Origin of the sequence: Microbacterium sp. AG157 (assembly GCF_003385695.1) — a bacterium.
Lineage (GTDB): Bacteria > Actinomycetota > Actinomycetes > Actinomycetales > Microbacteriaceae > Microbacterium > Microbacterium testaceum.
On sequence record NZ_QRDK01000003.1, the window covers coordinates 230687 to 286788 of the forward strand.

57 protein-coding genes and 2 riboswitches (2 of these 59 running past the window's edge) are annotated in these 56102 nt (G+C 70.5%); of the genes, 32 read left to right on the top strand and 25 right to left on the bottom strand.

Annotated features, from left to right (window positions below; genetic code table 11):
• Positions 1 to 1277: the 5' portion of a 23S rRNA (adenine(2503)-C(2))-methyltransferase RlmN gene (gene rlmN, locus DEU35_RS10430; protein ID WP_116239467.1), read on the bottom strand. 7 nt of this gene lie to the left of the window's left edge; 1277 of the gene's 1284 nt are visible here — the first part of the coding sequence; it begins with the start codon at positions 1275 to 1277; its stop codon lies beyond the left edge, outside the window.
• Between the two features lie 171 nt (positions 1278 to 1448).
• Here rlmN and DEU35_RS10435 point away from each other — a divergent pair, with 171 nt between their 5' ends.
• The 4 genes from DEU35_RS10435 (at position 1449) to DEU35_RS10450 (ending at position 6760) form a co-directional block, all read left to right on the top strand.
• Positions 1449 to 2357, top strand: coding sequence for a PRD domain-containing protein (locus tag DEU35_RS10435; RefSeq protein WP_103208169.1), 909 nt, complete (start codon positions 1449 to 1451; stop codon positions 2355 to 2357).
• Positions 2358 to 2548: 191 nt separating this feature from the next.
• Complete coding sequence (locus DEU35_RS10440) at positions 2549 to 4405, top strand: beta-glucoside-specific PTS transporter subunit IIABC (protein ID WP_116239468.1); 1857 nt, start codon at positions 2549 to 2551, stop codon at positions 4403 to 4405.
• A gap of 18 nt (positions 4406 to 4423) precedes the next feature.
• Entirely contained in the window at positions 4424 to 5839 is a 1416-nt protein-coding gene (locus DEU35_RS10445; RefSeq protein ID WP_103208164.1) for a glycoside hydrolase family 1 protein, read from the top strand.
• Positions 5840 to 5902: 63 nt separating this feature from the next.
• Positions 5903 to 6760 carry a Cof-type HAD-IIB family hydrolase gene (locus DEU35_RS10450; RefSeq protein ID WP_116239469.1) on the top strand — a complete coding sequence of 286 codons (858 nt, stop codon included), beginning with the start codon at positions 5903 to 5905 and terminating at the stop codon, positions 6758 to 6760.
• Positions 6761 to 6920: 160 nt separating this feature from the next.
• Here the strand turns inward: DEU35_RS10450 and DEU35_RS10455 are convergent, their stop codons facing one another.
• The 4 genes from DEU35_RS10455 to DEU35_RS10470 are packed head-to-tail and all read right to left on the bottom strand — an operon-like array spanning position 6921 to position 10320.
• Positions 6921 to 7772: an NAD(P)-dependent oxidoreductase gene (locus DEU35_RS10455; RefSeq protein ID WP_116239470.1), complete on the bottom strand. Its 852-nt coding sequence runs from the start codon at positions 7770 to 7772 to the stop codon at positions 6921 to 6923.
• Positions 7769 to 8545, bottom strand: a complete 777-nt coding sequence (locus tag DEU35_RS10460) for an enoyl-CoA hydratase/isomerase family protein (protein ID WP_103208156.1) — start codon at positions 8543 to 8545, stop codon at positions 7769 to 7771. Before DEU35_RS10460 ends, DEU35_RS10455 begins: the two co-directional genes overlap by 4 nt.
• Positions 8542 to 9303: an SDR family NAD(P)-dependent oxidoreductase gene (locus tag DEU35_RS10465; protein WP_116239471.1), complete on the bottom strand. Its 762-nt coding sequence runs from the start codon at positions 9301 to 9303 to the stop codon at positions 8542 to 8544. Before DEU35_RS10465 ends, DEU35_RS10460 begins: the two co-directional genes overlap by 4 nt.
• A gap of 45 nt (positions 9304 to 9348) precedes the next feature.
• Positions 9349 to 10320 carry a hypothetical protein gene (locus tag DEU35_RS10470; protein WP_147301858.1) on the bottom strand — a complete coding sequence of 324 codons (972 nt, stop codon included), beginning with the start codon at positions 10318 to 10320 and terminating at the stop codon, positions 9349 to 9351.
• A gap of 130 nt (positions 10321 to 10450) precedes the next feature.
• On the opposite strand from DEU35_RS10470, the gene DEU35_RS10475 reads away from it, so the two are divergent.
• Positions 10451 to 10945 (top strand): N-acetyltransferase, encoded by a 495-nt coding sequence (locus DEU35_RS10475; RefSeq protein WP_103208149.1) that lies wholly within the window; start codon positions 10451 to 10453, stop codon positions 10943 to 10945.
• A 78-nt stretch (positions 10946 to 11023) separates the two neighbouring features.
• On the opposite strand, the gene DEU35_RS10480 is transcribed toward DEU35_RS10475, so the two are convergent.
• The 3 genes from DEU35_RS10480 to DEU35_RS10490 form a co-directional block, all read right to left on the bottom strand.
• Positions 11024 to 11809 carry an energy-coupling factor transporter transmembrane protein EcfT gene (locus DEU35_RS10480; protein WP_246078332.1) on the bottom strand — a complete coding sequence of 262 codons (786 nt, stop codon included), beginning with the start codon at positions 11807 to 11809 and terminating at the stop codon, positions 11024 to 11026.
• Positions 11806 to 13254: an ABC transporter ATP-binding protein gene (locus DEU35_RS10485; protein ID WP_181904631.1), complete on the bottom strand. Its 1449-nt coding sequence runs from the start codon at positions 13252 to 13254 to the stop codon at positions 11806 to 11808. Before DEU35_RS10485 ends, DEU35_RS10480 begins: the two co-directional genes overlap by 4 nt.
• Positions 13254 to 13889, bottom strand: coding sequence for an ECF transporter S component (locus DEU35_RS10490; protein WP_116239474.1), 636 nt, complete (start codon positions 13887 to 13889; stop codon positions 13254 to 13256). The genes DEU35_RS10485 and DEU35_RS10490 overlap by 1 nt, the downstream gene beginning before the upstream one ends.
• Positions 13881 to 13991: riboswitch (TPP riboswitch) on the bottom strand. (Overlaps the previous gene by 9 nt.)
• Positions 13992 to 14028: 37 nt before the next feature.
• Between DEU35_RS10490 and DEU35_RS10495 the strand changes: the two genes are divergently transcribed.
• The 10 genes from DEU35_RS10495 (at position 14029) to thiD (ending at position 25167) form a co-directional block, all read left to right on the top strand.
• The gene (locus DEU35_RS10495) at positions 14029 to 15753 is read left to right on the top strand and encodes a D-alanyl-D-alanine carboxypeptidase (protein ID WP_258873507.1); all 1725 of its coding nucleotides are present in this window, start codon (positions 14029 to 14031) and stop codon (positions 15751 to 15753) included.
• A gap of 3 nt (positions 15754 to 15756) precedes the next feature.
• Entirely contained in the window at positions 15757 to 16113 is a 357-nt protein-coding gene (locus DEU35_RS10500; protein ID WP_116239475.1) for a GntR family transcriptional regulator, read from the top strand.
• Positions 16114 to 16668: 555 nt separating this feature from the next.
• Positions 16669 to 18009, top strand: coding sequence for an HNH endonuclease signature motif containing protein (locus tag DEU35_RS10505; protein WP_116239476.1), 1341 nt, complete (start codon positions 16669 to 16671; stop codon positions 18007 to 18009).
• A gap of 71 nt (positions 18010 to 18080) precedes the next feature.
• The gene (locus DEU35_RS10510; protein ID WP_116239477.1) at positions 18081 to 18746 is read left to right on the top strand and encodes an SDR family oxidoreductase; all 666 of its coding nucleotides are present in this window, start codon (positions 18081 to 18083) and stop codon (positions 18744 to 18746) included.
• Positions 18747 to 18995: 249 nt separating this feature from the next.
• A complete protein-coding gene (locus DEU35_RS10515) occupies positions 18996 to 19397 on the top strand; it encodes a hypothetical protein (protein WP_116239478.1) in 402 nt (133 codons plus the stop codon).
• A complete protein-coding gene (locus DEU35_RS10520) occupies positions 19394 to 20728 on the top strand; it encodes a S8 family serine peptidase (RefSeq protein WP_116239479.1) in 1335 nt (444 codons plus the stop codon). Before DEU35_RS10515 ends, DEU35_RS10520 begins: the two co-directional genes overlap by 4 nt.
• Positions 20725 to 22080 carry a hypothetical protein gene (locus DEU35_RS10525; protein WP_116239480.1) on the top strand — a complete coding sequence of 452 codons (1356 nt, stop codon included), beginning with the start codon at positions 20725 to 20727 and terminating at the stop codon, positions 22078 to 22080. The genes DEU35_RS10520 and DEU35_RS10525 overlap by 4 nt, the downstream gene beginning before the upstream one ends.
• A gap of 39 nt (positions 22081 to 22119) precedes the next feature.
• Positions 22120 to 22211, top strand: a riboswitch (TPP riboswitch).
• The gene (gene thiM / locus DEU35_RS10530) at positions 22203 to 23012 is read left to right on the top strand and encodes a hydroxyethylthiazole kinase (RefSeq protein ID WP_116239481.1); all 810 of its coding nucleotides are present in this window, start codon (positions 22203 to 22205) and stop codon (positions 23010 to 23012) included. Its footprint overlaps the riboswitch before it by 9 nt.
• A complete protein-coding gene (locus tag DEU35_RS10535; RefSeq protein WP_116239482.1) occupies positions 23009 to 23686 on the top strand; it encodes a thiamine phosphate synthase in 678 nt (225 codons plus the stop codon). Before thiM ends, DEU35_RS10535 begins: the two co-directional genes overlap by 4 nt.
• Positions 23683 to 25167 (top strand): bifunctional hydroxymethylpyrimidine kinase/phosphomethylpyrimidine kinase, encoded by a 1485-nt coding sequence (gene thiD / locus DEU35_RS10540; protein ID WP_116239483.1) that lies wholly within the window; start codon positions 23683 to 23685, stop codon positions 25165 to 25167. Before DEU35_RS10535 ends, thiD begins: the two co-directional genes overlap by 4 nt.
• Positions 25168 to 25182: 15 nt before the next feature.
• Here thiD and DEU35_RS10545 read toward each other — a convergent pair whose 3' ends face one another.
• The 3 genes from DEU35_RS10545 to DEU35_RS10555 all read right to left on the bottom strand — a co-directional run bounded on the left by DEU35_RS10545 (position 25183) and on the right by DEU35_RS10555 (position 27510).
• A complete protein-coding gene (locus DEU35_RS10545; RefSeq protein ID WP_103208115.1) occupies positions 25183 to 25365 on the bottom strand; it encodes a DUF5302 domain-containing protein in 183 nt (60 codons plus the stop codon).
• A 38-nt stretch (positions 25366 to 25403) separates the two neighbouring features.
• Entirely contained in the window at positions 25404 to 26330 is a 927-nt protein-coding gene (locus tag DEU35_RS10550; RefSeq protein WP_116239709.1) for a DnaJ domain-containing protein, read from the bottom strand.
• A 91-nt stretch (positions 26331 to 26421) separates the two neighbouring features.
• Entirely contained in the window at positions 26422 to 27510 is a 1089-nt protein-coding gene (locus tag DEU35_RS10555; protein ID WP_116239484.1) for an enoyl-CoA hydratase/isomerase family protein, read from the bottom strand.
• A gap of 109 nt (positions 27511 to 27619) precedes the next feature.
• Between DEU35_RS10555 and DEU35_RS10560 the strand changes: the two genes are divergently transcribed.
• From DEU35_RS10560 to DEU35_RS10570, 3 genes are all read left to right on the top strand, one after another.
• Complete coding sequence (locus tag DEU35_RS10560; protein WP_116239485.1) at positions 27620 to 28927, top strand: ABC transporter ATP-binding protein; 1308 nt, start codon at positions 27620 to 27622, stop codon at positions 28925 to 28927.
• Positions 28924 to 29742: an ABC transporter permease subunit gene (locus DEU35_RS10565; protein ID WP_116239486.1), complete on the top strand. Its 819-nt coding sequence runs from the start codon at positions 28924 to 28926 to the stop codon at positions 29740 to 29742. The genes DEU35_RS10560 and DEU35_RS10565 overlap by 4 nt, the downstream gene beginning before the upstream one ends.
• Before the next feature lie 76 nt (positions 29743 to 29818).
• Complete coding sequence (locus tag DEU35_RS10570) at positions 29819 to 30637, top strand: TSUP family transporter (RefSeq protein WP_103208105.1); 819 nt, start codon at positions 29819 to 29821, stop codon at positions 30635 to 30637.
• A 167-nt stretch (positions 30638 to 30804) separates the two neighbouring features.
• Here DEU35_RS10570 and DEU35_RS10575 read toward each other — a convergent pair whose 3' ends face one another.
• Positions 30805 to 31194: a hypothetical protein gene (locus DEU35_RS10575; RefSeq protein WP_103208103.1), complete on the bottom strand. Its 390-nt coding sequence runs from the start codon at positions 31192 to 31194 to the stop codon at positions 30805 to 30807.
• A gap of 120 nt (positions 31195 to 31314) precedes the next feature.
• On the opposite strand from DEU35_RS10575, the gene cofG reads away from it, so the two are divergent.
• From cofG to cofC, 4 genes are all read left to right on the top strand, one after another.
• A complete protein-coding gene (gene cofG, locus DEU35_RS10580) occupies positions 31315 to 33816 on the top strand; it encodes a 7,8-didemethyl-8-hydroxy-5-deazariboflavin synthase CofG (protein WP_116239487.1) in 2502 nt (833 codons plus the stop codon).
• A complete protein-coding gene (locus DEU35_RS10585; protein ID WP_116239488.1) occupies positions 33813 to 35282 on the top strand; it encodes an NAD(P)/FAD-dependent oxidoreductase in 1470 nt (489 codons plus the stop codon). The genes cofG and DEU35_RS10585 overlap by 4 nt, the downstream gene beginning before the upstream one ends.
• 18 nt (positions 35283 to 35300) lie before the next feature.
• On the top strand, positions 35301 to 36311 hold the full coding sequence (gene fgd, locus DEU35_RS10590) for a glucose-6-phosphate dehydrogenase (coenzyme-F420) (RefSeq protein WP_116239489.1): 1011 nt from the start codon (positions 35301 to 35303) through the stop codon (positions 36309 to 36311).
• 160 nt (positions 36312 to 36471) lie between these two features.
• Entirely contained in the window at positions 36472 to 37107 is a 636-nt protein-coding gene (cofC, locus tag DEU35_RS10595) for a 2-phospho-L-lactate guanylyltransferase (protein ID WP_116239710.1), read from the top strand.
• Between the two features lie 75 nt (positions 37108 to 37182).
• On the opposite strand, the gene cofD is transcribed toward cofC, so the two are convergent.
• The gene (gene cofD / locus DEU35_RS10600) at positions 37183 to 38148 is read right to left on the bottom strand and encodes a 2-phospho-L-lactate transferase (protein ID WP_116239490.1); all 966 of its coding nucleotides are present in this window, start codon (positions 38146 to 38148) and stop codon (positions 37183 to 37185) included.
• A gap of 84 nt (positions 38149 to 38232) precedes the next feature.
• Between cofD and DEU35_RS10605 the strand changes: the two genes are divergently transcribed.
• The 6 genes from DEU35_RS10605 to DEU35_RS10625 all read left to right on the top strand — a co-directional run bounded on the left by DEU35_RS10605 (position 38233) and on the right by DEU35_RS10625 (position 42109).
• Positions 38233 to 38634, top strand: coding sequence for a YbaB/EbfC family nucleoid-associated protein (locus DEU35_RS10605; protein ID WP_181904632.1), 402 nt, complete (start codon positions 38233 to 38235; stop codon positions 38632 to 38634).
• A 5-nt stretch (positions 38635 to 38639) separates the two neighbouring features.
• Positions 38640 to 38954 carry a hypothetical protein gene (locus tag DEU35_RS10610; protein ID WP_056224595.1) on the top strand — a complete coding sequence of 105 codons (315 nt, stop codon included), beginning with the start codon at positions 38640 to 38642 and terminating at the stop codon, positions 38952 to 38954.
• Positions 38951 to 40258, top strand: coding sequence for a TNT domain-containing protein (locus DEU35_RS10615; RefSeq protein WP_116239492.1), 1308 nt, complete (start codon positions 38951 to 38953; stop codon positions 40256 to 40258). The genes DEU35_RS10610 and DEU35_RS10615 overlap by 4 nt, the downstream gene beginning before the upstream one ends.
• Before the next feature lie 13 nt (positions 40259 to 40271).
• A complete protein-coding gene (locus DEU35_RS10620) occupies positions 40272 to 40658 on the top strand; it encodes a hypothetical protein (protein WP_116239493.1) in 387 nt (128 codons plus the stop codon).
• 366 nt (positions 40659 to 41024) lie between these two features.
• Complete coding sequence (locus DEU35_RS16860) at positions 41025 to 41405, top strand: SseB family protein (RefSeq protein ID WP_147301859.1); 381 nt, start codon at positions 41025 to 41027, stop codon at positions 41403 to 41405.
• Positions 41406 to 41836: 431 nt separating this feature from the next.
• Complete coding sequence (locus tag DEU35_RS10625; protein ID WP_147301860.1) at positions 41837 to 42109, top strand: hypothetical protein; 273 nt, start codon at positions 41837 to 41839, stop codon at positions 42107 to 42109.
• On the opposite strand, the gene DEU35_RS17450 is transcribed toward DEU35_RS10625, so the two are convergent.
• The 6 genes from DEU35_RS17450 to hemQ form a co-directional block, all read right to left on the bottom strand.
• Positions 42110 to 42241, bottom strand: coding sequence for a hypothetical protein (locus tag DEU35_RS17450; RefSeq protein WP_258027907.1), 132 nt, complete (start codon positions 42239 to 42241; stop codon positions 42110 to 42112).
• 76 nt (positions 42242 to 42317) lie between these two features.
• Positions 42318 to 43658 carry a glutamate-1-semialdehyde 2,1-aminomutase gene (hemL, locus tag DEU35_RS10630; protein WP_116239711.1) on the bottom strand — a complete coding sequence of 447 codons (1341 nt, stop codon included), beginning with the start codon at positions 43656 to 43658 and terminating at the stop codon, positions 42318 to 42320.
• A gap of 83 nt (positions 43659 to 43741) precedes the next feature.
• Positions 43742 to 44725, bottom strand: coding sequence for a porphobilinogen synthase (gene hemB, locus DEU35_RS10635; RefSeq protein WP_116239495.1), 984 nt, complete (start codon positions 44723 to 44725; stop codon positions 43742 to 43744).
• On the bottom strand, positions 44722 to 45537 hold the full coding sequence (locus tag DEU35_RS10640) for a uroporphyrinogen-III synthase (protein WP_116239496.1): 816 nt from the start codon (positions 45535 to 45537) through the stop codon (positions 44722 to 44724). The genes hemB and DEU35_RS10640 overlap by 4 nt, the downstream gene beginning before the upstream one ends.
• Positions 45534 to 46535, bottom strand: a complete 1002-nt coding sequence (gene hemC, locus DEU35_RS10645) for a hydroxymethylbilane synthase (protein WP_116239497.1) — start codon at positions 46533 to 46535, stop codon at positions 45534 to 45536. The genes DEU35_RS10640 and hemC overlap by 4 nt, the downstream gene beginning before the upstream one ends.
• Positions 46532 to 47203, bottom strand: coding sequence for a hydrogen peroxide-dependent heme synthase (gene hemQ / locus DEU35_RS10650; protein ID WP_103208063.1), 672 nt, complete (start codon positions 47201 to 47203; stop codon positions 46532 to 46534). The genes hemC and hemQ overlap by 4 nt, the downstream gene beginning before the upstream one ends.
• A 137-nt stretch (positions 47204 to 47340) precedes the next feature.
• On the opposite strand from hemQ, the gene DEU35_RS10655 reads away from it, so the two are divergent.
• The gene (locus DEU35_RS10655; protein ID WP_103208060.1) at positions 47341 to 48129 is read left to right on the top strand and encodes a DUF4239 domain-containing protein; all 789 of its coding nucleotides are present in this window, start codon (positions 47341 to 47343) and stop codon (positions 48127 to 48129) included.
• Between the two features lie 206 nt (positions 48130 to 48335).
• On the opposite strand, the gene DEU35_RS10660 is transcribed toward DEU35_RS10655, so the two are convergent.
• The 5 genes from DEU35_RS10660 to hemE all read right to left on the bottom strand — a co-directional run bounded on the left by DEU35_RS10660 (position 48336) and on the right by hemE (position 52070).
• Positions 48336 to 48614: a hypothetical protein gene (locus DEU35_RS10660; protein ID WP_103208057.1), complete on the bottom strand. Its 279-nt coding sequence runs from the start codon at positions 48612 to 48614 to the stop codon at positions 48336 to 48338.
• Positions 48604 to 49014: a phage holin family protein gene (locus DEU35_RS10665; protein WP_103208054.1), complete on the bottom strand. Its 411-nt coding sequence runs from the start codon at positions 49012 to 49014 to the stop codon at positions 48604 to 48606. Before DEU35_RS10665 ends, DEU35_RS10660 begins: the two co-directional genes overlap by 11 nt.
• Positions 49015 to 49017: 3 nt before the next feature.
• Positions 49018 to 49419, bottom strand: a complete 402-nt coding sequence (locus DEU35_RS10670; RefSeq protein WP_174799712.1) for a hypothetical protein — start codon at positions 49417 to 49419, stop codon at positions 49018 to 49020.
• Between the two features lie 108 nt (positions 49420 to 49527).
• Positions 49528 to 51036, bottom strand: coding sequence for a protoporphyrinogen oxidase (hemG, locus tag DEU35_RS10675; RefSeq protein WP_116239498.1), 1509 nt, complete (start codon positions 51034 to 51036; stop codon positions 49528 to 49530).
• Positions 51033 to 52070, bottom strand: coding sequence for a uroporphyrinogen decarboxylase (gene hemE / locus DEU35_RS10680; RefSeq protein ID WP_116239712.1), 1038 nt, complete (start codon positions 52068 to 52070; stop codon positions 51033 to 51035). Before hemE ends, hemG begins: the two co-directional genes overlap by 4 nt.
• Before the next feature lie 100 nt (positions 52071 to 52170).
• Between hemE and DEU35_RS10685 the strand changes: the two genes are divergently transcribed.
• The 3 genes from DEU35_RS10685 (at position 52171) to DEU35_RS10695 (ending at position 54786) form a co-directional block, all read left to right on the top strand.
• Positions 52171 to 53517, top strand: a complete 1347-nt coding sequence (locus DEU35_RS10685) for a glutamyl-tRNA reductase (protein WP_103208591.1) — start codon at positions 52171 to 52173, stop codon at positions 53515 to 53517.
• A gap of 278 nt (positions 53518 to 53795) precedes the next feature.
• Positions 53796 to 54119 carry a hypothetical protein gene (locus tag DEU35_RS10690; protein ID WP_103208045.1) on the top strand — a complete coding sequence of 108 codons (324 nt, stop codon included), beginning with the start codon at positions 53796 to 53798 and terminating at the stop codon, positions 54117 to 54119.
• Between the two features lie 88 nt (positions 54120 to 54207).
• Positions 54208 to 54786, top strand: coding sequence for an HhH-GPD-type base excision DNA repair protein (locus tag DEU35_RS10695; RefSeq protein WP_103208042.1), 579 nt, complete (start codon positions 54208 to 54210; stop codon positions 54784 to 54786).
• Positions 54787 to 54798: 12 nt separating this feature from the next.
• On the opposite strand, the gene DEU35_RS10700 is transcribed toward DEU35_RS10695, so the two are convergent.
• On the bottom strand, positions 54799 to 56102 hold the 3' end of the coding sequence (locus DEU35_RS10700) for an SCO7613 C-terminal domain-containing membrane protein (RefSeq protein WP_116239499.1). Its footprint extends 3166 nt past the window's final position; only the last 1304 of its 4470 coding nucleotides appear in the window; the start codon falls outside the window, past its right edge; it ends in the stop codon at positions 54799 to 54801.

The following is a 56102-nucleotide window of genomic DNA, read 5'->3' on the forward strand; positions in this document are numbered from 1 at the left end:
ACCGGAGTCGCCTCCGCCGCCGCCTCGTCTTCTTCGGTCGCGACGAGCTGACCGCACGCCCCGTCGATCTCTTTGCCACGGGTGTCGCGGAGCGTCGTCGGGATGCCGGCGTCGTTGAGGCGTCGAACGAACTCGTTCTGCACGGGCACCTCGGATGCCGTCCAGATCGAGCCCGGCGTCGGGTTCAGCGGGATGGGGTTCACGTGCACCCAGCCGCGTCCGCGGGCGTTGAGCTTCTCGGCCAGCAGGTCGGCACGCCAGGCGTGGTCGTTCATGTCTTTGATCAGGGCGTATTCGATCGACACGCGGCGCCCGGTCTTGTCGAAGTAGGCGCGTGCGGCATCCAGCGCCTCGTCGACCTTCCAGCGGGAGTTCACCGGGATGAGTTCGTCGCGCAGGTGGTCGTCGGGGGCGTGCAGCGAGAGGGCGAAGGTCACCGGGATGTCCTCGTCGGCGAGCTTCTTGATCGCGGGGACGAGTCCGACGGTCGACACCGTGATGCCGCGTGCGCTCATGCCGAGACCGTGCTCTTTGTCGACCATCACCCGCACGGCCTGCATGACGCGCGCGTAGTTGGCGAGCGGCTCACCCATGCCCATGAACACGATGTTCGACACGCGGTCGAGCGAGTGGTCGGAGCTCTTCTTGCCGCCCAGTCCCCCGGCGGCGATGAGGGCGTTGGCGCGCACGATCTGCTCGATGATCTCGGCCGCCGACATGTTGCGGGTCAGCCCCGCCTGGCCGGTGGCGCAGAACGGGCAGTTCATGCCGCAGCCGGCCTGGCTCGACACGCACAGCGTGATGCGGCCGGGGTAGCGCATGAGCACCGACTCGACGAGCGCGCCGTCGTGCAGCTTCCAGAGGAACTTGATCGTGTCGCCGCGGTCGGTCTCGAGCCGGCGCACCTCGGTGAGCAGCGGCGGCAGCATTCCCGCGACGAGCTCTTCGCGGCCGGATGCCGGGAGGTCGGTCATGTCGGCGGCATCCGACGTGTAATGCGTGAAGTAGTGCTTCTCGAGCTGCTTCGCGCGGAAACCCGGGAGGCCGAGCTTTTTGAGCGTGGCGACGCGCTCGTCGTACGTGAGGTCGGCGAGGTGCACCGGCGGCTTGCCGCGCTTGGGGCTGGCGAACTGCAGCAGCGGGCGACCGGTCTCGTCCTTGGCCTGCTGCCAGCCCTCGGTCTTGGGGCGCACCTGGCGGATGCCGGTGTTCGCCGGGGCTCCCTCGGGGCGCACCTGCCGGGGCGCCGTCGTGCGCACGGGGGGCTGTTCGGTCATGGTTTCCAGGGTACCGGCCGCTCCTGCACCGCGGCTGGGCGCGTCCTCCCCGCGCGAGGGGTCGCTTTCTGCCGCCTGGGGCGGTCCGAAGCGACAGTTGTCGGCCCCTCAGGCGCGGACGCATGCAGAACAACACAGCTCCGGCAGATCCGCCACCCTAAACTGCATCCCATGCCCGGTGCCGGTGACGTCTCCCTCCCGCCCGGCGGCGTGCAGAAGCTTCTGAACAACAACGTCGTCGTGGCGATCGACGGCGACGGCCGCGAGCGCGTGCTCATGGGTCGGGGCATCGGCTTCCAGCTCAAGCACGAGGGCCGCGTCGATCCCGCGAAGGTCGAGAAGACGTTCGTCCTCGAGCAGGGCAGCGACACCGCTCACGCCCAGAAGCTCCTCACCGACGCGCCGTACGCGCTCGTCGAGGCGGTCCTGCACGCCGTCGACCAGGCCGAGCGCGACCTGGGTCGCGACCTGGGGCGCCGGCTACCGCTCGCGGTCATCGACCACATCACCTATGTGATCGAACGCCTCGATCAAGGCATCCGCATCCCCGGCACCTCCATGCCCGAGCTACGGATCCTCCACCCCGACGAATCACGCGCCGCGGAGCGCATGGCGACCTCGATCGCGGCCTCCCTCGACCGTGAGCTCCCGCCCGAAGAGGGCGTGTTCCTGACGATGCACCTGCTCAACGCCACGCGCGACGAGCCCAACGGCACCGCGGCCCTGCTGTTCCGTCGGGTGCAGCACGTCGTGCGCACCGTCGAGACCGGCCTCGGCGTCGCGCTCGACACCGAGAGCCCCGACTACGCGCGTTTCATCCTGCACGTGCGCTTCCTGCTGCAGCGGCTCGTGAACCGCGCGATGCTCTCGAGCGGCGACTCGTCTTTCTTCGAGTTCGCCAAGCACCGTTACCCCCGCGCCTTCGGCATCGCCGAGGCCGTCAAGGCCTACGTCCTCGCGGCGACCGGGTCGACCCTCACCGACGAGGAGGTGCTCTACCTCACGGTGCATGTCGAGCGCCTCGCGACGAGCCTGGGCCGCGCCGACGACAGTGGCGGCCCCGACGCCCCGGTGCTATAGTCGCCGTCGCAGGCGTCATACCCTGCCGACGATTTCCGGATTGTTACCGCGCGAGCGGGCAAGACCTGAATCCACATCGCTGACGAGCGATGAACGGATTCGGGTCTTTTTTATTGCCCGAAACACCCGGCAGCGTCGCCACAGAACATTCGAACAGGCCGCATCGATGCGGCGAAAGGCAGGCGGTTCCGATGGCGGATCACGCGAAGACGGCGGCGGGGGTCCTCGCCGGTGTCGGTGGAGAGAGCAACGTCCAATCCCTCGTGCACTGTGCGACGAGGCTCCGGTTCGTGTTGAAAGACGAGGGCAAGGCGGATGCCGCAGCGATCCGCGCCACGCCCGGCGTCATCACCACGGCCCAGGCGGGCGGTCAGTACCAGGTCGTGATCGGCAACGACGTGCCCGACGTGTACGCCGCGATCCAGTCGCAGACCACGCTCGGCGGCGACGCCGAAAAAGGCGAGAGCGGGGCGAAGGGCAACCTCTTCAACCGGTTCATCACGATGATCTCGTCGATCTTCACGCCGATCCTCTGGGCCCTCGCGGGCACGGGTCTGCTGAAAGCGTTCGTCGCCGCCGCCGTCACCTTCGGATGGCTGGATGCCACGAGCACGACCTACACGATCCTCAACGCGCTGTCCGATGCGTTGATCAACTTCCTGCCGCTGGCGCTGGCCATCACCGCGGCCCGCTACTTCAAGGCGTCGGAGTTCACCTCCTTCGCCATCGCCGGCGCTCTGGTGTACCCGACCATCACGGCGCTGAACGGTCAGCCCGACATCACCTTCTTCGGCATCCCGGTCACGATGGTCAGCTACGTCTCGAGCGTCATCCCGGTGATCATCATCGTGTGGCTGCAGAGCTACGCCGAGCGCTTCCTGCTCAAGGTCCTGCCCGGCGCGGTGCGCCGCTTCCTGACCCCGATGATCGTCGTGCTCGTCGCCGTGCCGCTCGTCTTCCTCGTGATCGGCCCGATCTCGAGCCTCGTCGGCGGCGGCCTCGCGGCCGGCATCGGTTGGGTCTTCGAGACCCTCCCGTGGCTGGGCGGCGCGATCATGGGCGGGCTGTGGCAGGTCTTCGTGATCTTCGGTCTGCACTGGGGTCTCGTGCCGCTGTTCCAGCTCGAATACCAGACCACCGGGCAGATTCTGCTCCTCGGCCCCGTGTTCGCCGCCGTGCTCGCCCAGGCGGCCGCCGTCGCCGGCGTGCTGGTGCGCACCCGCAACAAGAACCTGCGCTCGCTCGCCGCTCCGGCCACACTGTCGGGCTTCCTCGCCGGCATCACCGAGCCCGCGATCTACGGCATCAACCTCCCCCTCAAGCGCCCCTTCGCCTTCGGCGTCGTCGGCGGCGCGCTCGGCGGCGCCCTCATCGCGATGGGCGGGGTCTTCTCGAAGGCGTTCGTCGTGCCCTCCGGCCTGGCTCTTCCCGCCCTGCTCGGTAACGGCAACATGATCATGCTCGGCATCGGTCTGCTCGTGGCCATCGTCGTCCCGTTCGTGCTGGTCGTGGTGTTCGGCTTCACGGACCCGGTCGACGCGGCCGCCCCCGCCACCCCGGCGGCCACCACCGACACGGTGGTTCTCAGCCCCGTCGACGGCACCGTCGTGCCGCTCACCGAGGTTCCGGATGCCGCCTTCGCCGACGGCTCGCTCGGCAAGGGCGTCGCGATCCGTCCGACCTCGGGCGCGGTCTACGCCCCCTTCGACGGCACCGTCGTCGCGGCCTTCCCGACCGGCCACGCGGTGGGCCTGCGCGGAGCGGACGGCGTCGAACTGCTCATCCACGTGGGTCTCGACACCGTCAAGCTCGGCGGAGCGCACTTCACGCTGAAGGTGCAGTCCGGCACCGAGGTGAAGGCGGGCGACCTGCTCGTCGAGTTCGACGGCGACGCGATCGAGAAGGCCGGCTACGACCTGATCACGCCGGTCATCGTCACGAACGGCGATCTCTACCCCGACATCGCCGACGCGGCATCCGGTCCTCTCTCGCACGGCGAGACGCTGTTCCGCGCCGTCTCCGTCGATTCCCTCACCCCCGCCCGCTGACCCCTGGAGGCACAGAACATGACGAACACCCCCTTCCCCGACGGGTTCCTCTGGGGCGGTGCCACCGCCGCCAACCAGATCGAGGGCGCATACGACGCGGACGGCAAGGGCCTGTCCGTGCAGGACGTGATGCCTCGCGGCATCTCGGGCCCGCGCTCCGAGACCCCCACCGCCGACAACCTCAAGCTCGTCGGCATCGACCACTACCACCGCTACGCGGAGGACATCGCGCTCTTCGCCGAGATGGGCTTCGGGGTCTACCGCTTCTCGATCGCCTGGAGCCGCATCTTCCCGAAGGGCGACGAGACCGAGCCGAACGAGGCCGGTCTGGCGTTCTACGAGCGCATCCTCGACGAGCTCGAGAAGCACGGCATCGAGCCGCTCGTGACGATCTCGCACTACGAGACGCCCCTGCACCTGGCCGAGCAGTACGGCGGCTGGACGAATCGGGAGCTCATCGGCTTCTACGAGCGCTACGCCCGCACGCTCTTCGAGCGCTTCGGCAGCCGGGTGAAGTACTGGCTGACCTTCAACGAGATCAACTCGCTGCTGCACGCGCCCTTCATGAGCGGCGGCATCCCGATCCCCGAGGGCGGCGTCCCCGAGCAGCAGCTGTACCAGGCGATGCACCACGAGCTCGTGGCATCCGCCCGCGCCACTCGGATCGCCCGCGAGGTCGCTCCCGAGGCGAAGGTCGGCTGCATGGTGCTGTCGATGCCGATCTACCCGCTGACGCCGTCGCCCGACGACGCCGTCGCCGTCATGGAGGCCGACCACGGCAACCTCGTCTACGGCGACGTGCACACCCGCGGCGCCTACCCGGGCTACTTCCTGCGGACGCTCCGCGAGAAGGGCATCGAGCTCGACATCACCGACCAGGACCGCGACGACCTGACCCACACGGTCGACTTCGTCTCGTTCAGCTACTACATGTCGATCGCCGAGACCGCCGACCCCGCGAAGAAGGTCGCCGGCGAGGGCAACATCATGGGCGGCGTCTCGAACCCGACGCTCGAGGCGAGCGAGTGGGGGTGGCAGATCGACCCCGTGGGCCTGCGCCTGGTGCTGAACCAGTTCTGGGACCGGTGGCAGAAGCCGCTGTTCATCGTCGAGAACGGTCTGGGCGCGCGCGACCAGCTCGTCGAGGTCGACGGCGAGAAGACGGTCGTCGACGACTACCGCATCGCGTACCTCAACGACCACCTCGTGCAGGTCGGCGAGGCGATCGAAGACGGCGTCGAGGTGCTCGGCTACACCTCGTGGGGCTGCATCGACATCGTCAGCGCCAGCACCGCCCAGTTGAGCAAGCGATACGGTTTCATTTACGTCGACCGAGGCGACGACGGCACCGGTTCGCTCGATCGCTACCGGAAGAAGTCGTTCGGCTGGTACGCCGACGTCATCCGATCCAACGGCGCGTCCCTCACGCGCTGATCCCCCTCATCGGATCGGCCCCGGGTCCCCAGGTCCCGGGGCTGATCCCCTTCTGGAGTGCACATGACCCGCATCGCCTTCCTCGACGTCGACGGCACGATCCTTGAGCACGGCTCGGTGATCGCCCCCTCGACGGTGACCGCCGTGCGGAAGGCGCGCGAGAACGGCCACCTCGTGTGGCTCTCCACCGGGCGATCGGCGGGCGATATCCACCCCGAGGTGCTGGCGATCGGCTTCGACGGCGCGATCACCAACGGGGGCGCGTACGCGACCCGCGGCGGCGATCCCGACGAGCACGCCCTCATCGTCGAGCAGCCGATGCCCCGCGCCGACGTCGAGGCTCTCGAGCGCTACTTCGAGGCCCACGGCATCCACTACTTCCTGCAGACCCACGGGGGCGTGTATGCGAGCGCCGGCATGGGTCCCGTGATGACCGAGTACCGCCGCGAACGGCACGAGAAGCGCGCAGCCGAGCTCGAAGCCGAGGGCTTGCCGCCCGAGCAGCCCCTCTGGCGCGAGCCGCGCCCGGTCTCGGAGGTCGACCGCGACGCCGTCGCGAAGGCCGTGTTCGTCAGCCCGTCGACCGACACCGTCGCGCACGCGGCGGCCGCCCTCGGCGAGGGCTTCCACGTCATCCCCGGCTCGATCCCGCTGCCCGGCGGGTCGAACGGCGAGATCGGTCAGGCCGGCGTCACCAAGGGCTCCGCGATCACGGCGGTGCTCGACCAGCTGGGCCTGTCGGCGACGGATGCCATCGGTATCGGCGACAGCTGGAACGACGTCGAGATGTTCGAGGTCGTCGGCACCCCCGTCGCGATGGGCAACGCGGCACCAGAGCTGCAGCGACTGGCCGGTCGGGTGACGACCGCGGTGCTCGACGACGGCGTACACAACGCGTTCGCGGAGCTGGGCCTGATCTGAGTCCGGCTCACCTCCTTAAGGGTGCCCGCCTGCTCCGCCCGCGGGGCTGACTCGCTCCCCCGCCGTCCCCGCGCACGCAGGAACGCGATCGACTCACGCGAACGCGAGCACAGCGCGTTCCTGCGCGCGAACGGCGTTCATGCGGGGAGAACCCCCGCGATCAGTCGAGGAAGATGTCCGGGTACATCGCCGCGTCCGGGGTGCCCGGCACGGCGGCGTACGCGGCGAAGTCGGTGACTCCGGCGCGCTCGAGCACGTCCTCGACGATCAGCGTCTGCCCGGTCAACTCACGCGAGGGCGCGGTCAGAACCTCGTATGCGGCATCCGCGTAGATCTCCGGCGTCCGCGACACCGCCATGAGCCGGTCACCGCCGATGACGTTCTGCACGGCGGCCGTCGCGATCGTCGTGCGCGGCCACAGCGCGTTCGCCGCGATGCCCTCCGACGCGAACTCCGCGGCCAGGCCGAGGGTCGCCATCGTCATGCCGAACTTCGCGAGGCTGTAGCCGGTATGCGCGCCGAGCCACTTCGGTGTGACGTTCAGGGGCGGCGAGAGCGAGAGGATGTGCGGGTTCGCCGCGTCGCGAAGCTGCGGGACGGCGGCGCGCGACAGCAGGAACGTGCCGCGGACGTTCACGTCCTGCATCAGGTCGTACTTCTTCGAGGCGAGTTCGAGGGAGCCGGAGAGGTCGATGACGCTGGCGTTGTTGACGACGATGTCGATGCCGCCGAACTCCCCGACCGTCCGCATGACGGCCTCGGTGATCGATGCCTCGTCCCTCACGTCGCCGACGATCGGCAGCGCCTGCCCACCGGCCGCGCGGATCTCGTCGGCGGCGGTGTGCACGGTGCCGGGAAGCTTCGGGTGCGGGGTGTCGGTCTTGGCGAGCATCGCGATGTTCGCACCGTCGCGGGCCGCGCGCAGCGCGATCGCGAGGCCGATGCCACGGCTGCCACCCGACATGAGGAGGGTCTTGCCGGCCAGCGGAGCGCCGGACGAGGGCGTGCTCATGAGCGTCCTTTCGCGGAGGCGGCGGCGAACGCGGCGACACGCGCCTTCGCCTCGGGGGTGTCGAACGACGCGCCGATCGTGGCAGCCTCGTCGGCGAGGTTCTCGGCGAAGGTGCGTCCCGCACCCATCCGGACGAGGCGCGTGGCCTGGCCGAACGCCGCCGTCGCTCCGTCGAGCCAGAATCGCGCGATCTGCTCGACGCGCGTGACCAGATCCGCGGATGCCACGACCTCGGCCACGAGACCCCAGTCCAGCGCCTCCGCCGCGGTGAGCATGCGGTCCTGCAGCAGCAGCTGAAGCGCCCGCCGCTGACCGATCGCCGCGGGCAACAGGGTCGAGACGCCCAGGTCGGGCGTCAGTCCGATGTTGGCGTACCGGCTGACGAAGCGCGCGTTCTCGCTCGCGACGACGTAATCGGCCGTGAGCATGAGCCCCAGCCCGCCGCCCGCGACCGCGCCCTGGACGGCCGCGACCATCGGCAGCGGCGCTTCCGCGAACGTGCGGATGCCGTCGTGGATCGCATCGGCGGTCTCGGTGACGTCGATTCCGGACGCACCCGTCGTCGCCATCGCCACGACGTCGCCGCCCGCGCAGAACGCCGGCCCCGCGGCATCCAGGATCACCGCCCCCACCGCGGAGTCGGAGGTGACCTCGTGCGCAACCTCTTTCCAGCGGCGCGCCATGGGGAAGTCCATGGCGTTCAGGGACGAGGGCCGGTCGAAGGTGACGCGAGCCAGCCCGTTGTCGATGCGGAGCAGGATGCCGTCGGTCATTTCGGTGCCATTCTGATCGCGCCGTCGAGGCGGATGGTCTCGCCGTTGAGATAGCCGTTGTCGACGATCGCGAGCACGAGTCGTGCGTATTCGTCGGGGACGCCGAGCCGTGAGGGGTAGGGCACCTGCTGGCCCAGCGAGTCCTGCGCGGCCTGCGGCAGGCCCTTGAGCATCGGAGTCTCCATGATGCCGGGGGCGATCGTGACGACCCGGATGCCGTGGCGCGCCAACTCGCGCGCGATCGGCAGGGTCATCGCGTGCACGCCGCCCTTGCTGGCGGAGTAGGCGGGCTGGCCGATCTGCCCGTCGAAGGCTGCGACGCTCGCGGTGTTGACGACGACGCCGCGGTCGCCGCTGTCGGTGGGGCCGGTTCTCGCCATGACCGCGGACGTCTGAGCGATGACGTTGTAGGTGCCGATGAGGTTCACGCGCACGACACGTTCGAAGTCGGCGAGCGAAGAGGGGTTCCCCTCGCGGTCCAGGACCTTCGCGGGCGGCGCGATGCCGGCGCAGTTGACGACGACGCGCAGCGGACCCGCTTCGGCGGCGAGGGCTGCCGCAGCGGCGATCTGCTCGGCGTCCGTCACATCGGCGGCGGCGAACGAGCCGCCCAGTTCCTCGGCGAGCGCGGCGCCGTCCGAGCGGGGGAGGTCGACGATCGTGACGTGGGCCCCGGCCGCGGCGAGCCGCCGCGCGGTGGCGAGGCCGAGTCCCGAAGCGCCGCCGGTGACGAGGGCGGATGCTCCTGCGATGTCCATGCGTTCTCCTTCGAAGCTGAAACCGAGTACCACTTTAGTCGAGACTCAGGACCGCGCCGAGCCCCTCTTCTTCTCGACCCGGACTCGCGGCCGGGTGCGGATCGCCGAGGTGGTCGCTCCGTCGACGAGCAGGATCGTCTGCTCGGGCTCCCACCCGTAGTCCCTCCGCAGTCGATCGCTGAGCACGGAGACCGCATCCGGCACGAGGGTCTCGGTGCCCCGCGGGACATCGACCGCGGCTGGGTCGAGGTCGCGCGCGGCGGCACGCAGGTCGGCGACGAGGCCGCGCACGCGGTCGGGGCCGTAGGCGGTGGATGCCAGATCCCAGTCCCCCACGACGACCACCGACCCCGCGGCACGCTCTGCGACATCCACGGTCACGCGCGGTCCGAAGCGCACGCGCACCACGGCCGCACCGATGGCGAGCACGGCCAGCGCGCCGAGGATCGTCGCGGGGGCGAACGAGAAGGCGACGCGGTAGAGCACGGAGTCCCATCCGACGACGAGGCCCACGATCGCCCGGAAGAGCGAGTAGACAGCGAAGACCCCGCTCGTGAGGGCGATGACGCGCAGCGGACCGAACGGCTCGACGCGCGAGTGGCTCGCCACCCACCCGCACGCGCCGCAGGTCACGGCGACGGCGACGGCTTTGGCCGCGAGCGACCCGGGTAGCGGCACCGTCGCGGTCACGAGGGCGACCGCGAGCGCGAGCGCGAGCGCCAGGATCGCGATCGACGTGTTGCGCGCCCGTCGCCCCTCGAGCGCGCTCAGCGCGACGATCAGCAGGGCGGGAGCGAGCACCATCGCCACGTCGCCCAGGACGAGGGGCAGGATGCCGCCCCCCGCGCCGTAGATGAAGTACATGGCACTGGAACCGGCCGCCGTCACACCCGCCACGGCGGCGAAGCGCAGGAACAGCGTCATGGGCCCCGGAGTGCCGATACGCGGCATGGCGATGAACATCACGGCACCCGCGACGGCCACGCTGACCGCGAGTATCCCGAACGACAATCCCATGGCATCCCCCGTGATCATTCTGCCGCCGCCGGGGGCGATCGGCCCGTACGCGCATTCCCTCCGGCCGCAGCCCGCACACCCCGGCCCGTGACCGCATCACCCCGCCGCGGCGCGCGCCTAGGCTCGACGGGTGAATCTCCCCGACTTCCGCATCGAGAAGGTCGACGTCGACGATCCGCGAGCGGTCGCGCTACGCACCGTCTTGGACGCCGACCTCGATGAGCGGTACCGCGACGCCGATGCCGAGGACTCCCCCGAGGTCGCCGCGAAGCGCGCTGAGGCGCTCGCCGTCCACGCCGAGCAGGTCGTCGCCACCCTCTTGGCGATCGACACGGCCGACACCCCGCTCGGGCACGTCATCCTGCGCCGCCTCGGCGACGAGTGGGAGCTCAAGCGCCTCGTCGTCGTGGCCGCGGGCCGTCGACGCGGCATCGGCACGGCGCTCACCGCAGAGGTCGTCGATCTCGCCCGACGCGGTGGTGCCCGACGCGTGATCCTGCAGAGCGGGCGCATGCAGCCCGAATCGCTGCGCGTATACGCCGCCGCGGGCTTCACGCCCATCCCCGTCTACGAGCCGTATCTCGAGACCATGCCGCGCTCGCTCTGCTTCGAGTACGTCTTCTAGACACCCGCTCCGCGTCGGGCATCTCCCGCAGGCCGCATCGCCGTCCGGCCTCGCGGCGTCTTCGGCACCCTCAGGGGGCTACGTCCCCACGACGCGGAACGCCCCCGACAACACCGCCGCCGCGAGTGCCACGACGATGAGCACGACCGCTGCGCCGAGGGCAGCGGCATCCCGAGCCGAAAGAGACGACGGGCGCGCCCACGTCCGTTCGACGTCGGAGCCGAACCCGCGGGCTTCCATCGCCGTGGCGAGTTTCGTCCCGCGACGCACGGCGAACACGAGCAGCACGAACGCCATCGAGAAGAAGCGGCGGGCCGCGCCGCGGTCGCCCAGGCCCCGGGCGCGACGGGCCAGGCTCATCGTGCGCCAGTCATCGACGAACAGGCCGACCGTGCGGGCCCCCGCGAGCACGCCCAGCACGAACCGGCTGGGCAGCTTCGCCACCTGCGCGAGGGCGTCGGCGAGCTCGGTGGGGTCGGTGCGGGCGAAGAGCAGGATGATCGGCATGGCCAGGGCCACGACGCGCACCAGCACGGCGAGCGACAGGGCGATGGAGTCGTCGCTCACCGTGGCGAAGAGGAAGGTGCCGTAGACGGTCCCTCCCGGCCGGGCGTAGAGCAGCATGCTCACCGCGGCGACGGGGGCGAAGACGATCACCGGCACGAGACGTTTCAGGACGGTGGCGTACGCCACTCCGGTCAGCGGCACGCACAGCAGCTCCAGGAGCAGTGCCGTTCCCGCGCTCACCGCGTCGATCGACGCGAGCAGGGGGACCGCCAGCACGAGGACCATCGCGACCTTCGTCACGGGATTCACTCCGTCGAGCCAGGCCGTCCGCGGGCGTTCGTCGACGAGGGCGGTCACGCGGCATCCCCCAGCCGGATGCGGTGCTGCCCGAGGTGACGCACCACATCGGCGTCGTGGGTGACCGCCACGACCGTGCGCCCGCGCGCGACCTCCCGCTGGAGCAGGGCGACGAGCTCGACCCATCCGCGGCGGTCCTGACCGAACGTCGGTTCGTCGAGCACGATGACGGCGGGCGAGGCGGCGAGCACCGTCGCGACCGACAGGCGTCTCTTCTGCCCTCCCGACAGCGTGAAGGGGTTGGCCAGGGCGAGGGATGCCAGATCGAGACGCTCCAGCAGTTCGTCGACGGTGCGGTCGACCTCCGCCGGCGGCCTGCGCAGGGCGCGGGGTCCGACGGCGAGCTCGTCGCGCAGGGTCGAGGCCAGGAACTGGTGCTCGGGCTCCTGGAAGACGGTGCCGATACGGGTGAGCAGCTCCGTCGATCGCCAACGCGAGGGGCGCCGGACCCCGCGCGCCGTGAGCTCTTCGGCGGCGACGACCTCGCCCGCGAGCTCGGGGAGCAGCCCCGCGAGGGTGAGCGCGAGAGTGGACTTGCCGGCACCGTTCGGCCCCGTGATCACGGTTGCTGCCCCGCGGGGGAGGACGACCTCGAGCCCCGAAGCGACGGCCGTGCGCTTCTCGCGCCCGATCGACAGGGCGGACGCCCGCAGCACGGCATCCGGCGTCGAGAGGGGCTCGGGCACGGGCAGATCGACCGGGCGTCCGGGCACCCACACCCCCGCCCCGGCCAGCGCGTCTCCGTACGCGGCGAACACGCGGTCGGGAGGCCCGTCCGCGAGCACTCCACCGCCGGGCGCGAGCACGACGACGCGGGTCATCAGGTCGGCCCAGACCGCCGTCCGGTGCTCGATGAGCACGACCGTGGTTCCCTCGCTCATGACGACGCGCTCCACCGCGGAACGGACTTCGACGACACCCTCGGGATCGAGGTTGGCCGTGGGTTCGTCGAGCAGCAGAAGTCCCGGTCGCATCGCCAGCACGCCCGCCAGGGCGAGGCGCTGCTTCTGCCCGCCCGACAGCGCCTTGGTGGGGCGATCGAGGGGAACGGCGAGACCCACGGATGCCACGGCCTCGGCCACCCGCGCCGGGATCTGCGCCGCGGGGACACCGAGGTTCTCGCACCCGAAGGCGACGTCGTCGCCCACCTTCGACAGCACGATGCCGGCTTCCGGGTCCTGCAGCACGAGGCCGATGCGCCCGCGCTGGGCCTCGGGCACCTCCCCGTCGACGAGGATCCGGCCGCTGACCTCTCCCTCGTCGCTGCCGCCGAGCAGGCCCGCCAGCCCCGCGAGTAGCGTGGACTTGCCGGCCCCCGAGGCACCGAGCAGCAGCACGCGCTCCCCGGGCTCGATGACGAGGTCGACCTCGCGCGTCGCGGGGAGCTTACGACCGGCGTACCGCCACCCCCAGCCCTCGACGTCGACGCGTGCGGGGCCCGTCATCAGACGTCGCGACGCGCTTCCCGGCCCGCGGCGAAGCGGCTGAGCGCCCCGGTGGCGGCGAGGGCGCGCACCAGCAGCCAGCCGACGAGCCCGGCCAGCAGGGCACCCGAGACGGCGAGGGTGCCGAGGTAGACGAGGTTGAACTCGACGGACTTGGCGAGGTTGGGGGTGAGGAACAGCTCCAGCACCCACGCCCCGACACCGGCACCGACGCCCGCGAGCATCGCGACGGGGAGAGTGAACCGCAGGTAGAGGAAGGCCAGGAAGATCAGTTCGGCGCCCAGGCCCTGGGCCAGGCCCGAGAAAATGGTCGTGACGCCCCACACGTTGCCGATCATGGCGGACACGATCGCCGCGATCAGCTCGACCAGCAGCGCCGCACCGGGCTTGCGGATCACGAGGCCGCCGATGACGCCGCCGATCAGCCAGACGCCGGCGGCGAGACCGCCCAGGCCCGGGGTGACACCGTCCATCGCGGTGAACCAGAGGCCGCCGACGGTGTTCCAGCCCCAGAAGAGCAGGCCGATCGCGACGCCCAGGACGGCGGCGACGACGATGTCGACGACGCGCCATGAGAAGCGGTTCGTCGCGGCGACCGACGAGCGGTTCGCGAGGGCAGACGGGGACGTGTGCATTTCTCTCCTCCCTGCGCCGGCATGATCCGGATCAGGTTCGACGGTCGAAGCGTGGATTCGCTTCCTCTCAGCCCGGCTCACCGGACTCCCGTGGTTGTCGTGATGAGTATAGAGGGGTGTCGCGGGGTAGCGTGGGCGGGTGCACGAGCAGACCCCGGCCTCACGGCGTGCGCTGCGTGCACAGGATTCCTCGCCGCGCGCGGCGACCTCCACCGATCTCGGACCCGCCCTGTCCACGACGGGCGACCTCGGTCCGGCCCTGTCGATTCCGGATACCACGGCCCCGGCCCTTCGTTCCGAGGGGACGGAACACGGTGATGCGGTGGCGGCTGACCCGATGACGCCTGCTGCGGCGAGCGAACCGTCGGCATCCGTCAGCTCGCCCGGCGACGCGGGTCGCGCGACGGGTGAGACCGCGGCGTCCGGCGCCCCCTCCGGCGAGGCTCCCGCCACCGCGACCGGACCCGTCTCGACCGAGCCCGCGGCATCCGGCGCCCCCTCCGGCGAGGCTCCCGCAACGCCTCTCCCGGTGGCGCTCGGCGCACTGCTCTGGGTCGATCCCGACACGGCGGGCGCCCCTCGACCGGCGCCGACCTTCGTGGTCTCGGGAGCCACCGCGCGCTCGGCCGACCTGCTCGCGGGCGCGCGTCGACCGATTCTGCGGCCCGGGACCGTCCTCCCCACGCTTCTTCTGGTGCTGATCATCGCCGCCTATGCCGCGACGACGCTGCTCTGGCCGCTGAACGCCGTCATGCCGACGACCCGACCGGTGGCCGTGCAGCCGATCGCCGCAGCGGCAGCGGTTCCGGCGTGGCCGGCCGAGGGCGAAGCGGCCATCGCTCTCGACGGAGTGCCCGGCACCCTGTCGTCGTCGGCCAGCGCTCCCGAGTCCATCGCGAGCATCACCAAGGTCGTCACGGCGCTCGTCGTGCTCGATCGGCAGCCGTTGGCCCCGGGAGAGCAGGGCAAGAGCTACACGTTCACACAGGCCGACAGCGCCGACTACTGGCAGTACCGGGCTCGTGGGGAATCCTCGCTCGACGTCCCCGTCGGAGGCAGTCTGACGCAGCTGCAGATGCTGCAGGGCATGCTCATCGCCTCCGCCAACAACTACGCGCAGCGCCTGTCGACAGACCTTTTCGGCACGGATGCCGAATTCTCGGCCGCCGCGACCACGTACCTCGCGGAGCGGGGCATCGAAGGCATCACGATCGTGAACCCCACCGGTATCGAAGCCGGCAACACCGCGACCCCGGCCGCCCTCATCGCGCTGGCCGAGCGGGCTCTCGCCAACCCCGTGATCGCCGACATCGTGCGTACGCCGGAGCTGACCCTGCCCGGTGCCGGCACCTTCAAGAACGGCAACGCCCTGCTCGCCGACCCCGGCGTGGTCGGGGTCAAGACGGGCACGCTCGACGCGTGGAACCTGCTGACCGCGAAAGACATCACCGTCGGTGCCGCCACCGTGCGGGCGTACGCCGCCGTGCTCGGTCAGCCCGGTCCCGACAGCCGCAACCAGGCAGCCCGCGACCTCTTCGCCCGTATCGAGCAGGAGCTGCAGCCGAAGCCGTCGGTACCGGCCGGCACGCTCGTGGGCAAGGCCCAGACGCTGTGGGGTCCCGACATCGACCTCGTGACCGCGTCCGACGCGACCGTCGTGCTGTGGAACGGCGGAACGGCACAGACCTCCACGTCGTTCACCCTCGGCGACACCACCGAGGCCGGCTCGACCGTCGGGACGCTCACCGCGACCGGCCCGGTCGACGCCGACACCGTCGACGTGCGGCTCACCGGCGAGATCGAGCCGCCGAGCCCCTGGTGGCGCCTCACGCACCCCCTCGACCTTCTCGGCCTGAACGACTGAGCCATGAATCTCACCGTGGATGCCACCTCCTCGACGCCGCCGTTCGAACAGGTGCGGTCGCAGGTCATCGCGCAGATCGAGGCGGGAGAACTCGTCGCCGGGACCCGTTTACCGCCGGTGCGCGCGCTCGCGACCGAGCTCGGCCTCGCCGCCAACACGGTGGCGCGCGCCTACAAGGAGCTCGAGGAAGCGGGATACGTCGAAACCCGTGGTCGCGCTGGCACGTTCGTGAAGGGCGCCGACGCGGCATCCGTTCGGGCCGCCGGTGCGGCGCGCGCGTACGTCGAGGCTGTGCGGCGCCTCGGAGTGTCGGCGGAGGACGCGATCGAGCTCGTCCGGGCGGCGCTGCGGGATCGCTGAGGGCGACCGACGCGCCGAGCCGGCGTTCGCTTTCGTGCGCGGTGGCCGAGCCGGGCGGAACCGCCGGTCACGGCCAGGGCGGCACTCGCTCTCGTCCGAGGCGGCTGAGGACGCGATCGAGCCCGTGCGAGCGGCGCTGCGGGATCGCTGAGGGCGACCGACGCGCCGCGGTGCCGCGCCTCGGGAAGACGTCCGAGGACGCGATCGAGCCCGTGCGAGCGGCGCTGCGGGATCGCTGAGGGCGACCGACGCGCCGCGCCGGCGTTCGTGTTCGTGCACGGTGGCCGAGCCGGGCGGAACCGCCGGTCACGGCCAGGGCGGCACTCGCGCTCGTCCGAAGCGGCTGAGGTCGTCGAGGCCACCGGTCGCGCGTTCACGCGAGATGGCGGAGTCTGTGGTGCCCACCGGTCGAGGCGGTTCGCGTCGCATGCGTGCGCCATCGTCCGGTCCTCTCCCCGGGGCCCCGTTCCTCCCCAGGACGGCACCACGAGAAGTTATCCCCACCTGGGGTTTTCTGCGCGACCCAATGTCGGAGGTCACCGTTAGCATGCACACATGCACGATGGCACCTCCCCACCGAACACCGACAGGCCCCGCATCCTGTCGGCGCTCGTCGACGAGGTCCACCGCGCCAGCACCATTCTCGGCGCCGCGGAAGCCGCCCGCACTCGCGCCCTCGCCGAAGTCGGCCATCTCGCCCTCGACGTGATGGCGGGGCTTTGCGCGTCCTCCCGCGCCGCCGAACTCGCACTCCGCGAAGTGGCATCCGAGATCGCTGCGGCCGAGAACATGTCCGACCGCACCGTGCAGACGCAGATCACCCGTGCGATGACCCTCGTCGACGACTACCCCGAGACCCTGACCGCCTGGGAAGGCGGGCACCTCACCCGAGCCCACGTGGGAGCGATCCTCGACATCGGCTCCCCGCTCCCCGTCGATGTCCGCGGCGAGTTCGACGCCCTCGCGGTGACCGCCGCCGAGGGCCTCAGCCCCGGGCGGTTGCGTTCCCGCCTCGCCACACTCGCCGAACGCCTGCACCCCACCACCCTCACGGAACGCCACCACCGCGGCCGCGACACCCGCAGCGTTCGCATCACCACCGGCCCCGACGGGATGTCCGACCTCGTCGCCACCCTCCCCACCGTTCTCGCGGTCGGGATCTACGACCGCCTCACCCACCAAGCCCGCGCTCTCATCGAGACCCGGCTCGACGACCCCGTCACCGCGACAGATGAACGCACGACGGCGCAGCTGCGGGCCGACATCCTCACCGACCTGCTGCTGACCGGCTCTCCCGAAGCCGACCCCACCCGCACCGGCGACGGACCCGGCACCCTCGGCGCCATCCGCGCGCGCGTTCAGGTCGTCGTGCCCGCGCTGACGATGTTGGTGCCCGACCGCGAGAACCACGACCCCGCCGAGCTCATCGGCCATGGCCCCATCGACGCCGAAACAGCCCGAACCCTGGCTGATGCCACCACCGTCCCCTGGGACCGGGTCGTCACTCATCCGATCACCGGCGCGGTTCTGCACACGGACACCTACCAGCGCACCACTGCCCTAGACCGTCACGTCCGCGCCCGCGACCGCCATTGCCGCTGGCCCGGCTGCACCGTCCCCGCCATCCGCTGCGAAGTCGACCACACCCACGACTACGCCCTCGGCGGCCCCACCGACGTCGCCAACCTCGCCCACCTGTGCCAGCGCCACCACACCCAGAAACAATTCACCCGCTGGGGAGTGAAGCAACTCCCGGGCGGAACTCTGCAATGGACCAGCCCCACCGGCCGGACCTACACCGACGAGCCGCTCCCCTACCCCCCCGCCGTCCGGTTCCTTCCCGACGACCCACCCCCGCCCGCCCCCGACGATGACGGACCATCGCCGCCTTTCTGATGCGCGATCGCGTTTCCTCAGGCTGCCTCTTCGCGCGCACCCGGGCTTGCGTGGCCATTACTCTCGACCCCATGCCTCTCGCCTTGGTGACCGGAGCAGCGCGCGCTGACAGCATCGCCGCGGGTATCGTGCCGCGTCTCAGAAGCGACGGCTGGGACGTGGTGACGAGCGACCTCGTCGACGGCGACTATCCCTGTGATCTCGCGAGCACCTCGGGCCCCACACGTCTCGTCGAGCGCGTATCGAGCGACCGCGGGCCGATAAAGGCGCTGGTGTTGAGCCACGCACACGACATCGAGTCCGGAATCCTCGACACCACGGCCGAGAGTTTCGATCGCCACACCGCTGTGAACGCCCGCGCATCTCTCCTGATGATCGCCGCGTTCGCCCGGCAGGTCGACGCCACCGGTGGCGCGATCGTCGCCTTCACGAGCAACCACACCACCGGCAATCTGCCCTACGGAGCCTCGAAAGGGGCTCTCGATCGGATCGTCATCTCGGCCGCACGCGAACTCGGTCCGCGCCGTATCTCCGCCAACGTCGTGAATCCGGGTCCCATAGACACCGGATGGATGGACGACACCACCCGCGACCAGTTGCCCGCACACCATCCGCTGGGTCGTCTCGGGACACCGCGCGACATCGCGGGCATCACGGCCTTCCTCCTCTCCGACGAGGGTCGCTGGATCAGCGGTCAGCTACTGCATGCAGACGGCGGGTTCTCCGCGCGCTACTGACCGCGTCGAGCGACCTCCCCGGGGACGCGGCTTGCACGCTCCCTGTGGGAGGTGGTTGGGGATACCGCAGATACTGGGGTCGAAGTTGACGCCCGGCTCGACCGACCCCATGAGGGCGTCGACAGCTGTGGATAACCGGTTTGCGCATCTCGGCCCATGCGCGATTATGGAGTCGCAAGCGAAACCGGGGGGCGACGCTCTCGCCAGTGGTCGGGCCCCGTTCGTGCCACGCGCGAGAGGAACCTGGACATGGTCGGAATGATCCGAGTCGACGACGGGGTGAGCGACTACCACGTCTCACGTATCCGACAGGCGAGCGACGACCTGCCCAACGATGCGGCGATAACGGTCGTTCACGGCAACCGCGAAGAGGACGCTCCCGAGGCGTACACGAAGAAACTCGAGGGGGTTGCGGCGGAGATCGCGGCACGAGTGCAGGAAGTTCGTGAGTTCGCCCTGCGCAATGCCGACGCGCTCGCGCAGGCGGTCTCCCTGCTCCGCGAGCGAGATCAGATCAGCGCCGGTGAAGCTCGAAGCGCGGCTGCGCTCATCGACGACATCGCCAACGGAACGACTCCGGCGGTGTCGTCGACACCAGCCCCCGCTCCTTCCGGCGACGCCGCTGCCGCGCGGTCAGGGTTCGGCGGATGAAGCACCACCGGAGAACTCGCGTGATGGCGGGCGTCGGCGTCGCCGCTGTGGCGATGCTCCTCGCCTCAGCTCCCGCGGAGCCCGCGACCGCAACGGATACCGGTGAATGGTGGTATAACGCATACGGTGTTGCAGCCATCCACAACGAGGGATGGACGGGCGCCGGCGTGAAGATCGCGGTGATCGACAGCAACATCAACCCCGATCTCCCCGTCTTCGCGGGTCGCAATTTGAAGGTCGACCCTCGCCCGCTCTGCGCCGAGGTTTCCTCACCGACCACGACAGAACGCACCGTGGGGGCCGGACACGGCGCGACCGTGGTTGCGCAGATCATCGGTAGCGGACAAGGACCCGGCGGCATTCGCGGAATCGCGCCCGATGCCGAGGTGACGTTCTACAGCCTCGGAACGCAGACGGACGAAGAGTCCTGCACGGCCGCCGAGTACGGTGACCAGCTCACCGCCGTCGCGCTCGGCGTACAGCGCGCCCTCGACGACGGCGCGGATATCATCACGACCTCGGTCGCCGGGGGGAAGGAGCCAGGAGACTCGGACGTGATAGCGAACGCCATCGCAAAGGGCGTCATCGTGGTCGCATCGGGCCCCAACCCCACCACGCGAGACCTCGCCGGACTCCGCGAGTATCAAGGCGTGATCGTCGCATCGGCGGTAGACGAGGCGGGCCAACTGAACACCTACGACGACGGCCGCTCGCTGGTCTATCCGCGCACCGCCGTGGTCGCCCCGGGGGTGGGTCTCACCACAGTGGGTAGCGCGAGCGGCGGCTGGGACAGCGCCGGGCGAGGATCAGGATCATCCTTCGCCGCGCCTCTCGTCGCGGGAGCTCTCGCCCTGGCAGAGCAGCGATCGCCTCAAGCCACGTCCAACCAATTGGTACAGGCGTTGCTCCGCAACACCGGCAAAGAACCGCATGAATTGTCGGATGACCGGACCAGTGGTTACGGCTTCGGCTTGGCGTGGCCGGCCAATATCGTCGGAGTGGATGCCACGACATACCCCGACGACAACCTGCTGGTCGGACGAGTCGAGGCGGCTCCGACCGCCGCGCAGATCGAGCAGGCCGCCGCGCGAGGCTCCGCATATCCCCCGGTGGCCGAACCCTCGGTGACCTCTCCGACAGAGGTCCGTCCCCGTTCCGACGACGATCCGACGAGTAGTCCGGCGGGACCGGACATCACGCTGATCGCCGTCTTGAGCGCGCTCGGATTGATCGTCATCGCAGCCGGGGCGGTAGTCGCCATCACCGTGACTCGGAGGAATCGGACGAGACGTGTCGCGCAGGACACCCGAGAGAGAGTTGAGCAGCCGTGACCGGTCGGTACGAGCAGGCGTTGATCAATCTCGCCGAAGGTGGAGCACCATTCGACGTGCCCGCGACGCGAGACCTCATCGAAAAGTTGAGCTCGCTCCGAAAGGTCGTCTCGGGCGCCGCTGAGCTGCCGGGCATCGAAGGCGAGGCCGCCGGGGCAGCGAAAGCAAAGTTCGACGCGGCCGCGGAGACGATCGGGCAGCAGATCGCCTATCTCGAGGGAACTCTCGACGATGCCCTTCGCCTGGCGAACGGACTGCGGGACGCAGCACGCGAGAAGCTTTCGGCGCTGCCAGCCGGGAGCTTGTCGGGCGGCCAGGAGACCGTCGTCCGTTCTGCCGCGGTGGGGACGACGCTGTTTCTCGGGCCAATCTCGCTGCTGGCTGGAGAGGGAGCGGTGCAGGCCTTCAACGCCTACCTCGCGCAACAACGCGAGCAACAGGCGCAAGGTGACTTCACCACCATCAGCCAAACTCTGAATGGGATGTCGCCACCGACGCCGCCGCCGGCCGCGCTTTCCAGCGACGGCGGGCGATCGGTCGAGCTTGAGGAGGGCCCTGCCGGTACGGGCACGACCAATTCCGGCCAGCGGCCATTCCGCGGCGGTGACCGAAGTGGAAACGAGAGTGTCCCCGTCCCTCGTGGCCCCGCGCCCGTCGAAGACGCTGCCACGCCCGGCCCCCCGCCGGCGCATCTCGTCCCCTCTCCCGACGCCCCCCGTGGCCCCGGCATCGACCTCGGACAGGTCCCCCCGCACTACACCCCGCCCACGCCGGACGGCTCCATCTCCGGCATCGGCACCCTCCCCGGACACATCTCCGGCCCCGGCTCGATCGGCGGTTCCTTCCCCGGCGGAATCTCCGGGGGTGGCGCAGGCCTCGGCTCGGGCCTCTCGGCCGGACTGATCGCAGGGGGCGGTGGCGCCGCTGCGTTGAGCCGGTTGAGCTCGGGAACGGGCTCGAGTACCGCAGCCGCCGGACGCACGATCAGCGGCAGCGGAGGCCTCCTGGGCAAGAGCGGGGCCTCGGCCACCGGTGCCGGACTCGGCGGACGCTCGGGCACCGGCTCCCTGGGCGGAGGTGCGACGGGCGGCACCGGCACACCCGGAACCGGCGCGAACGCCGCCGCGGCCGGAGGCCGCGGAGCCGCAGCCCCAACCGGCGCCGGTGGAACGGGCGGCGGCACGGCCGGCGCCGCCGGCAGCCGCGGCGCCGGCGGCATGGGCTCGGGCTCCCGGTCCGACCGCCGCGACGAGCGACGCGGTCTCGGCGGCCCCATCGCGCCACGCCTCGAGGACGACGAAGAAACCGCACCGCGTTCCGAGAACGCCGCGGCGGGTTCACGCGACGACTGAGGACCGGCATCCGGAGGCCGACGACCTGCTAGCGTGCCAGGCAGTGACACGGGGTGCCCGCCAGGGCTGAGAACACACCCGTCGAACCTGATCTAGTTCGTACTAGCGAAGGGATGTCGCGAATGGTCGTTCGCACGTCGTCGTCTCCGTCCACCCCCACCGAAGCGCTGCGCGCGCTCCGCGAAGCCGCACCGCTGACGCAGTGCATCACCAACGCGGTGGTGACGAACTTCACCGCCAACGCGCTCCTGGCCCTCGGCGCCTCTCCCGCGATGTGCGACATCCCGGGCGAGGCCGGCATGTTCGCCGGTATCGCAAGCGGAGTGCTCGTCAACCTCGGGACCCCCACGCGCGAGCAGAGGGATGCCGCCCGAGAGGCCGTCACCGCGGGAACGCCCTGGGTCCTCGACCCGGTCGCCGTCGGCGCCCTGCCCGTGCGCACGGCCCTCGCGCACGAGCTGCTCCACGCGCGCCCGGCGATCATCCGCGGCAACGCCTCCGAAATCCTCGCCCTCGCGGGATCCGGCGCGGGTGGACGCGGCGTCGATGCCACCGACTCCGCCGAAGACGCCCTCGACGCAGCACGCTCCCTCACGATCCGCACCGGCGGCACCGTCGCCGTCTCGGGAGAGACCGACCTCATCGTGGATGCCACCCGCACGGCGCGCGTGAGCGGCGGCAGCGCCCTGCTGACCAAGGTCACCGGCGGAGGTTGCGCCCTCGGGGCCGCGATGGCGAGCCTGCTCGCCGTCACCCCCGCGTTCGACGCGGCTCTCACCGCCAGCGTGATCTGGGCCGTGGCGTCGGAGCGGGCGGCATCCCGAACGAGAGGGCCCGGATCGTTCGCGGTGGCGTTCCTCGACGAGCTCGCCGCGATCGCGCCCGCCGACCTCGACGAACGCGTCCGCGTCGACACCGAAGTCACGCGATGACCGCCGACCTGTCCCTGCACCTCGTCACCGATCACCGCGTGCCGTTCGCGCGCCTGCGCGACATCGTCGACGAGGCCGTCACCGCGGGCGTGAGCGTGGTGCAACTGCGCGACAAGGTCGCGAGCGGCAGAGAACTGTTCGCCCGCACCCTCGACCTCGCCGACGTCATCTCGGGACGCTGCCCGTTCGTCGTCGACGATCGCCTCGACGTCGTCCTCGCCGCGCGCGAGCGCCTGGGCCAAAAGCCCGGCACCCGCGGAGCCGGCGCCCGGGTGGACGGCATCCATCTCGGCCAGAGCGACCTCCCCGTCGACGCCGCGCGCTCCCTGCTCGGCCCCGACGCCCTCATCGGATGGACGGCGAACACCCCGGCGCACCTCGCGACGGCCGAGGCGTTCCCTCGCGGAACCGTCGACTACCTCGGCGTCGGCGTCATTCGGGCGACGACGACGAAACCCGATCATCCGCGACCGCTCGGCATCGACGGGTTCGGCGAGCTCGCGGCATCCACTTCCCTCTCGTGCGTCGCGATCGGGGGGATCGGCCTCGACGACGTCACCGCCCTCCGCCGCTCGGGCGCTGCGGGCGTCGCGGTGGTCTCCCTGCTGAGCGAGGACGACCACCCGGGCGGAGTCGTCCGGGATCTCCGCGCCGCGTGGGAGGAAGGAGCGTGATCCCCCGCGTCCTGAGCATCGCGGGCACCGACCCGACCGGCGGGGCGGGTATCCAGGCCGACCTCAAATCCATCGCCGCGTTCGGCGGCTACGGCATGGCCGCGGTCACCGCCCTGGTCGCCCAGAACACCCTCGGAGTCCGCTCCGTCCATGTGCCACCGACGGCGTTCCTCGACGAACAGCTCCGCGCGGTCAGCGACGACGTCGAGATCGACGCGGTGAAGATCGGCATGCTCGGCTCGACCGACGTCATCGCCACCGTCGACCGCTGGCTCACCTCGACGCGACCGTCGATCGTCGTCCTCGACCCGGTCATGGTGGCCACGAGCGGAGACCGGCTGCTCGAGGCCGACGCCGAAGACGCGGTGCGCGCACTGTGCCGACGCGCCGACCTCGTCACTCCCAACCTGCCCGAGCTCGCGGTGCTGGTGCGCGAACCCGTCGCGACGACCTGGGGGGTCGCGGTCGCCCAGGCACAGCAGCTCGCCGCCTCGGCCGACACCGTGGTGCTCCTCAAGGGCGGACACCTCGACGGCCGACAATGCCCGGATGCCATCGTCGACTCTTCCGGTGCCCACGAGGTTCCGGGCCGCCGCGTCGACACCCCGCACACCCACGGCACCGGTTGCTCGCTGTCGTCGGCCATGGCGACCCTCGCCGCCCACGGCCTGCCCTGGACCGATGCGCTCATCCGGGCGAAGCGCTGGCTCACCGGCGCCCTCGAACACGCCGAGGAGCTGCACGTCGGCCGGGGCAACGGCCCGATCGACCATCTGCACGAGCTGCGCCCCCACCTCGACCTCGACCGATCCTGGAGCAGCGCACGGTGGGAGGCCACCGCCGCCACCCGCGCCGATGTCGACGCCTGCGCGTTCGTGCGCGGTCTGGCATCCGGGGATCTCGACCGCGACGCCTTCGCCTGGTACCTCGGGCAGGACCTGCTCTACCTGCGCGAATACGCACGGGTGCTCGCGCGCGCGGCGGCCCTCGCTCCCACGGTCGAGGAGCAGCGGTTCTGGGCGACGGCCTCGGTGTCGTGCCTGGTCGAGGAGGCGGCGCTGCACCAGTCGCACGTCGATCCGGCCGGGCTCGAGGCAGCCCCGGCGACCTGGGCCTACACCGACCACCTGCACGCGGCAGCGGCCGCTGGGTCGTACGCGGTGCTGGTGGCCGCGATCCTGCCCTGCTTCGTCCTGTACACCGACATCGGCGTGCGCTGGCGGGGCACCTTCGACGCCGACCATCCCTACGCCGATTGGCTCACGGCCTACGGCGACGAGACGTTCGCCGCGTCATCCGCCGAGGCCGCGCGCATCGCGGATGCCGCCGCGCGATCGGCATCCGCTCGCCTCCGGCACGAGATGGCGACGGCGTACGACCGATCCATGGCGCTCGAGCTGGCGTTCTTCGAAGCGCCCCTGAAACGCAGGTCAGGTGCCGGGGACCCTGCTCGCGAGAGGGGTCCCCGACACCTCGGGTGACGATGGGAGCCGGACTCAGCCGCTCTTTCGGCGGAACTCCCGCTTGGTGACCGCTCCGTGCGTGCCCTGCACGGCGGAGTGGCCGTCGAGGTGCGCCTGCCCCGAACGCTGCTGGCCGTTCTTCTTCTCCAACGCTTCCTTGAATTTGCGCTTCATGTCGTCGGATGCCGCGGCACCCGAGGTCTCGTCGGTACTCATGCCTCCACCCTAGGGAGGTGACGGCGACATGTCGCGGGTCAGACGTGCCTGACGCGCTGCTGCAGGCGGGTGCGGATGTCGAACAGCTCGGTACCGCCCACCTCGCGGCCCCCGGTGATCCCGCGGCGCAACAACGTCGTGAGCGCGCTGCGCGTGACTAGCGCCACGGGCGTTCCGCGCACCTTGCCGAGCTCGGTGATCGCGTCGAGCACCGCGTCATCGGGCAGGACGACCATCGCGCCGCTGAAGCGGACTCCGGCCGCCCGAGCGATCACGCGAGCGCGCGAGACGAGCTCGGTCACGGGCGAGCCGATCACATTCGGACCGGTGATCTCGCCGCGGCGGACCCCCACCGGTCCACCGAAGTCCTCGCTCAACAGGGCGTAGAGACCGCTGGGCCCGAGCACGAGATGGTCGAGCTTCTGCTCCGGATCGCGCCCGTCTCGATCGGCGAACACGTCGTGCCACACCGTGTAGCCCATGCCCAGCTCCGAGACGAGACGCGCGGTCTCCTCCTCGGCGAGCGCGTCGGCGAGGATGTGCCGAATCTCGGGCGGAGCCGAGCGCACGAGTGCCGGATCGTAGGGATCGGGGATCTCGACGCCGCGCCCCACCCACTCGCGGATGAGTCCGAGGTACCGCTCACGACGCCACCCGCCCGGCTGGCCGTGGGAGCGTGCGCGTGGACGCGTGTCGGTCGGACGGGCGGGAGCGGATGCCGACACCCCGCCGCCCCATTCCCCGGGCGCCGTCCCGCGGCCCCGGTCGTAGGCGCTGCGCGCCTCGGGCGTTCCCACGAGTTCCCACGCGCGCTGCACCTGGACGAACAACGCGGCGTCGCCTCCGGTGTCGGGGTGCGTCTCGCGCAGACGCACGCGATACGCGCGGCGCAGACCATCGTCGTCGATGTCGGCCGCGACACGGAGCACCTCGTATGCCGAGGACGACATGGGACTGTCGAACACGTACGTCATCCGTTCTGCCGCGCGGATGCGGCGCCACTCAGGCTAACTCGGCTCAGCTGTGCAGGATCCGGACGTCGAGTTCACGCCCGCCTCACCACAGCGCGGGCTCGGGCGCGTAGGCGAAGGCCTCGGCGACACGCTCGGCGGGCAGCTCGTCCAGTCGCGCAGGAGACCACGACGGAGAGCGGTCCTTGTCGACGACCTGCGCGCGGATTCCCTCGACGAGGTCGGGCTGCGTGAACGCGAACCACATGACCAGGCCGTACTCCTGCGCGAGCGCCGCCCGCAGCGAGGGCAGCTCGCGCGCCCGGCGGACCGCTTCCAGCGTGACCGCGACCGCGGTGGGCGCCGACGACGACAGCAGCTCGGCCGTCTCGCGCGCCTCGGCCTCGGGACGTCGACGCAGGCGATCCAGGATGCCGAAAACGTCGTCGGCCGCGAAGGCGTCGTCGACCCATTCCCGGGCGTCCTCGAGTCGCGAACGCTCCGTGGTCTCATCGAAGAGCAGCACCAGCTCGGTGGGGCTGGAGGGGTCGGCGCGGTTCTCGAGGGCTTCGTAAAGCGCCTCGAGGTGCGCACTCGGCACCAGGTGGTCGGCGAAGCCGGCGTACACCGCGTCAGCGGCATCCATCGTTCCTCCGGTGAGTGCGAGATATTCGCCGAGACGGCCAGGGGCGCGACCCAGCAGCCACGATCCGCCCACGTCGGGGGTGAATCCGATGCGGGTCTCGGGCATGGCGAGCTTCGAGCGCTCTGTGACGATACGGATGGCCGCGTGGCCGGCCAGGCCTATGCCGCCGCCCATACACACACCGTCGGCGATTGCGACCACGGGTTTGCGCGAGATCGCGATGCGATGGTCGAGCGCGTACTCCTCGCGGAAGAAGGCGTGCACGTCGTCGGTGCGGCCGCCCGTCACCATCTCGTGGAGCGCGCGCACGTCACCGCCGGCGCAGAAACCGCGCTCACCGGCGCCGTCGAGAAGGATGACGTCGACATCGGTGTCGTGCTCCCAGCGGTCGAGCACGAGGTTCAGCGTGCGGATCATCTCGAGGTCGAGGGCGTTGATGGCCTTCGGTCGGTTCAGCGTCAGATGGCCGAGGCCACCGCGCCCCCCGACCAGGACGCTGTCGGCGACGGTGTCGCCCGCGCTGACGTCTTCGGTTCGCTGTGCGTGCACGGTGCCACGTTACACAGCCCGTCCACCGTGCCATCGGCTGTGGATAACTGTGTTTTCGCCCCCGGATCGGGGAAGATGGAAAGAACGCTCGCAGAACGAAAGGTGCCGTATGCCCGACGGACAGGTGCTGGAGCTCGCCGGGCTCACCAAACGCTTCGGCTCGGTCTCCGCCGTCGACGATCTCTCCGCCCGCATCGAACCCGGGCAGGTCACCGGCTTCCTCGGTCCCAACGGCGCCGGGAAGACCACCTCACTGCGCATGCTCCTGGGGCTGGTGCGCCCCACCTCGGGCACGGCGACGATCGGCGGCAAGAACTTCAGCGAGCTGTCGTCGCCGCTCCAGACGGTCGGAGCCGCTCTCGAGGCCTCCAGTTTCCACCCGGGCCGTTCCGCGGCGAACCACCTCAAGGTGTACGCCCGCGCCGCGGGCCTGCCGACCTCGCGCATCGACGAGGTGCTGGGCCTCGTGGGGCTCGCCGACGTCGCAGGCCGACGGGTCGGCGGCTTCTCGCTCGGCATGCGCCAGCGCCTCGGACTCGCCACGGCGCTCCTCGGCGACCCCGGGGTCGTGGTGCTCGACGAGCCGTCCAACGGTCTCGACCCCGAAGGCATCCGATGGATGCGCTCGCTGCTGCGCCACCTCGCGGAAGAGGGCCGCACGGTCCTCATCTCCTCGCACCTGCTGGCCGAGGTACAGCAGACGGTCGACGCGCTGCTGATCATCTCGCGCGGCCGCCTGGTGTTCCAGGGCGGTATCGAGGACCTCGCCGACCCCGACGAGTTCGCCACCGTCGTCGACTCCCCCGACCGCGCGGCCCTGTCGCGCGTGCTCGATGAGCGCGGCATCGACTACCAGCTGCTGCGCAACGGCTTCACGATCCGCCACCACGACCCGGTCGAGATCGGCGGACTGGCCGCGGGCGCGGGGATCGCCCTGTCGAACCTGCAGAGCAAGGGGGCGAGCCTCGAAGACATCTTCCTCGAGCTCGTCAGCGGCGTGCGCGTCCACGAGAGCGCGGGCGCGGTTCCTGCGGTCGAACCGGTACCGGATGCCGAGCCCCCGACGCCCCTGACGGGACTCGACGCTTTCCCGGCACCGACCGGTGAGCCCGCGCCGGCCGTGAGCCACGACGCGCTCTCTGCGGAAGCGCCGACCGCCCACGACGACACCCGTCCTTCGACCGCCCTCGTCGCGGTCCTGACCCCTCCGCGCACGTTGCGCACCGAGGCCGAGGCGCCCGAGGCGGGTCCACGCCCGTCGTACGCCGTCGCCTCGACCGGTGTGATCGACATCGTCGCGATCGCCGGGTCCGACGGCCAGGCCGCGGATCGCGCCGACCAGGCCGCGGGCCCGCCCGCTAGTCAACCCGACGGACAGCCCGCCGAACAGCCCGCCGCTCAGGAGGTGCAGCGATGAGCCTCGTCGCCGCCACACGCTCGGAGTACACCAAGCAGTTCAGCACCGCCGGTTGGTGGGTGCTCGCGATCGTGCTCGTCGCCTACGTCGGGTTCACCGCCGCGGCCCTCGCCTTCGTGTTCGGCGGGCTCGCCTCGGGCGAGCTCACGGGGGCGAACGGTCCCGCGATGTCGAGCGCCGGCGTTCCGCCTCTCGTCTACAGCTCGGCCACCGCGGTGGGCTACGTCTTCCCGCTGCTCATCGGAACGCTCATGGTCACGACCGAGTTCCGCCACAAGACGCTGACCCCGACGTTCCTGTCGACCCCGCGCCGCGGCGTCGTCCTCGTCGGCAAGTTCGTCGTCGGCATCGTGGTCGGGCTGCTCTACGGCATCCTGGGTTCGATCGCCGCCGTCGCCGCCGGCGCGGGCGTGCTGAGCATCTTCGGTATCGACGCCGAGCTCGGCTCCTCCGACACGTGGGTGCTGATCGGGCGCATGCTGCTGGCGTTCGCGCTCTGGGCCCTGGTCGGCATCGGCGTGGGCACGGTCGTGCGCAATCAGGTCGCCGCGATCGTCATCGTGCTGGCCGTGACCCTGTTCATCGAGCCGATCGTTCGTACCGTCGGCGGGCTCGTCGAGGGCTTCGGCGATGTGGTCAAGTGGTTCCCGAGCGCCGCGAGCGACGCCCTGGTGGGGCAGACGATCTTCGGCACCATGGGCACGGGCAGCAACAGCGCACTCGAGTGGTGGGCCGGGGGGCTCGTGCTGCTGGGGTACGCGGTCGTGTTCCTCCTCATCGGCCTCGTCACCACCTGGCGCCGCGACATCGACTGAGCGGGGCGCACCCGCGACGAGTGCGCTCATCGTCCTCGCATTTGGCCGGCTGCTCCGGGGTCGGTGAGAATCAACCGTGCTCGATGGACCGGTGATCGCCGAGTGGCTCCCCGTCTCGGTGGCCGCCCTCGTGCTGCTGTTGATCGCCGCGGGAGTCGCCGGCTGGGTCGACGCGGTGGTCGGCGGAGGCGGGCTCATCCAACTTCCCGCGCTCGTCATCGCCGTCCCGAAAGACGTCGCGACGCCATTCATCCTCGGCACGAACAAGCTGTCGTCGTTCTTCGGAACGCTCTCGGCCAGCGGGGTCTACCTCCGAAAGATCCGGGTGCAGCTCGTGCTGCTGGTCCCCCTCGTGGCGGGCGCGTACGCGGGTTCCACGGTCGGCGCCGCGCTCTCGCGCTTCGTTCCCCGAGAAGTGCTGACCCCGATCGTCCTCGTGGCGGTGATCGCCGTCGCGCTGTACACCCTGCTCAAGCCCCGGATGGGCCTGCACCACGAACCGCGCCATGACAAAGCGGTGGCCATCGCCTGGCGCGCGGCGGCGATCGGTCTCGCGGTCGGGTTCTACGACGGCATCCTGGGTCCGGGCACCGGCTCGTTCTTCGTCATCCTCATCGTGAGCGTGCTGGGGTATGGCTTCTTGCAGGCGAGCGTCAACGCCAAGATCGCCAACCTCACCACCAACCTCGCCGCCCTCGCCGTGTACGGCGTGCACGGCGAGATCCTGCTCGTGCTGGGATTCGCGATGGCGGCGATGAACATCACCGGAGGCTTCATCGGTGCCCACATGGCGACCCGACGCGGCAGCGGCTTCGTGCGGATCGTGTTCCTCGTGACGCTGTCGATCCTCATCGTCAAGCTGGCGTGGGACACCGTGGTGCAGTTCACGTCCTAGCGCTGGCTCGCGGAAGCCGCGTCTCAGGCGTCGTGGTACCCGTTGAGTGTCCAAAACACCCGGGCGTTTTCAGAATCCGTCCGGGTGTTTTGGACACTCAATGTGCAGAGGGGGGCGCGGGTGCCGGCGGGCGACAGCCCGCGCGTGGGCGCTGGCCCGCGCGGGCGTCAGCGGACGATGTCGGCGACGTTCTCGGGTTCGGATGCCACGTCGAGACGCAACGCCTTGAGCAGCGCGACCCCGTGCTTCGTCGTCAGCACCAGGCGCTCGAACTCGTCGTGGCCCGAGAGGTCGATGACGACACTGGGCTTGCGGCCTCGGATGATCACGAAGTCATTGCCCCCGGCCGACTTCCAGGTACCCGCGCCCACCGCGACCGGCAGGTTGATGCCGGGGTTCGGCACGCCGCGGATCCAGGTCCACGCGTCGTCGGTGAGCTGCACCCGTTCGATGTGCTCGCGGGGGACGACGATGTTGCTCTTGCGGAAAGACATCGCACGCTCGGTCGGCGAGAGCACGACCTCGAGCTGCGTCGAGTCGAGCAGCAGGGTCACCATGCCTTCCATCCTGCCAGCGTCCGGCGGCACCGACGGGCCCCTCACCTCACAGGAGCGCAACGATCGCGCGGGGTCCGCCGCCGCGACCCGGATGTGGGAGCCACGGGATAGCCTGGACAGATGAGCACGGGCAGCGTTGCGCCGCGAGTCGCACCGGCCCGAGGCGCCTCGATCGACGACCTTCTGGCAGCGATCTCGGCGGGTCACCGCCCCGACGTCGACGAGACCGAGGTCCTGCTGGCCGCCCCGCTCCCCGCGCTCTTCCGCGTCGCCTCGGCGTTGCGCGACGAGGGTCTCGATCGCGCCGGACGCCCCCGCGTCATCACGTACTCGCGCAAGGTCTTCGTGCCGCTCACGACTCTCTGCCGCGACCGGTGCCACTACTGCATCTTCGTCGACACCCCCGGTCAGCTCGCTCTGCTGCGCAAGCCCGCGTACATGAGTCCCGACCAGGTGCTCGCCGTCGTGCGCCAGGGCCAGGCCCTCGGTTGCAAAGAAGCACTGCTCACGCTCGGCGACCGCCCCGAAGAGCGCTGGCCCGAAGCGCGCGCCTGGCTCGATGAGCACGGCTTCGCCTCGACCATCGACTACGTCGCCCACGTGGCCCGGCTCATCACCGCCGAGACCGGCATGCTCGTGCACGCCAACCCCGGCGTCATGCACCCCGACGAGCTCGCTGCGCTCCGCCCGGTGTCGCCATCGATGGGCATGATGCTCGAGACCACCTCGCGGCGCCTGTACGAAGAGCCCGGACAGGTGCACTTCGGCTCCCCCGACAAAGACCCGGCGCTACGCCTGAAGGTCATCGACGACGCCGGCGTCGCCGGCATCCCGTTCACGACCGGCATCCTCGTGGGCATCGGCGAAACCGTGCGCGACCGTGCCGAGTCGCTCGTCGCCCTGCGCGAGATCGACGATCGCCACGGTCACGTGCAAGAGGTCATCGTGCAGAACTTCCGCGCCAAGCCCCGCACGGCCATGCAGGGCGCACCGGATGCCGACATGCACGACTACCTTGCGGCGGTCGCCGTCGCGCGGCTCGTGTTCGGCGCCGACATGCGCATCCAGGTCCCGCCGAACCTCTCCGACCCGCGCGAGCTGGGGCTGCTGATCGAGGCGGGTATCGACGACTGGGGCGGGGTCTCGCCCCTCACCGCCGACCACGTGAACCCCGAGCGCCCGTGGCCGCAGATCGACGACCTCGCCGCCCAGACGGCGACCCGCGGTTTCGTCCTGCGCGAGCGTCTCACCGCGCACCACGAGTACGTCGTCGATGCCGCGCGCTGGATCGACCCGGGGCTGCACGAGCCGGTTCGAGCGTTGGCGGATGCCACAGGGCTCGCGGCCGACGTGATCCCGCGGGGGACGAATCCCCGCGCGACGAGCACGGATGACGCCTCGACGGGAGGAGATTCTGCAGAGGGAGGACCCCTCTCCGCCGAGGCATCCTCCCGTCGCGGATTCTCCTCCGCTCACAGGGGCGCCTCCGGCCGCGACCCCGGCGTGAAGCGGCTGGCCGAGCGGGCGGCATCCCGAGCCTCCGATCTCGACGACGACGACTGGGTACGACTCCTGCGCGCCGAAGGCGCTGAGCTCGACGAGCTCACCGCGGCCGCCGACGACGCCCGCCGGTACACCGTCGGCGAACCCGTGACCCTCGTGCAGAACCGCAACCTCACCTCGACGGGGTTCCGACGCGGCGGCCGCACGGGCAGCGGCGAGTTCGACCTCGAGGACGCAGCGGAGATCGCCGCCGACGCCGCGGCCCTCGGTGCCACCGAGATCTGCATCCAGGGCTCGCTCGTGCCCGCCGAAGACCCCGGTGCCTACCTGGACCTCGTGCGCACGGTGAAGCGCGCAGCTCCCGGCATCCACGTCCACGCCTATCGCCCCGCCGATGTCCGTGACCTGGCCGAGCGCGGTGGTCTCGGTCTCGACGGCGCCCTCACCGCGATGCGCGAGGCGGGGGTCGACACCGTTCCCGGTACGGGCGTGAAGATCCTCGACGAGCGCGTGCGCGCCCTCGTCGCACCGCTCGATCTCGAGATCGACAGGTGGATCGAGGGGATCACCGCGGCTCACCGCTCGGGGTTCCGCTCCACCTCCGTGCTGTTCTACGGCCACGTCGAGACCGCCGGGGAGCGCATCGCGCACCTGCGACGCCTGCGCGAGATCCAGGCCGAGACGGGCGGCTTCGCGGAGTTCGTGCCGATCCCACTGCCCGGCGGCGATGTCGCGCTGGTCGAAGGCCGTAGCCCGGTCGACGAGCACCGCGCGATGGTCGCCGTGTCGCGTCTCGCCCTGTCGGGGAGCATCTCGCACGTGCAGATCCCGTGGACCCGCGTCGGGCGCGAGACGGCCGCCGTGCTGCTGCGCTCCGGCGGAGACGACCTGGGCGGAACGCTCTACGACGGACGCGTCCTGCCCGATACCGGTATCGAGCAGGGACGCGAACTGCCGGTCTCCGTGGCCGAGCGCGTCGCGCGAAGCCTCATGCGTCCCTTCCGGCTGCGGACGACGGACTATCGGGTGGCGGTGGCGCTGCCCGACCCGTCCGCCCCGTACATCGAAACGAGCGGGGGCACCCGCTTCTCCCTCCCCGCCGACGGGCCGCGCACGTGAGGATCCTCGACGCCGCGATCGTCGGGGCAGGGTTCGCCGGCCTGGCCATGGCCGGCACCCTCCGCCGCGCCGGACGTGACGACTTCGTCGTGCTCGAACGCGCCGACGACGTGGGCGGCACGTGGCGCGACAACACCTACCCGGGTGTCGCCTGCGACGTGCCGGCGCACCTGTACAGCCTGGCCGCCCACCCGAACGCGCGATGGTCGCGCACCTTCGCCCCCGGCGGCGAGATCCAGGCGTACCTGCGCGGCGTCGCCGAGCGCGAGGCCCTGGGCGATCGACTGCGGCTGCGGACCCCGATGCTCGGAGCGCGGTGGGATGCCGACGACGCGGTGTGGCGCATCGACACCGGTGCCGAGGCGCTCGTCGCCCGCTCCCTCGTCCTCGCGTGCGGTCGCCTGACCGAGCCGAACGTCCCCGCCATCGCCGGGCTCGAGTCGTTTCCCGGGCCGCTGTTCCACTCGGCCCGATGGGATCACGACGTCGACCTCACCGGTAAGCGGGTCGCGGTGGTGGGTACCGGCGCGAGCGCCGTGCAGCTCGTGCCCGAACTCGCCCGCACCGCCGCCCACGTCACCCTCTTCCAGCGCACCCCCGCGTGGATCGTTCCGCGCGGAGGCGGCGACATCCCGGCCGCCGAGCGCGAGCGTCTCGCCGACAACCCGGGCGCTCTCGCACGCCTGCGCGCGCGGCTGTACGCCGAGGGTGAGGGGCGTTTCGCGTCGCGCTCCGGTGACGCCGTGGCATCCATCGCCGCCCGTGACCTCGCACTGCGCCACCTGCACGCGCAGGTCGCCGACCTCGGGCTGCGCGCGGCGCTCACCCCCGACTACGCCTTCGGGTGCAAGCGCGTGCTGCTGTCGGACGCGTTCTACCCCGCGGTCGCCTCGGACGCCGTCACTCTCGAGCCGACGGCCCTCTCGCGCGTCGACGGCTCCACGCTCACCGCCGCCGGCGGAGCGACTTACGAGGCCGACGCGCTCGTGCTCGCCACCGGATTCGCCGCCGCCCAGCAGCCCTACGCCGATCTCGTCCACGGTGAGGAGGAGTCCCTCGCCGCGCACTGGTCGGAGGGCATGACCTCGTTCGGGTCGACCGTCGTCGCGGGTTTCCCGAACCTCTTCGTCCTCAACGGCCCCAATGCCAGCCTCGGACACAACTCCGCGGTGCTCATGGCCGAGGAGCAGGCCGCGTACGTCGTGCGGGCGCTCGCCGAGCGTGATCGTCGTCCCGACCGGGTGCTGCGCGTCCGCCCCGAGGCCGAGGCGGACTACACCGACGAGATCGCCGCCGCCGCGGCATCCACCCCCTGGATGACCGGCGGATGCCGCAACTGGTACGTCGACGAGCGCTCGGGGCGGCTGACCCTGCTGTGGCCGGGCACCGTCCAGGCGTTCCACGAGCGGCTCGCCGGCACCGACGGTTCGGAATTCGAACCCGCGCACAGCCCCGTGCGCGGCTGATCCCCAAGGAGACAGTTCATGAGCGTTCCGCTGAGATTCGGTTACAAGGCCTCGAGCGAGCAGTTCGGGCCGAACGAGCTGCTCGAGTTCGGCGTGCTCGCCGAGAAGGTGGGCTTCGACTCCGTCTTCCTCTCCGACCATCTGCAGCCGTGGATGCACGACGGCGGCCACGCCCCCAACGCCCTCCCCTGGCTCGGTGCCCTCGGCGCGCGCACCGAGCGCGTCATCATCGGAACGTCGGTGCTGACCCCCACGTTCCGCTACCACCCGGGCGTCATCGCGCAGGTGTTCGCGACCCTCGGCGTGATGTATCCCGGCCGCGTGGTGCTCGGTGTCGGCACCGGAGAGGCGTTGAACGAGGTCACCCTCGGTCTCGAGTGGCCCGAGCCGCCGGAGCGCTTCCAGCGGCTGAAGGAAGCCATCACGATCATCAACGAACTGTGGGCGGGCGAGCGGGTCACCTACGAGGGCACGTACTACTCGGTCAAGGACGCCACGATCTACGACCGCCCCGAGCAGAAGGTGCCGATCTACATCGGCGCCTCGGGCCCCGCCGCCACGCGCCTGGCCGGCCGCATCGCCGAGGGCTACATCACCACGAGCGGCAAGGATCCCGAGCTCTACACCGACAAGCTCCTCCCCGCCCTCGACGACGGCCTCGCCAAGGCGGGCCGCACGCGCGACGACGTCGACACCCTCATGGAGGTGAAGGTGTCGTACCACCCCGATCACGACACCGCGATGGAGAAGACACGCTTCTGGGCGCCGCTCGCCCTCACCGCCGAAGAGAAGATGAGCGTCCACGACCCCATCGAGATGCAACGGCTCGCGAACGAGCTGCCGATCGAGCGGGCGGCGTCGCGCTTCATCGTCTCGACCGACCCCGACGAGCACGTCGAGCGCATCGCGCAGTACGTCGACCTCGGCTTCCGCCACCTCGTGTTCCACGACCCGGGCCACGACCAGGAGGAGTTCCTGCGCATGTACGGCGAGGAGATCCTCCCGCGCCTGCGCAAGCGCTTCGCCTGAGGCGGGCAGCGCGGGCTGGGCGGGAGTGCTGGGCGCCGAAGTCGGAGCGGGGCGCGGCGTCCGCACCGGCACCGTTCACCGAGATGACCCGCGTGCACGTTTCGCGGCACCCCGCCACCCCCGAGCGGAAATGTCGGGGGTTCGGCACACAATGGAGGCGATGAGCACCCCTGACACCTCCGGCTGGACGATCCTCGTCCCGGTGAAGCCCGCCGCGGTCGGCAAGACGCGTCTCACCGACGTCGGCACCGACCGCGAGGCGCTCGCGCGCGCCATCGCGCTCGACACCATCGCGGCAGCAGCCGCGGCCGACCTCGTATCGCGCGTCATCGTCGTCACCGACGACGAGGGCGTCCGCGCCGAGTACCGGCGGTCCCGCACCGTCGAGGTCGTGCCCGAGGGCGACACCCGCGGCCTCGACGCCGCCATTGCTCTGGGGGCAGCCATCGCGGGTGTTGGTTCGCCCCGCGCCGCCCTGCTCGGCGACGTGCCCGCCCTGCGGCCCGCCGATCTCGACGCCGCGCTCGAGCTCGCGGCATCCGTCGAGCGGGGTCTGGTCCCGGATGCCGAGACCACCGGCTCCACCCTGATCACCGCTCGCGCGGGAGCCGTGTGGGTCTCGGCCTTCGGCCGCGACTCGGCCGCCCGTCACCGCCTGCTCGGCTGCACCGACCTCGCCGTCGCGCGCGACTCGACGCTGCACCGCGACGTCGACACCGCCGCGCAGCTGTCCGAGGCCGTAGCGCTGGGTGTGGGCCCGCGCACGTCGGCTGTGTTGGCGGCGGCTGCGGCCTGAGCGCCGCGCGACGCGGGAGCGCGCGGCACTCGAATTCGGCGCGATTCTCCGATTCCGCGGCCGTCTGAGCTTGTGTCAGGCCCCCAGCGCCGCCTCGGCGATCGCTGCCGACGACTCCTCGTCGCGCATCCACAGCGGCGTCACCACGGCCCGAACTCCCGCCGCCTCGACCTCGGGCGCCGCGGCCGCATCCTCTTCGGCCACCAGCCACGCGTCGAGCATGCCGCCCGCCGACCGCGCGCCGTAGTGCCGCGCGACGGCCGCGGCCGAGGTCTCGACCCCGATCGCCGTCAGGCACACGTCGGCCATGCCGCGCACGACCCGCCCGCCGATGATCGGCGAGACGCCGACGACTTTCGCCGACGTCTCCCGCACGGCATCCCGAATCCCAGGCACAGCCAGGATCGGCCCGATGGACACGACGGGGTTCGACGGCGCGATCAGCACCACGTCCGCCGACACGATGGCATCCGTCACGCCCGGCGCGGGTGCGGCATCCGCTATCCCCGGGTTCTCGAAGGCGAGCGGGGTGAGCTTCGCCCGGTGGCGCGTCCACCACTCCTGGAAGTGCAGACGCCCGCCGTCTTCGAGCAGCACGTGCGTGTCGACCTCGCTGTCGGTCATGGGAAGCATCCGGATGCCGAGCGGCCACCGCTCCGCCATGCGCGCGAGCACCTGGGTCGGAGTGAGGCCGTCCCGCAACCAGCCGGTGCGCGCGAGATGTGTCCCGAGGTCGAGGTCGCCGAGGGTGAACCACGGCCAGCCCGCGCCCCACGCCTGGAGTTCCTCGTTGACGCGCTCGGTGTCACCGGCGCGGCCCCAGCCGCGCTCGGTGTCGTTGACCCCGGCGAGGGCGTAGGTGATCGAGTCGACGTCGGGTTGCAAACGCACACCGGAGAGCCACAGATCGTCGCCCGTGTTGACGATGACCGTGGCCTCGGCAGCGCCCAGCCGACGAAGGGCGGCGCGGACGCCGAGGGTGAACTTCGACCCGCCGACTCCACCGGCGAGCACGACGACACGGGGCTGGGGAGGACGCATTGGTTCAGTCTTTCACCCGGCGGGGACATGAGACTTCTCACATCTTTGACCCAGGTCATGGACTCGGGGACTAGCATCACCCGAGTGACAGACCTCTTCTCTTCTCGCGAGGCCGAGGCGGCTATTGCCCGGATCGAGCAGCAGGTGGCCGAAGCGCAGACGCGGGCAGCGCAGGCGCAGCAGGTGCAGGCGGACATCGATGCGGTTCGGGCCTCGGCGACGTCTCCCCGTCGCGAGGTCACGGTGACCGTCGACGCCGCGGGGCGTCTGGCCGGTATCCGCCTCGCCGATGCGGCGTACGAGCTGCGTCCCGATGCTCTGGAGCAACTGATCGTCGAGACCGCCGGGCGCGCTCAGGTGCTGGCGGGTGAACAGGCTCTGGAGATCACGCGGGTCGCGTTCGGCGCTGATTCGCCGATCGTCGGTCACCTCGCGGGCGAGCTCGATCGTGAGCCCCCGTCTCAGCCCATGGGCTTCCGGGTCTGACGCGCGTGGCCGATCGCATCGCCGTCGACTCCGAGCTCATCGGCTCGCACGCCTCGCGGCTGAGCGCCGTGGCATCCGACATCTCCGTCGCCCGTGACGCGGGATCGTCCGGCGGATTGAACGCCGAGGCGTTCGGGGTTCTGTGCTCGTTCCTCGTGCCGCCCGCGACGATGGTGGCCGACGCCGCGCGGTCGTTGATCGGTGCCGCCGAAGACATGGTGCGCCGCTCCGCCACCGAGATCGTCGGCGTCGGCAGCGACATGGACGCGTACGAGCAGAAGGTGCTCGAGTCGATCCGCGCGTTGGAGACGGGCCTGTGAGCAACGCGCTCGTCGCAGGTCCCGTCGACACAGCGACGCCGTTCAGCGGTGCCGGCCTCCTCGATTCCGGGACCCAGTTGGCATCCGCCATCGAGTCCGGTAACTGGGTCGAAGGCGGCCTCGCGGCCTTCAGCACGGTCGTCGACACCGTCGCCACCGCCATCGACCCCCTCGGCTCGCTCATCGCCGCTGGCCTCGGGTGGCTCATCGACCACTTCGAGCCGATCAAAGGCTGGTTCAACGACCTGACCGGAGACGCCGGCGCCGTCGCCGGGTTCTCGCAGACGTGGACCAACGTCCAGAACCAGCTCAACAGCTCCGCCGACTACCTCGACCGCGTCGTCAGCGACCTCGACGACATGGCCGGCGAAGCGATCGAGGCCTACCGCCGCTTCCAGACCGACGCCGCCGCCCACATCCGCGCGTCGGGCCAATGGGCGGGCGCCATGGCCACCGGACTTCAGATCGCCTCGACGATCGTCCAGGTCGTCCACGACCTCGTGCGCGACATCCTGTCCCAACTCGTCGGTTCAGCGATCTCGTGGGCCACCGAAGCCGTCGTCACCGTTGGCATCGCCACCCCCTGGATCATCTCGCAGGTCTCTTCCCGCGTCGCCAGCTGGACCGCGAAGATCAGCGGCAAGCTCACCGGTCTGCTGCGCTCGTGCGGCAAGCTCGGCGACCTGTTGACTGAGCTGCGGGCGCTGATGGCTCAGGGCTCCAAAATGTTCTCCGGTGTGCTCGACAAGGGAAAAACTGCTGTTCACAACGCCAAAGAAGCCGTCGCTGCTCTTCCGGGCGTGCGGCGGTTGGACCCGCGACGAAACAAGCTCGTGAGCGACATGGAGCAGTGGGCGTCCAACGCGCACCTGCCCGGTTACAAACCGTTCGGTGACCTGGATGGTCCGGGCTTCATCGATGCTCACCTGCGACGGTTTACGGATCGAGGATACCCAGAATGGAAATGGCCACCCAGCAACGGGTTCGACACCTCGTACCCAGTCCGACCGGCGTCCTCCGTCCTGCAGCCTGGAATGAGCATTAACCGCATCTCTCCGGTAGCAGCGGCAGACGATCTAGGTGAGTTTGCATCTCCGGCAGGCGTCAGCTTCGGAGCGCGGAGTGTACCCCCGGACCGTCTTTCGCCGAGTTTCTCTTCATACGATCTAAAAGTACTCAAGCCCTTGCCGCCGGAGGTCACATTCGGCCGGATTGCCGAGGCATTCGAGCAACCGGGCGGTGGTGTTCAGTTCCACTTTCCAGGTGGAATAAAATATTGGATCGATAACAAATTCCTAGGATAAGGAGCGTGGCGAGGTGAACTTCGAAGATCTTGTCGAAAAGGTTGAGAGCCTCCCCAACGTGGGTGAGAATTTCGGCAGCTACCTCATTGACATTGCGCGAACGGGGCGACCGAGCTCGGCGTTCCTGACCCTGATTCCGCATCCAGACGGAAGTTGGACCGCCACCCAGGGCGACTTCCGCAGCAAAGTCGAGACAGTGGTAGGTACCGATGGTGCACCCGTCCACTTCCCAGACGAGGATGCGGCCTGCCAGTGGGCCTGGCAGAAGATCAAGTCCGCCCGCTCCGGTCTTGGAGAGAGTGCCGAAGACCGCGCAGCTGCTCTCAACGACGCTCAGGTGATGTACGAACGCATCCGCAAACTGGACGAAGCGCAGGGAATCGAAAGTCCATTCGCGTAACTGAGCTTGCTGGCTCATACCGCACCGCACGAAGACTCGGCCAAGATCCACCCGCTAGACGATCTCGCCCGAGAAACCGGTCGAGCTCCGGTGGCCGCTGCGGCGGGCACGGACCTCTGTGCTTTGCATTTTCCGGTTGATTCAGCAGAGCTTCGACGACCTATGGTTGCAGATTCTGGGGATCAAACGCACTTTTACGACGGCCCCCTCAATCCAGATCCGACATACGGACAAAGTGCGGTTAGAGAGGGCGTCGGACCTTCTCAACAGATGCGATTTCTACGCAACATGGCGGGTAGGCACACAGCAATACCAAAACCCGGTGACGCATGCGACACTCAAGAAGCACTTCCGGAGACCTCTGAAATGACCGATGATCCTCGAAACGTGCTTGAGATCGCCCTAGTGCGAGGGCGCGAAAATCTCTTGAACATGCAAACGATATTTTGGGTTTTCGCATCGAGCACAATTTACGTTCCGAGCGGCACCGAACCAGGTGAGGGAATGGCAAATTTCCAGCCCGTTCTTTTCGAACGCGACGGTACCCAAATGGTGGCCTGCTATTCAGAGCTTGATCGGGGTAACGGGATTCGAGACCTCGCACCGTACATGGTGGCGATGACTGGACTGAAACTCCTCACCGGCGTCCCAAGCGACCAGGGTATCGTCCTCAACGCGGGCTCCACGATCGGTTTTGATATTGCGCCAAAGGGTATCTCGGCGATCCGCGCTGAGATTGGCCTCTGACGGGTGCGAAGTACAAATGCGCGAGATAAAATTCGAAGAACTCTGCGGCATTCTCCGCGACGAATTCGGCTCGGCCCCCGTGTCCAGCCCGGATCACCCGCACGTCGGCGACGGGGACCCCATCCTGGGCACTCTCGTCCTTTTGCACGAGAAATCGAGCGGGTTCGTAGTCGGGACGCAGGAGCGCGGACAGTGGACCGAACTCGCGCGATTCGATTCGGAATCGGACGCGTGCGCCTTCGCCCTGGATGCAATCCGGAGAAGCCGCCGACCTGGTGCGCCTCGCGACGCAGCGGAAAGAGCCGAATCCGAACGGATCAACCGCGATGCGAACGAAGCTTTGCGGCATTCACTCGGCCTGTAACCCCCGGCCGGCGCACGATTCCGAGGACGCTGTGGACCAGCCTCATGAGCTCAGCGAGGGACGCACCATGACCTCCCTCGACACCGCCCTCACCGCCTACATCTGGGCCGACGGCTCCGCCGTCCCCGGCCGGCATCCCGAGTCCGTCCCCGATCGAGCCCTCCGCGCCCGTGTCGAGGGCCTGATCGAGCGAATGGATGCCGTGACCCCCGGCGCCGACGCCACGGATCTCGCCGCGTGGGCCGACCGCACCGTCCGCGCGCTCGTGGCCGAGCGCGATGACGTCGGTGAAGCCGGCATCCGGGCTCTCTCGGCCCTGCTCAGCTGGACCTGGCGCTGATCAGACCTGACCGCGCGGGCACGGCTGCCAGGTCGCACGACGGCGCCGCGGGGCCATCGATGTCGGCCACCAGGCCACGAATCGCGAGAACAGCTGCGAGAAGGCGGACGGCGCGGGGCGTGCGGGGAGCATGACTCCAGCCTCTCGACCGGGCCTGCGCCCGCGCATCATCGCAGAGGACGAAACGCATCCCCCTCGGGGATGATCCCTACTGCGCGAGCAGCGTCGGATCCAGCGCTTCGGCCGCCGCTTTCGCGGCCACGGGCAGCGCCTCGAGCACGCGACCGAGAGCGACCTCGTCGTGCGCCGCGGTGAGGAACCACGCCTCGAACACGCTCGGGGGCAGCGAGATGCCGGCATCCAGCATCGCGTGGAAGAACGGCGCGTACCGGTACGACTGCTGCGTGAGCGCCGTGGCGTAGTCGAGGGGCACCTCGGGCAGGAACGCGACACCGAACAGCGAGCCCGCGCGCGGGACGGCGTGCACGACGCCCTCCGCCGTCAGGGCGGCATCCAGCGCATCGGCGAGCTGCGCGGCTGCGGCGTCGACGGCGGCGTAGACCTCGGGAGTCGCGAGCCGCAGCGTCGCGAGACCCGCGGCGACCGACAGCGGGTTCCCCGACAGCGTTCCCGCCTGGTACACCGGGCCCAGCGGCGCGAGGTGGTCCATGATCTCGGCGCGACCGGCGAGGGCCGCCAGAGGCATGCCGCCGCCGATGACCTTGCCGTACGTGAGGATGTCGGGCAGGTAGCGCTCGCCCTGCGACGCCTGCAGGCCCCAGAAGCCGGCGGGGTGCACGCGGAATCCGGTGAGCACCTCGTCCATGATCAACAGGGCGCCGTGGCTGTGGGCGATGTCGGCCAGCGCCGCGTTGAAGCCGGGGAGCGGCGGAACGACTCCCATGTTGGCCGAGGCGGCCTCGACGATGATCGCGGCGATGTTCTCGCCGTGCACCGCGAACACCTCGCGCACGGCGTCGAGGTCGTTGTACGGCAGCACGAGCGTCTGCGCGGCGATCGGAGCGGGGACACCCGCCGAACCGGGCAGCGCGAGCGTGGCGACCCCCGAGCCCGCCGCAGCCAGCAGCCCGTCGGAGTGCCCGTGGTAGTGACCGGCGAACTTGATGAGCAGATCGCGGCCGGTGACGCCGCGCGCCAGACGGATCGCCGTCATGGTCGCCTCGGTACCGGTCGACACCAGACGCACCTTCTCGATCGGCTTCAGATCGCCGACCTGCACGCGCTGCGCGACGAGATCGGCGAGCTCGACCTCGGCTCCCGTGGGCGCCCCGAAGGACAGACCACGGGATGCCGCGGACTGCACCGCCCCGACCACCTCGGGGTGCGCATGGCCGAGGAGCGCCGGACCCCATGAAGCGACGAGATCCACGTACTCGCGACCCGCGGCATCCGTGATCCGCGGGCCGGACGCCGACTGGACGAACCGCGGCGTTCCACCCACGGAACCGTACGCGCGCACGGGCGAGTTCACGCCACCCGGGATGACGTCCTTGGCGCGGGCGAACCACTGGTCGTTGAGATCGGTCATGGCATCCATTCTTCCGGGCAGCACGGGGAAAGGGGTCGGATCCCGACGCTTCACGGCCACCCGACAACCCCGCAAGACAGGGCTCAGAGCTCGGCGCGCAGCCAGCGGGCGGCCTCGACGGCCCAGTACGTCAGGATCGCGTCGGCGCCGGCACGGCGGATGCCGAGCAGGCTCTCCATGATCGCGCCCCGACGGTCGATCCAGCCGTGAGCGGCGGCAGCCTCGACCATCGCGTACTCGCCCGACACCTGGTAGGCCCAGACCGGCACGTCGACCGACGCCTTCACGTCTGCCAGCACGTCGAGGTACGGCAGGGCCGGCTTGACCATGACGACATCGGCGCCCTCTTCGACGTCGAGCAGCGCCTCGCGTACTCCTTCGCGGCCGTTGCCGGGATCGAGCTGGTACGAGCGGCGATCACCCTTCAGCTGCGAGTCGACGGCCTCGCGGAAGGGGCCGTAGAACGCGCCCGCATACTTGGCCGAGTACGCCAGGATCAGGGTGTCGGTGAATCCCTCGGCATCCAGCGCCTCACGCACCGCACCGACCTGGCCGTCCATCATTCCCGACAGGCCCAGCATGGCCGAGCCCGCGCGCGCCTGCGCCAGACCCATCGCCGTGTAGCGATCGAGCGTCGCGTCGTTGTCGACGGCGCCGTCTTCGCGCAGCACGCCGCAGTGGCCGTGATCGGTGAACTCGTCGAGGCACAGGTCGGTCTGCACGACCACCGCGTCGCCGACCTCGGCCACGACGGCCTCGGTGGCGAGGTTCAGGATGCCGTTCGGGTCGTCGGCCCCGGAACCCACCGCGTCACGCGTCTCGGGCACGCCGAACAGCATGACGCCGCCGATGCGCTGCTCGGCTGCCTCGGCCGCCGCGCGGCGCAGGGAATCGATCGAGTGCTGCACGATGCCGGGCATGGAGCCGATGGGGCTCGGCTCCGTGATGCCCTCGCGCACGAAGAGCGGCAGGACCAGCTGCGAGGGGACGAGGTGCGTCTCGCGGGCGAGACGACGGACGGCGGGGGTGCGGCGCAGACGCCGCGGGCGGTGCTCGGGAAAACTCATGGGGTCGATTCGTCGGAGTTCAGGGGGAAGCGGGCGACGGCGTCGATGAGGGAGTCGACCGTCTGGGTCTCGGCCACGACGTCGACGCTGAGTCCGGCGCGCTTGGCATCCTTGGCGGTACGCGGCCCGATCGCGGCGATGACCGTGGATGCCGGGATCTCGGGGAACTGATCGACGACCTGCTCGGCCACCGAGCCACTGGTGACGAGGATGGCGTTGATACGCCCCGACTGCACGTCGCCCGCGATCTTCTCGGTGACGGGGACGCCGACCGTGCGATAGGCGACGACGCTGCGCACGTCGTGCCCGGCCTCGATGAGCAGGCGCGTGAGCACCGGCTTGGCGATCTCGCTGCGGAGGGTGAGGACCGTGCGCGGCTCGGTCTCGAGCTCGATCATCTGCTCGGCCATGCCCTGGGCGGAGTTGTCACGCTCGGGGACGAGGTCGACGCGATAGCCGACAGCCTGCATCGCAGCCGCCGTGGTCTCACCGACGACCGCGACCTTCGTCTCGGCGGGGATGACCGCCTTGTAGGCGTACAGCACGTCGACGGTGGTGGCGCTCGTGAGCGTCAGCCAGTCGAAGGCGCCGGCGGCGAGATCGGCGAGGGCCTCATCGAGCGTCGCCTGGTCGTTCGTGGGGGCGAAGTTGATCAGCGGCGCGATCACGGGCACGGCGCCGAGCTGTCGAAGGCTCGCGGCGACGCCGTCGCCCCAGGGGCCACCTCGCGGCACGAGGACGCGTCGACCGGCAAGGGGTTTCGGCACGCTGCCCGTCGAGGGGTTCGGCGTGTGCTGATGGCCTTCGTTCATGTGGTCGACTCTCGTGGTACCAGATCGGCCGCCCCGCGTTCGAGCAACCGACGCGCGGCTTCTTGGCCCGCTCGCGTCGCTTGCGCGATCGGTCCCCCGTCGTCGGCAGCATCCGCTCCATTGCCACTGCCCGTAGTGTCCCCACCATACCCCGGGTCGAGACGCACCGTCCGGTCTATGCCGATCCGTTGCGTTCCATCGAGAGCGTAGACGACCGCGCGCAGGCGAAGGTCGCCCTCCACGAGCGAGGCGTGCGTGCCCACGGGTGCGCTGCACCCGGCATCGAGTGCCGAGAGAACCGTGCGCTCGGCCGTGATCGCCACGCGCGTACGTTCGTCGTCCAACTGGGCGAGGGCGGCGTAGATCTCGGCATCGATATCGTCGCGCGTCTCGACGGCGAGCGACCCCTGCCCCGGAGCCGTCGGCCACTCCGACAGACCCAGCTCTTCGGCGAGAAGGCCGCCGAGGTCTCCGCCCAGCCGCGAGATGCCCGCGGCCGCGAGGATCACGGCATCCAATTCTCCGTCGCGTACCCGGGCGAGACGCGAGTCGACGTTGCCGCGGATGTCGTGGATATCGACCCGCGGGTTGTGACGCAGCGCCTGGGCGATGCGGCGGGGCGACCCGGTTCCCACGCGCGCCCCCGCGCCGAGGGCGCCCAGAGGCGTGCCGTCGCGGGTGACGACGACGTCGCGCGCGTCCGCACGCGCGGGCGTCGCCGCGATGACGAGACCGTCGGGCTGCTGGGTCGGCAGGTCTTTGAGCGAGTGCACGAGGAAGTCGCAGCGATCCGCCGTGAGAGCCTCGCGCAGACCGTTCGCGAACACCCCGCGCCCGCCCAGCTGCGACAGCGAGGCGCGGTTGACGTCGCCCTCCGAGACGATGGGCACCAGTTCGACGAGACGACCGGATGCCGCGGACACGGCGTCGGCGACCATCTGCGACTGGGTCATCGCCAGATTGCTGCGGCGAGTGCCGAGACGCAGGGGCGCGGTCACTGAAGGATCTCGGGGATCTCGTCGAGAGTGACCAGCCGACCGGTGTAGAACGGCACCTCCTCGCGCACGTGGCGACGGGCCTCGGTGTACCGCAGGTCGCGCATCATGTCGACGAGGTCGGTGAGCACGTCGGCTTCCATGGGCAGGAGCCACTCGTAGTCGCCGAGGGCGAAGGACGCCACCGTGTTGGCGATGACGCCCTTGTACGCCGAGCCCTTCTTGCCGTGCTCGATGAGCATCTCGCGGCGCTCGGCCTCGGGCAGGAGGTACCACTCGTAGCTGCGCACGAAGGGGTACAGGCACAGCCACTGCTGCGCCTCGATGCCCCGGAGGAAGCCGGGCACGTGCGAGCGGTTGAACTCCGCGTCGCGGTGCACGCCCATGGCGTTCCACGTGGGGAGGAGGTTCTTGAGCAGGTCGGTGCGGCGCAGGCGTCGCAGGTCGCGCTGGAGCGCCTGGGGATCTTCGCCGTGCATCCAGACCATGAGGTCGGCGTCGGCGCGCAGACCGCTCACGTCATAGAAGCCGCGCACCGTGACACCGTCGGCCTCGATGAGCGAGACGAGATCGGCGAGTTCGGTCGCATCGGCGGCGGTGACCGCGTTTTCGGGATCGCGGCGGAAAACCGCCCACAGCGTGTACACAGAGGAGGAGCTGTCGTCGGACATACTCCCAGTCTCGTCCGCTCGGGGCGGCGGTCCAAACCGGTTGACTCGCCGACGAACCACCGCCACGTGCGCACGCCGCTCCCCCGTTGGTACTGTGCGACGACGGCGTCGGAGGACGTCGAGCGAAAGGCGTGCCGATGTGGTTGTACGACCTGCCCATGTACCTGGGGCTGCCGCTGTTCATCGTCCTGGTCGTCGGAGGCTCGTGCGCGATCCTGCTGGCGCTGCGGAAGTGGGTTCGCCGGGCGGCACCTCGCGGTGAGGAATGGGACCGCGTCCTCAGCTACGCGGTCGGCGTCTACGGCGTCTTCTACGGTGTCACCCTCGCTCTCATCGCCACGGCGGCGTACAGCAACTTCACCGAGGTCGACGGCGTGGTCCTCGAGGAGTCGTCGTCGCTCGCCTCGCTGTATCGCACCGCGGCCCTCCTCCCCGACCCTCAGGGCGACGAACTGCAGGCTCAGATCACCCAGTACGCCCGCAACGTCATCGACCTCGATTGGCCACGACAGCGGCGTCTGGAGATTCCAGCCGAGACGGATGCCAATGTCTCGGCCATGCAACGGGCGATCGGCGCCGTGCAGCCGACGACGGCCGCCGAGACCCTCTACGTGCAGCAGTCCCTCGATCAGTTCCAGCTGCTGGTGGAGAACCGCCGCGACCGCATCGCGCTCACCCACCTCGCGCTGCCGAGTGTGCTCTGGATCGTGCTGGGCGTCGGCGCGGTGCTCAACGCGATCCTCCTCGGGCTGATCGAGGTGCGGAACCTGCGGGTGCACCTGTTGATGTCGAGCATGCTCGCGCTGTTCGTAGCCCTGCTGCTGTACGCGATCGCCGGGTTCGACCACGCCTACGCGGGCCCGATCGCCGTGACACCGGAGTACTTCGAAGACCTGTTGAAGGGTCTCTTCGCGAACGAACCGTAGGCGGGGCCGGGCGCCGGGTCACCGGTGGGTTGCCGGGGTCACGGCATCCGTTCAGGGACCGTCCCTCGGAGACCACGGCCGACACACCGCTGGATCACCCCCGATCCGGCGCGTCGCGGCCGAAATCCGCAGGACGGCGGCGCTCGGGCCCCGGGAACGGCGAAGCGGCCCGACCTCCGGAGGGAGACGGGCCGCTTCGGACGATCTCAGCGCGTGTAGGCGCGGACGATGCCCCAGACGGCCAGGCCGACGAGAGCGGCGACGCCCGCGACGGCGGCGGCAGCGACAGCGGGGTTCTGCTGAGCCTTCTCGCGGATCTCCCGCACCTTGCGGTCGACGGCTTCGCTCGCGCGACGCGGGGCGTTGGCCTTGACCTCGATGGCCGCGAGAGCCGCCTTGAGCTCGGCTCTGGCCGATTTCACCGGGTCGGTGATGCCCAGGGGCACCGCCGTACGCGGGACGGGGACGGGACGATCAATACTCATCGCGGGCCTCCTTCACGATCCGGACGTCTTCGGAGATGGCCTGGCCGGGGTTCTCGCGCTTCGAGAGCTTCTTGAATCGCGAGTAGCCCAGCAGGGCGAGGATCGCGGTGATGACGATCATCACGCCGAAGACGACGAGTGCCGACAGCCAGACGGGCCACCACGACGACAGCCCCGCGATCACGAAGGCGAAGAACACCGGAATGGCCCAGAAGACGACGATGAGGGCGCCGACGAACCATCCGGCGCCGATCCCGGCGTCTTTCGCCGTGCGCTGCGCCCACGCCTTCGCCCCGTTGATCTCGGCGACGACGAGGTTGCGCACCAGCTCGGGGATGTCGCCGATGAGGGTGAACAAGCTGTCGTCGGAACGATCGCGGAATCCGCGCGGAGTGGTCATGCGTCAGCTCCCGGACGAGGTGGAGCCGCTCTTGGCCGCACGCGCGCGCGTGGTGGCCGACTTCTCCGCCTGCTTCGCGTCGTCGACGGAGTCCTCGACGACATCGGCGACCTCGTGGGCCGACTGCGTGGCGGCGCGTCCAGCGCGCTCGACGCGCTCCTGCACGGTGCCGGAGTGGCTGGCGGCGCCGGTGACCGACTTCGCGCCCTTCCACACCACGCCGGGGACCGACTTGAGGGCGGAGACACCGAACGCCTTCACCTTCTCGACCTGTCCCTGGACGACGGGCTGGTCCCAGACCTTCGCGGCCTGAGTCTTGATCTGCTCGTACCGGTCGCGGCCTGCCCGTGCGCCGAGCACGTAGCCCGCCACGAGTCCGACGACGAGTGCTGCTTTGCCCCTCATGGGGTCTCCTCACGCTCGAACGAGTGCTGGTCGAGTCTCACAGTAGTCACGTATGCCGCGATCGGCATCCGCCCTTGACAGGGCGACCCGGTCGAGTAGGGATCGCGGTCAGCTCGACCAGAGCGCATCGCTGCGCACACGGTCGGCCTCATCGCGAGCGTCGGGAACGACCTGGGCGAGTCCCGTTCCCGAGATCCACGCGCCGGTGACGCCGAGACCCCGCACGGCTCGCACGGCGCCCCGCGCGGCAGCGGTCTCAGCCGCCCGCCCGATGGTCGCCGCGGGCTGCGACTGCACGTAGCGCACCCGATGGGCGTCGCGGAGAGCGGATGCCGACAACTCGACACCCAGCATCGCCGAGGCCTCCGAGAGGGCCAGGGCGGCGGCCGCGTCGTCGTCGAGAGCGGCGGTCGCGGGCTCTTCGCCCTGCGCTCCGAACGAGACGCGGACGACGTGGATGCCGGGCTCAGCGGCATCCCGAACCCAATCCCACTTCGCCGTGGAGTGCGTGAGCGCCTTCGCGACGTGGCTTCCGGGAACGGTGAGCACTCCGGTGCCGCGCGGAGCCCGGTCGAGCGCGGGGGCATGGACGACCAGGGTGACCACCTCGACGACGGGAGCGACCGGGTCGCCCACCTCGAGACCGGGGACGACGGGAGCGAGAAGTTCGCGCGCCGGCCCCTCGGGGAGGGCGACGATCACGGCCCGGGCCGGCAGCGGCTCGTCGTCGGCGGAGGTCGCAACCGCCCAGCCGTCGTCGGTGCGAGCCAGGGAACGGGCGGAGACCCCGGTGCGCACCTCGACGTCGCTGTCGCGCAGGTGCGCGACGAGAGCGTCGACGAGACGGGACATGCCCCCGGCGATCCCCTCGACCGCGCCGCCCGGGGCGGCGTGTTTCGCGGCACCGCCCGACACGATGGGGACGTCGGAGGCCGGAGCATCGGCGGGACGCGTGGCCGCGCGGCTCGCACGGAGGTCGGCGACGGCACCCGTGAGCGACCCGGTCCGCGTGAGCGCGGCGTTCAGCCCCGGGGCCGCCAGATCGACGTCGATGTCGTCGGGGCGAGCCGAGTAGACCCCGCTCGTGACCGGAGCGACCAGGCGTTCGAGCACCCGCGCACCCAACCGCGACCGCACGAGCTTTCCGAGGCTGTGCGCATGACCGATCGTCAGCGGAGGACGGAGACGATCGAGGTACGCCCGCCACGAACCCGACCAGCCGATGACGCGTCGCACGTCGGGGGCGAAAGGATTGTCGGGGATGCCGAGCACCCCGCCCTTCGGCAGCGGCGCCGCCCCGACTCCCGGGACACCCGCGACCCACGCGCCCGCCGGGTTGGGCGAGACGATGTCGTCTGACAGACCGAGTTCGTCGAGGAGCTTTCGCACGATGCCGCCGCGCGTCGCGAAGCTCTCGGCGCCGACGTCGAGCGTCATCCCGCCGACCTCGGCGCTTCGGAGGACTCCGCCGAACACCTCGGATGCCTCGAGCACCGTGACCTGCAGGCCGACCTTCGCGCACTCGCGCGCCGCGACCAGACCCGAGATGCCGCCGCCGACGACGACGACCCGCGTCTCGTGAGCGTGACGGACGAGCCGGTCGAGGGGCTCGCTCACGCGTCTTCTCCGTGGGCGCGGGCGACGATGCGGGTCAGCACCTCGGGATCGGTGTCGGGCGGCACGCCGTGGCCGAGGTTGAGGATGTGCGCGCGCGCCGCGCGACCACGGGCGAGCACGTCGTCGACGTGCGCGGCCAGGACCGGCCACGGAGCGCCCAGCAGCGCCGGGTCGAGGTTTCCCTGCAGCGTCACGTCCGGGCCCACGATCGCCGCGGCCTCGTCGAGCGGCATGCGCCAGTCGACCCCCACCGCGTCGGCGAGACCGCCGAGGCGCATGTCGTCGAGAAAGGCCCCCGTGCCCACGCCGAAGTGGATGCGGGGGACCTCGATCCCCTCGAGGGCGGCGTGAGAATGCGGGGCGATGAACTCGCGGAACGTGGCGGGCGAGAGCGACCCCGCCCACGAGTCGAAGAGCTGCACGGCCTGGGCACCGCCGTCGATCTGCGCGTCGAGGAACGCGCGCGAGACCTTCGACAGCCACCCGGCCAGACGGTGCCAGGACTCCGGGTCGGCGTGCATCATGCCGCGCGCCCGCAGGTGCTCCTTGCTCGGCCCGCCCTCGACCAGGTAGGCGGCGAGAGTGAAGGGGGCACCGGCGAACCCGATGAGGGGAACCGCCTCGTCGAGCTCGGCGGTGACGCGCCGGGCCGCCTCGCGCACCGGCTCGGCCGCGGCGGCGACGTCGTCGGGGTCGATCGCGGTGATCCGCGCCACGTCGTCGGCAGTGCGGACGGGGTCGGCGAACACCGGGCCGCGACCCGGCTCGATCACGACGTCGACGCCGGCCAGACGCAGCGGCACCACGATGTCGCTGAAGAAGATGGCCGCATCCACCTTGTGGCGACGGATGGGCTGGAGGGTGATCTCCGCCGCGAGGTCGGGAGTCAGACATGCGTCGAGCATGCGGGTGCCCACACGAAGCTCGCGGTACTCGGGCAGCGAACGCCCAGCCTGACGCATGAACCACACCGGCTGCCGCTCGGGACGATCGCCACGGAGGGCACGGAGCAGGGGCGCGTCGAGAGAGGCCATGGCATCCATCCTTCCACCCGCGCCTGGGGAAGACGGGGGATGCCTTGACGTCGAGAGGCCGCCCGGAATACCCCGGGGAACGCGAGCGTAGAATATGGATGTGCTGCTGTGCGTCAGCGCGAGTCACAAGACCGCGTCCTTCGATCTCCTCGAGCGGCTCAGCGTACCCGCGACACCCGTCGCCCCCCTGATCGCCGAGCACGACGAGTGCGTCCAGGGCGCCGTCGTCGTCGCGACCTGCAACCGCTTCGAGGCGTACGTCGACATGGACGAGCCCGTCACCGCCGCGGTCGCCCTGGGTATCGAGGCCACCCTCGCGGCGATCGAGTCCGCCACCGGCGTCCCCGCCAGCGAGCTCGAAGGCTCCTACACCGTCCTCGGCGGCAGCGACGTGGCCGAGCACCTGTTCTCGGTGGCATCCGGTCTCGAATCCGTCGTCGTCGGCGAGGGCGAGATCGCGGGCCAGGTTCGCCGCGCCCTCAACGAATCGCGTCAGCTCGGCACCACCTCCGCCGAGCTCGAGCGCCTGTTCCAGCGCGCGTCCGAAGCCCAGCGCGGCGTCAAGAACTCCACCGCGATCGGTCGCGCCGGACGCTCCCTCGTGCGCCTCGGCCTCGAGCTCGCCGACAGCCGGATCGCCGACTGGTCGACCCAGCGTGTGCTGCTCGTCGGCACCGGCGCCTACGCCGCCGCCACCGTGGCAGCCTTGCGCGACCAGGGCGCCGAAGACATCTCGGTCTACTCACCGTCGGGCCGGGCCGCGAAATTCTCGGTGAAGCACGGCCTGCGGGCCGTCTCGGCGGAGACCTTCCCGAGCGCCGTCGCCCACGCCGATCTCGTGATCACCTGCACCACGAGCGAGAACCACGTGCTCAGCGCCGCGACCTTCGCCGCGGGTCGGGGCGCGTACGAGACCGCCGTCGACGGCGCCGCGGGCGTGTGCCCCGTCGACCACACCGCGCGCCGACTCGTGATCGACCTCGGTCTGCCCCGCAACGTCGACCCCGACGTCGCCACCGTCCCGGGCGTCGACCTGCTCGACCTCGAGACGATCCGCCTGCACGCCCCGCTCGAGGAGCTGCAGGCCACCGACGCCGCGCGCGACCTCGTGCGCGACGCCGCCCGCCGCTTCACCTCGGTCGGCGAACGCAAGAACATCACGCCCGCCGTCGTGGCCCTACGCGCGCACGTCTTCGGTGTGCTCGACGCCGAGGTCGCCCGCGTGCGCGCCCGCGGCGACGAGGGCGGCCAGACCGAGCAGGCACTCCGCCATCTCGTCGGCGTGCTGCTGCACACCCCGACCACCCGCGCGCACGAACTCGCCGAGACCGGTCGCGCCGACGAGTACATCGACGCCCTGTCGGCACTGTTCGGCATCGAGGTCGCCGACCCCGCCGGCTCGGCTGCCTCGGTCGCCGAGCGTCGCGGTATCGCCGACGCGGGCTGAGGGCCCCGCCTTCGCGCACTCCGCCCTCGGGCGTTTGTCGCGCGCGCGTGTCCGCCTGGGCTGCGGAGGACATGACGCGAGCGGAGGACCACGCACGCCGCATCCACCCTCCCCTCCCAAAATCCCCTCCCCCCGAGCAAACTCCCGCGCTGCGGCACGCGCCCCGAGCAGGGAGGACATGACGCGAGCGGAGGACCGCACACGCGGCATCCACCCTCCCCTCCCAAAATCCCCTCCCCCGGAGCATGCCCCCCGACTTTCCACGACCGTCGGGCAGGATGGATGCCGTGGGCACACCGGCATCCGAGGTCTATTCCGTCGCGGGAGAACGTCGGCGCGGAAACGCGCCGAGGTGGGCGGCGACGCTCGTGCTGGGGCTGCTGCAGATCGAGGAGGACGCACCGTCGGTGTCGGAGACCGTGATTCGTCGGGTCGACGGATCGCTCGTCAGACGGCTGAAGCCGGGCAGTGTCTCGCATTTCGAGAAGCAGATCTCCGAGGTCACCGCCGACCTCGCATCGATGGATGCCGTGCCCTTCGCGCGGAAGTGGATCGCCGAGCCCGACGCGGCCCCGGTGGGCGACGAGACGGCATCCGGCTGACACCTCGTCGCCGGTCCGACGCCGTCAGCGGCGTGTGGCCCCGCGGGGAACACCGCCCGGACAAGAGCGGACGCGCGAGAATGGTCCCATGAGCCTGCGCATCACCGACGACCCCGCCGCCGACGAGCTGCTGTCGAGCAATCCGCTCGCTCTGCTGATCGGCATGCTGCTCGACCAGCAGGTCGCGATGGAGACGGCGTTCGCGGGGCCCCTCAAGATCCAGGAGCGCACCGGGTCGATGGATGCCGGCACGATCGCGGAACAGGACCCCGACGACTTCGCCGCCGCGTTCTCGCAGTCGCCCGCGGTGCACCGCTACCCGGGTTCGATGGCGGGGCGCGTGCAGGCGCTCTGCGCGGCGATCGTGGAGGACTGGGACGGCAAGGCCGAGAACCTGTGGACGCGCGACGATCCCGACGGCAAGACCGTGCTGAAGCGCCTGAAGGCGCTCCCCGGCTTCGGCGAGCAGAAAGCGAAGATCTTCCTCGCCCTGCTCGGCAAGCAGCGCGGTTTCGACGGCGCCGGCTGGCGCGAGGCGTCGGCCCCCTACGGCGAGGACGGTTCGTTCCGCTCGGTGGCCGACATCGTGGACCCGGAGTCGCTCATCAAGGTGCGCGAGACCAAGCGGGCCGCGAAAGCGGCCGCGAAGGACGCGACGACGACGTAGGCGCTGCCTCCTTCACCGGAGAGACCTGATCGCGAGGCCGACCGCCCTCACCTCACGGATGCGGCGCTCGTACGTGGCCGCGATCACGATGAGGAGCACACCGGCGATGCCGAGCCACAGCCACCACAGGCCGGAGGCGCTCTCGTAGAGCGACGTGATCCACGGCCAGAGCTGGGCGACGGCGTGGACGATCAGCACGATGCCGCCGAGCAGAACCGGGGCCTGCCACCGGAACCGGGCACCGACCAGCAGCGTCGCCAGAGCGATGACGCCGAGAGCGAGGACGCGCCACAGCGCGTTGCCGCTCGAGAAGTCGAACAGCAGCGAGGGGACGAGCAGCAGCGCCAGACCGATACCGAGTGCCGGCCACGTCCGCAACGCTGGACGCTGACGGAGAGTCCGGATGCCGTGGACCAGGAGCGCCGCAGCGAGCGGCGCCGTGGCGGACTCCACGGGATCGGCACTGCCGAGAACGATGGCCAGGAGCGCGAGGACGGCCGACAGGCCGATCGCGGCCCACCGCACGGCCGCATCCCGCCACCACAGACCGACGGCGAGGACGGCGACGAGCGTCACGACCAGACGCAGGGGGCCCTCGCCCGTGGCCGAGAGACGGGTGGCGGTGAGAGCCACCGCGACAGCGGGAGCGGCGATCGCGAGAGCCTGGGACAGCCCGGGCAGGACGTCCGTGCGCCGACGGCGGAGGAGGACGGCCGTGACCACCAGAGGAACGGTCGCGGCGACGAGCCAGAGGTCGAACAGCGCCGTCGCGAGCTCGTGCAGGCCGCGCAGCGACGCGGCCACGATCAGCCCGAGGGAGGCGACGGCGATCAGCGGGGTCGCCCGCGGGGCGAGCGCGCCGCGAAGCAGAACAGCCCCGACCACCAGCACGGCGATCGCCGCCAGCGTCACGCCGATCGCGCGCACTAGCGACGCGTCGGCGAGCGCCGCTGAGGGCAGGAGTCCGACCGCCGCACCGCCGACGGCGAACAGCACCGAGGCCGGGGCGACCGGGCGGCGACGGTCGAAGAAAGCGGCAGCGATCCACACGAGCGCGAGAGGAACGGTCGCCCACTCGATCGGGCGGACATCCGCCCCCACGCCGATGAGGGCGACGAGGCCCGCTCCGGAGTGCGCGGTGATCGCGAGCGGCATTCCCCCGAGCCGGTGGCGCACGCGCAGGGCGGCGACGCCGACGGCACCGAGCAGCACGACCGCGAACACCATGCGCCCGATCGGGCCGCCGTCGACGGCGACCAGCACAGCCGATCCGAGCGCGAGGAGTGCGGCGGCCCCGACCAGAGCGCTGCGCGCGG

Coding starts and splice junctions, on each gene's coding strand:
- DEU35_RS10435 (WP_103208169.1), top strand. CDS start 1,449: ATGCCCGGTGCCGGTGACGTCTCCCTCCCGCCCGGCGGCGTGCAGAAG.
- DEU35_RS10440 (WP_116239468.1), top strand. CDS start 2,549: ATGGCGGATCACGCGAAGACGGCGGCGGGGGTCCTCGCCGGTGTCGGT.
- DEU35_RS10445 (WP_103208164.1), top strand. CDS start 4,424: ATGACGAACACCCCCTTCCCCGACGGGTTCCTCTGGGGCGGTGCCACC.
- DEU35_RS10450 (WP_116239469.1), top strand. CDS start 5,903: ATGACCCGCATCGCCTTCCTCGACGTCGACGGCACGATCCTTGAGCAC.
- DEU35_RS10455 (WP_116239470.1), bottom strand. CDS start 7,772: ATGAGCACGCCCTCGTCCGGCGCTCCGCTGGCCGGCAAGACCCTCCTC.
- DEU35_RS10460 (WP_103208156.1), bottom strand. CDS start 8,545: ATGACCGACGGCATCCTGCTCCGCATCGACAACGGGCTGGCTCGCGTC.
- DEU35_RS10465 (WP_116239471.1), bottom strand. CDS start 9,303: ATGGACATCGCAGGAGCATCCGCCCTCGTCACCGGCGGCGCTTCGGGA.
- DEU35_RS10470 (WP_147301858.1), bottom strand. CDS start 10,320: ATGGGATTGTCGTTCGGGATACTCGCGGTCAGCGTGGCCGTCGCGGGT.
- DEU35_RS10485 (WP_181904631.1), bottom strand. CDS start 13,254: ATGACGGGCCCCGCACGCGTCGACGTCGAGGGCTGGGGGTGGCGGTAC.
- DEU35_RS10490 (WP_116239474.1), bottom strand. CDS start 13,889: ATGCACACGTCCCCGTCTGCCCTCGCGAACCGCTCGTCGGTCGCCGCG.
- DEU35_RS10500 (WP_116239475.1), top strand. CDS start 15,757: ATGAATCTCACCGTGGATGCCACCTCCTCGACGCCGCCGTTCGAACAG.
- DEU35_RS10505 (WP_116239476.1), top strand. CDS start 16,669: ATGCACGATGGCACCTCCCCACCGAACACCGACAGGCCCCGCATCCTG.
- DEU35_RS10510 (WP_116239477.1), top strand. CDS start 18,081: ATGCCTCTCGCCTTGGTGACCGGAGCAGCGCGCGCTGACAGCATCGCC.
- DEU35_RS10515 (WP_116239478.1), top strand. CDS start 18,996: ATGGTCGGAATGATCCGAGTCGACGACGGGGTGAGCGACTACCACGTC.
- DEU35_RS10520 (WP_116239479.1), top strand. CDS start 19,394: ATGAAGCACCACCGGAGAACTCGCGTGATGGCGGGCGTCGGCGTCGCC.
- thiM (WP_116239481.1), top strand. CDS start 22,203: ATGGTCGTTCGCACGTCGTCGTCTCCGTCCACCCCCACCGAAGCGCTG.
- DEU35_RS10535 (WP_116239482.1), top strand. CDS start 23,009: ATGACCGCCGACCTGTCCCTGCACCTCGTCACCGATCACCGCGTGCCG.
- DEU35_RS10545 (WP_103208115.1), bottom strand. CDS start 25,365: ATGAGTACCGACGAGACCTCGGGTGCCGCGGCATCCGACGACATGAAG.
- DEU35_RS10560 (WP_116239485.1), top strand. CDS start 27,620: ATGCCCGACGGACAGGTGCTGGAGCTCGCCGGGCTCACCAAACGCTTC.
- DEU35_RS10565 (WP_116239486.1), top strand. CDS start 28,924: ATGAGCCTCGTCGCCGCCACACGCTCGGAGTACACCAAGCAGTTCAGC.
- DEU35_RS10575 (WP_103208103.1), bottom strand. CDS start 31,194: ATGGTGACCCTGCTGCTCGACTCGACGCAGCTCGAGGTCGTGCTCTCG.
- cofG (WP_116239487.1), top strand. CDS start 31,315: ATGAGCACGGGCAGCGTTGCGCCGCGAGTCGCACCGGCCCGAGGCGCC.
- fgd (WP_116239489.1), top strand. CDS start 35,301: ATGAGCGTTCCGCTGAGATTCGGTTACAAGGCCTCGAGCGAGCAGTTC.
- cofC (WP_116239710.1), top strand. CDS start 36,472: ATGAGCACCCCTGACACCTCCGGCTGGACGATCCTCGTCCCGGTGAAG.
- cofD (WP_116239490.1), bottom strand. CDS start 38,148: ATGCGTCCTCCCCAGCCCCGTGTCGTCGTGCTCGCCGGTGGAGTCGGC.
- DEU35_RS16860 (WP_147301859.1), top strand. CDS start 41,025: ATGACCGATGATCCTCGAAACGTGCTTGAGATCGCCCTAGTGCGAGGG.
- DEU35_RS10625 (WP_147301860.1), top strand. CDS start 41,837: ATGACCTCCCTCGACACCGCCCTCACCGCCTACATCTGGGCCGACGGC.
- DEU35_RS17450 (WP_258027907.1), bottom strand. CDS start 42,241: ATGCTCCCCGCACGCCCCGCGCCGTCCGCCTTCTCGCAGCTGTTCTCG.
- hemL (WP_116239711.1), bottom strand. CDS start 43,658: ATGACCGATCTCAACGACCAGTGGTTCGCCCGCGCCAAGGACGTCATC.
- hemB (WP_116239495.1), bottom strand. CDS start 44,725: ATGAGTTTTCCCGAGCACCGCCCGCGGCGTCTGCGCCGCACCCCCGCC.
- DEU35_RS10640 (WP_116239496.1), bottom strand. CDS start 45,537: ATGAACGAAGGCCATCAGCACACGCCGAACCCCTCGACGGGCAGCGTG.
- hemQ (WP_103208063.1), bottom strand. CDS start 47,203: ATGTCCGACGACAGCTCCTCCTCTGTGTACACGCTGTGGGCGGTTTTC.
- DEU35_RS10655 (WP_103208060.1), top strand. CDS start 47,341: ATGTGGTTGTACGACCTGCCCATGTACCTGGGGCTGCCGCTGTTCATC.
- DEU35_RS10660 (WP_103208057.1), bottom strand. CDS start 48,614: ATGAGTATTGATCGTCCCGTCCCCGTCCCGCGTACGGCGGTGCCCCTG.
- DEU35_RS10665 (WP_103208054.1), bottom strand. CDS start 49,014: ATGACCACTCCGCGCGGATTCCGCGATCGTTCCGACGACAGCTTGTTC.
- DEU35_RS10670 (WP_174799712.1), bottom strand. CDS start 49,419: ATGAGGGGCAAAGCAGCACTCGTCGTCGGACTCGTGGCGGGCTACGTG.
- hemE (WP_116239712.1), bottom strand. CDS start 52,070: ATGGCCTCTCTCGACGCGCCCCTGCTCCGTGCCCTCCGTGGCGATCGT.
- DEU35_RS10690 (WP_103208045.1), top strand. CDS start 53,796: ATGGATGCCGTGGGCACACCGGCATCCGAGGTCTATTCCGTCGCGGGA.
- DEU35_RS10695 (WP_103208042.1), top strand. CDS start 54,208: ATGAGCCTGCGCATCACCGACGACCCCGCCGCCGACGAGCTGCTGTCG.